Source organism: Curtobacterium guangdongense (assembly GCF_049341845.1).
In the GTDB taxonomy this organism is placed as follows: Bacteria; Actinomycetota; Actinomycetes; order Actinomycetales; family Microbacteriaceae; genus Curtobacterium; species Curtobacterium guangdongense.
Map to the genome: position 1 here is coordinate 227423 of NZ_JBMPIT010000003.1, position 57671 is coordinate 285093.

General features: G+C 70.2%; 51 protein-coding genes (2 of these 51 running past the window's edge). 24 read left to right on the forward strand and 27 right to left on the reverse strand.

From position 1 onward, the window contains the following. From ACO0E1_RS05695 to ACO0E1_RS05735, 9 genes are all read right to left on the reverse strand, one after another. Window positions 1–51 carry the 5' end (the start) of a peptidoglycan-binding protein gene (locus ACO0E1_RS05695; protein WP_422873306.1) on the reverse strand. It extends 1005 nt beyond the left edge of the window, so only the first 51 of its 1056 coding nucleotides appear in the window; its start codon is at window positions 49–51; its stop codon lies off the left edge, out of view. After that, the gene (locus ACO0E1_RS05700) at window positions 48–542 is read right to left on the reverse strand and encodes a hypothetical protein (protein WP_422873307.1); all 495 of its coding nucleotides are present in this window, start codon (window positions 540–542) and stop codon (window positions 48–50) included. Before ACO0E1_RS05700 ends, ACO0E1_RS05695 begins: the two co-directional genes overlap by 4 nt. A gap of 47 nt (window positions 543–589) precedes the next feature. After that, the gene (locus ACO0E1_RS05705) at window positions 590–1768 is read right to left on the reverse strand and encodes a sensor histidine kinase (RefSeq protein ID WP_422873308.1); all 1179 of its coding nucleotides are present in this window, start codon (window positions 1766–1768) and stop codon (window positions 590–592) included. After that, complete coding sequence (locus tag ACO0E1_RS05710) at window positions 1765–2418, reverse strand: response regulator transcription factor (protein WP_422873309.1); 654 nt, start codon at window positions 2416–2418, stop codon at window positions 1765–1767. The genes ACO0E1_RS05705 and ACO0E1_RS05710 overlap by 4 nt, the downstream gene beginning before the upstream one ends. An 86-nt stretch (window positions 2419–2504) precedes the next feature. Further along, complete coding sequence (locus ACO0E1_RS05715; protein WP_422873310.1) at window positions 2505–3059, reverse strand: DUF2231 domain-containing protein; 555 nt, start codon at window positions 3057–3059, stop codon at window positions 2505–2507. Window positions 3060–3142: 83 nt separating this feature from the next. After that, window positions 3143–5311, reverse strand: coding sequence for an ATP-dependent Clp protease ATP-binding subunit (locus tag ACO0E1_RS05720; RefSeq protein WP_422873311.1), 2169 nt, complete (start codon window positions 5309–5311; stop codon window positions 3143–3145). Window positions 5312–5364: 53 nt separating this feature from the next. Next, window positions 5365–6768 (reverse strand): MFS transporter, encoded by a 1404-nt coding sequence (locus tag ACO0E1_RS05725; RefSeq protein WP_422873312.1) that lies wholly within the window; start codon window positions 6766–6768, stop codon window positions 5365–5367. 94 nt (window positions 6769–6862) lie between these two features. After that, window positions 6863–7132, reverse strand: a complete 270-nt coding sequence (tatA, locus tag ACO0E1_RS05730; protein WP_281266794.1) for a twin-arginine translocase TatA/TatE family subunit — start codon at window positions 7130–7132, stop codon at window positions 6863–6865. Window positions 7133–7298: 166 nt separating this feature from the next. Continuing rightward, window positions 7299–9929 carry a glycoside hydrolase family 2 protein gene (locus tag ACO0E1_RS05735; protein WP_422873313.1) on the reverse strand — a complete coding sequence of 877 codons (2631 nt, stop codon included), beginning with the start codon at window positions 9927–9929 and terminating at the stop codon, window positions 7299–7301. A 229-nt stretch (window positions 9930–10158) separates the two neighbouring features. On the opposite strand from ACO0E1_RS05735, the gene ACO0E1_RS05740 reads away from it, so the two are divergent. Both ACO0E1_RS05740 and ACO0E1_RS05745 read left to right on the forward strand, forming a co-directional pair. Further along, a complete protein-coding gene (locus tag ACO0E1_RS05740; protein ID WP_422873314.1) occupies window positions 10159–10578 on the forward strand; it encodes a pilus assembly protein CpaE in 420 nt (139 codons plus the stop codon). A 55-nt stretch (window positions 10579–10633) separates the two neighbouring features. Then, a complete protein-coding gene (locus ACO0E1_RS05745) occupies window positions 10634–11464 on the forward strand; it encodes an aldo/keto reductase (protein ID WP_422873315.1) in 831 nt (276 codons plus the stop codon). Window positions 11465–11510: 46 nt separating this feature from the next. Here the strand turns inward: ACO0E1_RS05745 and ACO0E1_RS05750 are convergent, their stop codons facing one another. Next, window positions 11511–12653 carry a class I SAM-dependent methyltransferase gene (locus ACO0E1_RS05750; RefSeq protein ID WP_422873316.1) on the reverse strand — a complete coding sequence of 381 codons (1143 nt, stop codon included), beginning with the start codon at window positions 12651–12653 and terminating at the stop codon, window positions 11511–11513. 34 nt (window positions 12654–12687) lie between these two features. Then, complete coding sequence (locus tag ACO0E1_RS05755) at window positions 12688–14019, reverse strand: right-handed parallel beta-helix repeat-containing protein (protein WP_422873317.1); 1332 nt, start codon at window positions 14017–14019, stop codon at window positions 12688–12690. Window positions 14020–14190: 171 nt separating this feature from the next. On the opposite strand from ACO0E1_RS05755, the gene ACO0E1_RS05760 reads away from it, so the two are divergent. From ACO0E1_RS05760 to ACO0E1_RS05790, 7 genes are all read left to right on the forward strand, one after another. After that, window positions 14191–16107: a hypothetical protein gene (locus ACO0E1_RS05760; protein ID WP_422873318.1), complete on the forward strand. Its 1917-nt coding sequence runs from the start codon at window positions 14191–14193 to the stop codon at window positions 16105–16107. Window positions 16108–16185: 78 nt separating this feature from the next. Next, a complete protein-coding gene (locus ACO0E1_RS05765) occupies window positions 16186–17439 on the forward strand; it encodes a collagen binding domain-containing protein (protein ID WP_422873319.1) in 1254 nt (417 codons plus the stop codon). 4 nt (window positions 17440–17443) lie between these two features. Continuing rightward, the gene (locus ACO0E1_RS05770) at window positions 17444–18826 is read left to right on the forward strand and encodes a tyrosine-protein kinase domain-containing protein (protein ID WP_422873320.1); all 1383 of its coding nucleotides are present in this window, start codon (window positions 17444–17446) and stop codon (window positions 18824–18826) included. Then, window positions 18823–19419: a sugar transferase gene (locus ACO0E1_RS05775; RefSeq protein ID WP_422873321.1), complete on the forward strand. Its 597-nt coding sequence runs from the start codon at window positions 18823–18825 to the stop codon at window positions 19417–19419. The genes ACO0E1_RS05770 and ACO0E1_RS05775 overlap by 4 nt, the downstream gene beginning before the upstream one ends. Beyond that, complete coding sequence (locus ACO0E1_RS05780) at window positions 19416–20642, forward strand: glycosyltransferase family 4 protein (RefSeq protein ID WP_422873322.1); 1227 nt, start codon at window positions 19416–19418, stop codon at window positions 20640–20642. The genes ACO0E1_RS05775 and ACO0E1_RS05780 overlap by 4 nt, the downstream gene beginning before the upstream one ends. Next, a complete protein-coding gene (locus tag ACO0E1_RS05785) occupies window positions 20639–21772 on the forward strand; it encodes a glycosyltransferase (protein ID WP_422873323.1) in 1134 nt (377 codons plus the stop codon). Before ACO0E1_RS05780 ends, ACO0E1_RS05785 begins: the two co-directional genes overlap by 4 nt. Next, window positions 21769–23262 carry a hypothetical protein gene (locus ACO0E1_RS05790; RefSeq protein WP_422873324.1) on the forward strand — a complete coding sequence of 498 codons (1494 nt, stop codon included), beginning with the start codon at window positions 21769–21771 and terminating at the stop codon, window positions 23260–23262. The genes ACO0E1_RS05785 and ACO0E1_RS05790 overlap by 4 nt, the downstream gene beginning before the upstream one ends. On the opposite strand, the gene ACO0E1_RS05795 is transcribed toward ACO0E1_RS05790, so the two are convergent. Genes ACO0E1_RS05795 through ACO0E1_RS05825 form a run of 7 tightly spaced genes read right to left on the reverse strand, consistent with a single transcriptional unit; the run spans window position 23247 to window position 31149 of the window. Next, window positions 23247–24644, reverse strand: a complete 1398-nt coding sequence (locus tag ACO0E1_RS05795) for a right-handed parallel beta-helix repeat-containing protein (RefSeq protein WP_422873325.1) — start codon at window positions 24642–24644, stop codon at window positions 23247–23249. The two genes, ACO0E1_RS05790 and ACO0E1_RS05795, sit on opposite strands and share 16 nt — an antisense overlap. 9 nt (window positions 24645–24653) lie before the next feature. After that, window positions 24654–25877 carry a lipopolysaccharide biosynthesis protein gene (locus ACO0E1_RS05800; protein WP_422873326.1) on the reverse strand — a complete coding sequence of 408 codons (1224 nt, stop codon included), beginning with the start codon at window positions 25875–25877 and terminating at the stop codon, window positions 24654–24656. A 50-nt stretch (window positions 25878–25927) separates the two neighbouring features. After that, complete coding sequence (locus tag ACO0E1_RS05805) at window positions 25928–27112, reverse strand: glycosyltransferase (RefSeq protein ID WP_422873327.1); 1185 nt, start codon at window positions 27110–27112, stop codon at window positions 25928–25930. A 59-nt stretch (window positions 27113–27171) separates the two neighbouring features. After that, window positions 27172–28482 carry a nucleotide sugar dehydrogenase gene (locus ACO0E1_RS05810; protein WP_422873460.1) on the reverse strand — a complete coding sequence of 437 codons (1311 nt, stop codon included), beginning with the start codon at window positions 28480–28482 and terminating at the stop codon, window positions 27172–27174. Window positions 28483–28487: 5 nt separating this feature from the next. Continuing rightward, the gene (locus tag ACO0E1_RS05815) at window positions 28488–29501 is read right to left on the reverse strand and encodes a Gfo/Idh/MocA family protein (protein ID WP_422873328.1); all 1014 of its coding nucleotides are present in this window, start codon (window positions 29499–29501) and stop codon (window positions 28488–28490) included. Beyond that, complete coding sequence (locus ACO0E1_RS05820; RefSeq protein ID WP_422873461.1) at window positions 29498–30610, reverse strand: DegT/DnrJ/EryC1/StrS family aminotransferase; 1113 nt, start codon at window positions 30608–30610, stop codon at window positions 29498–29500. The genes ACO0E1_RS05815 and ACO0E1_RS05820 overlap by 4 nt, the downstream gene beginning before the upstream one ends. Further along, on the reverse strand, window positions 30610–31149 hold the full coding sequence (locus ACO0E1_RS05825; protein ID WP_422873329.1) for an acyltransferase: 540 nt from the start codon (window positions 31147–31149) through the stop codon (window positions 30610–30612). Before ACO0E1_RS05825 ends, ACO0E1_RS05820 begins: the two co-directional genes overlap by 1 nt. 301 nt (window positions 31150–31450) lie before the next feature. Here ACO0E1_RS05825 and ACO0E1_RS05830 point away from each other — a divergent pair, with 301 nt between their 5' ends. Genes ACO0E1_RS05830 through ACO0E1_RS05840 form a run of 3 tightly spaced genes read left to right on the forward strand, consistent with a single transcriptional unit; the run spans window position 31451 to window position 33048 of the window. Continuing rightward, window positions 31451–32197, forward strand: a complete 747-nt coding sequence (locus ACO0E1_RS05830; RefSeq protein WP_422873330.1) for a hypothetical protein — start codon at window positions 31451–31453, stop codon at window positions 32195–32197. Window positions 32198–32245: 48 nt separating this feature from the next. Further along, window positions 32246–32578, forward strand: coding sequence for an Ig-like domain-containing protein (locus tag ACO0E1_RS05835; protein ID WP_422873331.1), 333 nt, complete (start codon window positions 32246–32248; stop codon window positions 32576–32578). 53 nt (window positions 32579–32631) lie between these two features. Next, window positions 32632–33048 (forward strand): hypothetical protein, encoded by a 417-nt coding sequence (locus ACO0E1_RS05840; protein WP_422873332.1) that lies wholly within the window; start codon window positions 32632–32634, stop codon window positions 33046–33048. Between the two features lie 72 nt (window positions 33049–33120). On the opposite strand, the gene ACO0E1_RS05845 is transcribed toward ACO0E1_RS05840, so the two are convergent. The 4 genes from ACO0E1_RS05845 to dnaK form a co-directional block, all read right to left on the reverse strand. Then, window positions 33121–33531: a heat shock protein transcriptional repressor HspR gene (locus ACO0E1_RS05845; protein ID WP_422873462.1), complete on the reverse strand. Its 411-nt coding sequence runs from the start codon at window positions 33529–33531 to the stop codon at window positions 33121–33123. Between the two features lie 111 nt (window positions 33532–33642). Then, on the reverse strand, window positions 33643–34644 hold the full coding sequence (locus ACO0E1_RS05850) for a DnaJ C-terminal domain-containing protein (protein WP_422873333.1): 1002 nt from the start codon (window positions 34642–34644) through the stop codon (window positions 33643–33645). 42 nt (window positions 34645–34686) lie between these two features. Continuing rightward, window positions 34687–35328, reverse strand: coding sequence for a nucleotide exchange factor GrpE (locus ACO0E1_RS05855; protein ID WP_422873334.1), 642 nt, complete (start codon window positions 35326–35328; stop codon window positions 34687–34689). Between the two features lie 3 nt (window positions 35329–35331). Continuing rightward, on the reverse strand, window positions 35332–37197 hold the full coding sequence (gene dnaK / locus ACO0E1_RS05860; protein ID WP_422873335.1) for a molecular chaperone DnaK: 1866 nt from the start codon (window positions 37195–37197) through the stop codon (window positions 35332–35334). A gap of 294 nt (window positions 37198–37491) precedes the next feature. On the opposite strand from dnaK, the gene ACO0E1_RS05865 reads away from it, so the two are divergent. The 10 genes from ACO0E1_RS05865 to ACO0E1_RS05910 all read left to right on the forward strand — a co-directional run bounded on the left by ACO0E1_RS05865 (window position 37492) and on the right by ACO0E1_RS05910 (window position 50557). Beyond that, the gene (locus ACO0E1_RS05865; protein ID WP_422873336.1) at window positions 37492–40329 is read left to right on the forward strand and encodes a hypothetical protein; all 2838 of its coding nucleotides are present in this window, start codon (window positions 37492–37494) and stop codon (window positions 40327–40329) included. Between the two features lie 94 nt (window positions 40330–40423). Then, a complete protein-coding gene (locus ACO0E1_RS05870; protein WP_422873337.1) occupies window positions 40424–40843 on the forward strand; it encodes a DUF3060 domain-containing protein in 420 nt (139 codons plus the stop codon). 125 nt (window positions 40844–40968) lie between these two features. Continuing rightward, entirely contained in the window at window positions 40969–42378 is a 1410-nt protein-coding gene (locus ACO0E1_RS05875) for a tyrosine-protein kinase domain-containing protein (protein ID WP_422873338.1), read from the forward strand. 96 nt (window positions 42379–42474) lie between these two features. Continuing rightward, complete coding sequence (locus tag ACO0E1_RS05880) at window positions 42475–43533, forward strand: polysaccharide biosynthesis protein (protein WP_422873339.1); 1059 nt, start codon at window positions 42475–42477, stop codon at window positions 43531–43533. Further along, window positions 43530–44609 carry a polysaccharide biosynthesis C-terminal domain-containing protein gene (locus ACO0E1_RS05885; protein WP_422873340.1) on the forward strand — a complete coding sequence of 360 codons (1080 nt, stop codon included), beginning with the start codon at window positions 43530–43532 and terminating at the stop codon, window positions 44607–44609. The genes ACO0E1_RS05880 and ACO0E1_RS05885 overlap by 4 nt, the downstream gene beginning before the upstream one ends. Next, window positions 44606–45727: a non-hydrolyzing UDP-N-acetylglucosamine 2-epimerase gene (wecB, locus tag ACO0E1_RS05890; RefSeq protein ID WP_422873341.1), complete on the forward strand. Its 1122-nt coding sequence runs from the start codon at window positions 44606–44608 to the stop codon at window positions 45725–45727. The genes ACO0E1_RS05885 and wecB overlap by 4 nt, the downstream gene beginning before the upstream one ends. After that, the gene (locus ACO0E1_RS05895) at window positions 45724–47010 is read left to right on the forward strand and encodes a hypothetical protein (protein ID WP_422873342.1); all 1287 of its coding nucleotides are present in this window, start codon (window positions 45724–45726) and stop codon (window positions 47008–47010) included. Before wecB ends, ACO0E1_RS05895 begins: the two co-directional genes overlap by 4 nt. After that, the gene (locus tag ACO0E1_RS05900; RefSeq protein ID WP_422873343.1) at window positions 47007–48194 is read left to right on the forward strand and encodes an MATE family efflux transporter; all 1188 of its coding nucleotides are present in this window, start codon (window positions 47007–47009) and stop codon (window positions 48192–48194) included. Before ACO0E1_RS05895 ends, ACO0E1_RS05900 begins: the two co-directional genes overlap by 4 nt. A gap of 9 nt (window positions 48195–48203) precedes the next feature. Continuing rightward, window positions 48204–49430 carry a glycosyltransferase family 4 protein gene (locus ACO0E1_RS05905; protein ID WP_422873344.1) on the forward strand — a complete coding sequence of 409 codons (1227 nt, stop codon included), beginning with the start codon at window positions 48204–48206 and terminating at the stop codon, window positions 49428–49430. Further along, window positions 49427–50557, forward strand: coding sequence for a glycosyltransferase family 4 protein (locus ACO0E1_RS05910; protein ID WP_422873345.1), 1131 nt, complete (start codon window positions 49427–49429; stop codon window positions 50555–50557). Before ACO0E1_RS05905 ends, ACO0E1_RS05910 begins: the two co-directional genes overlap by 4 nt. Before the next feature lie 47 nt (window positions 50558–50604). Here ACO0E1_RS05910 and ACO0E1_RS05915 read toward each other — a convergent pair whose 3' ends face one another. Together ACO0E1_RS05915 and ACO0E1_RS05920 are read right to left on the reverse strand one after the other, a co-directional pair. After that, entirely contained in the window at window positions 50605–51273 is a 669-nt protein-coding gene (locus ACO0E1_RS05915) for a sugar transferase (protein WP_422873346.1), read from the reverse strand. Then, entirely contained in the window at window positions 51270–52466 is a 1197-nt protein-coding gene (locus tag ACO0E1_RS05920) for a glycosyltransferase family 4 protein (protein ID WP_422873347.1), read from the reverse strand. Before ACO0E1_RS05920 ends, ACO0E1_RS05915 begins: the two co-directional genes overlap by 4 nt. Window positions 52467–52581: 115 nt before the next feature. Here ACO0E1_RS05920 and ACO0E1_RS05925 point away from each other — a divergent pair, with 115 nt between their 5' ends. Together ACO0E1_RS05925 and ACO0E1_RS05930 are read left to right on the forward strand one after the other, a co-directional pair. Beyond that, the gene (locus tag ACO0E1_RS05925; RefSeq protein WP_422873348.1) at window positions 52582–53655 is read left to right on the forward strand and encodes an acyltransferase family protein; all 1074 of its coding nucleotides are present in this window, start codon (window positions 52582–52584) and stop codon (window positions 53653–53655) included. A 10-nt stretch (window positions 53656–53665) separates the two neighbouring features. Then, window positions 53666–54847: an ankyrin repeat domain-containing protein gene (locus ACO0E1_RS05930; protein ID WP_422873349.1), complete on the forward strand. Its 1182-nt coding sequence runs from the start codon at window positions 53666–53668 to the stop codon at window positions 54845–54847. Here the strand turns inward: ACO0E1_RS05930 and ACO0E1_RS05935 are convergent. The 3 genes in view from ACO0E1_RS05935 to ACO0E1_RS05945 are tightly spaced (at most 25 nt apart) and all read right to left on the reverse strand, a layout consistent with a single transcriptional unit that may run on beyond the window. Continuing rightward, window positions 54829–56037, reverse strand: a complete 1209-nt coding sequence (locus ACO0E1_RS05935) for a glycoside hydrolase family 1 protein (protein WP_422873463.1) — start codon at window positions 56035–56037, stop codon at window positions 54829–54831. The two genes, ACO0E1_RS05930 and ACO0E1_RS05935, sit on opposite strands and share 19 nt — an antisense overlap. Window positions 56038–56062: 25 nt before the next feature. Beyond that, window positions 56063–56932 carry an alpha/beta fold hydrolase gene (locus tag ACO0E1_RS05940; protein ID WP_422873350.1) on the reverse strand — a complete coding sequence of 290 codons (870 nt, stop codon included), beginning with the start codon at window positions 56930–56932 and terminating at the stop codon, window positions 56063–56065. After that, window positions 56929–57671: the end of an ABC transporter ATP-binding protein gene (locus ACO0E1_RS05945; RefSeq protein WP_422873351.1), read on the reverse strand. 1006 nt of this gene lie beyond the right edge of the window; 743 of the gene's 1749 nt are visible here — the last part of the coding sequence; the start codon falls outside the window, past its right edge — the gene reads right to left on this strand; its stop codon occupies window positions 56929–56931. Before ACO0E1_RS05945 ends, ACO0E1_RS05940 begins: the two co-directional genes overlap by 4 nt.

Here is a 57671-nt window from a genome sequence, read left to right on the forward strand (position 1 = left end):
GCAGACGCCCGCGATCACCATGCGCCTCCCGGTGGGAGCGGCGCTGGTCACTTCGTGACCTTATCGACCGACCCGAAGGCCTTCTCGTCGCAGGTCTTCGCCACGTCGTCGAACGTGGCTTGATCGCCGGGCGTGTAGGACATCCAGCCGTCTTCGTCGTCCGGGTAGTCGGCGAAGCCGTTCTCGCGGATGCACTTCGCGGCCTGCTGCATCTTCTTCTCCATGCCCGCCATCGGCTTGGCCGGCTGGACACCGTCACCCGCGCCAGCCCCGGCGCCCGCGCACTCGGCGAGGTCGGCGGACCACTGATCCTGGTCGACGCCCTCCGGGACCGAGATCGTCTCGGACTTCCCGGACGGGTCGGCCATGTCGTAGCCCTTGCCGCGCATGCACTCTGCGATGGTCACCCCCTTCTGGCCGGCGTTGGATGCGCTCTCGTGGACCGTCGGGGCGTTGCTCGCGCAGGCCACCAGCAGCCCGGGGAGGAGTACGAGCCCGGCGACGAGCGCGATGGTCTTGGTCTTCTTCGTGGTGTTGGTCATGAGACCAGCACACCGGAATCGGTGTTTCGGCCCCGGTACACCCGTGGTTACTCCGACGAAACGTCGACCTGCACGCGCAGCCCGCCTTCGTCACGACCCGCGACCGAGAGCCGCCAGCCGTGCGCCTGCGCGATGGACGCGACGATCGAGAGCCCGAGACCGCTGTGCCGTCGTCCGGACTCAGGCACTCCCGAGCACCGCCGAAACGGCTCGACGAGCAACGGCACCACGTCGTCCGGCACGATGGGCCCGGAGTTCTCGACGACCATCCCGTCCGGCGACGTGGTCACGCGGACGAACCCGTCCAGCACGTTGTACTCGACCGCGTTGCCGACCAGGTTGACGAGGAGCTGACGGACCAGCATCGGCTCGCCGGGCACCATCAGGCCCGGAGGCTCGGTGCGGTCCTCGTAAGTCACCAGCACGCCCGCCTCGTGGGCGGCTCCGGCAGCTCCCGAGACGACCTCGCGCACGACGGCCCTCAGGTCGACGTCCGTCGTGGTGCCCGCGAGGCCGCGGTCGGCCTCCGCGAGGACGAGCAGCGACTCGACGAGGTGCTCCGTCCGGCGGTTCTGCTCAAGCAGCTCGTCACGGGTCGTCCGGACGTCCTCGGCGTCGGCGCCGTCGTGCAGCCCGATCTGCACCGCCGCGCGTTGGACGGCGAGGGGCGTGCGGAGCTCGTGCGAGGCCTGCGCGACGAACCGCCGCTGACTCTCGAACGCCGACTGCAGTCGGTCGAGCAGGTCGTCGACCGTGCTGGACAGCCGACGGAGTTCGTCGTCGGGTCCCTCCAGTGCGATCCGCTCGTGCAGGTTCGACGCCGTGATCCGGTTCGCGGTCGCGGTGATCCGGTCGATCGGACGGAGCATGCGGCGGCTCAGCAGCCACCCGATCCCACCCGCGACGGCGCCAGCGCCCGCGATCCCGATCGCCGACCACTGCCACTGCTGCGCCGCGACGACGCGCACGATCGCCACCGACTGCAGCTTCGACGTGTCGAGGTCGCCCGGGTCGGCGGTGCCGGTCGGCATCGGCTTCGGCGCGGCGGTCGCGTCCGTCGGCCGGAAGCCGGTCGCGTCCTGCACCGTGGTCGCGTACGCCTCGCTCACGCCTGCCTGCGACATCAGGTTGGAGAACACGACGACCCCGGCGGCGAGCGCCATCGCCGCGAGCGCGAAGACCACGGCGGTGCGGGCCCGGATGCTCCACGTCCGCCTGCCCCTCACAACGCGTAGCCCTTGCCCGGGACCGTCCGGATCGGGTCCGGCTCGCCGAGCTTCTTGCGGAGCTTCGACATCGTCACGCGCACCGCAGCAGTGAACGGGTCGATGTTCATGTCCCAGACCTTCTCGAGCAGTTCTTCCGCCGAGACGATCCGCCCGTCGGCGCGGAGCAGGGTCTCGAGCACGCCGAACTCCTTCGACGTCAGGTCGAGCGGCCGTCCGTCGCGCGTCGCGATGCGGCGGTTCGTGTCGACGAGGAGCCCCGCCCGGTCGAGCACCGGCGCCACTGGTGCGACACTCCGACGGCCGAGGGCCCGGACGCGGGCGACCAGCTCCGGGTACTCGAACGGTTTCGGCAGGTAGTCGTCCGCTCCGAGCTCCAGACCGTTCACGCGGTCGGTCAGGGTCGTCGCAGCGGTGAGCATGAGGATCCGGGTGAGGCTCCCCCGGCCGGCGAGTCGACGCGCCACCTCGTCGCCGTGCAGTCCCGGGATGTCGCGGTCGAGCACGACGACGTCGTAGTCGTTCACCGCCAGGAGCTCGTCGGCGTGATCACCGCGGTAGGCGACGTCGACGGCCATGTCCTGCCGGGTCAGGCCCTTCGCAACCAGGTCGGCGAGGGCGATCTCATCGTCCACCACGAGAACTCGCATACATGTATTGCATACGACATAGCTATGAGTGGGCTGGATCGGCATGTCCTCGATTCTTCGAGGCGTCGTGTTTCGCTGGCGTTGCCTTAGGCGTCGAAGGGGACCTCTCCGTGACGACTGACGCCCGCGCGCTGCCGGTAGGCCAGGTGCCCGCCGAGGTAGCCCCCGACGCCGACGACCGCGAGCCCCGCGAACCCGAGGAGCTTCCCCACGCCGTGGTTGCCCCGCTTCCGCTGCAGCCACGAGAACCCGTAGAGCGAGATGCCGACCCAGTTCACGGCCTGGTGGACCCACCCGGTGCGCAGCTGTTCGCGGTCGAGCTCCGACCAGTCGACGTACCCGGCGACGCTGGCGCTGCCCGACGACACGAGGCCGACGCCGACGAGGGTCTTCGCGGCCTTCGCATTGCCCTTCCCGCCGATCAGGTCGAGCACCGCCGCCGAGATCCACGCCCCGAGCGGGACCTGCACCATCAGCGGGTGGATCGGGTGCCCGAACGGCACACCGTGCAGCAGCCGGCGGAGCCCCTCGGGCTTCGCGAGGACCTGGACCACCTTCCGGTCGAAGTCGACGGCCGTGTCGAGCACGCTCGCGTGCTCGATGGACTCGGTGAGGCGACGGAACGCGCGGATCTCGGGCATGGGGGTGAAGGTAGGCCGGGAGGCCCGTCACCGGTCCCAGGAACCGGTGACGGGCCTGGCGTCGGTCGCGTACCGAGCCGCAGCTACTCCTCGACGATCTCCGCCAGTTCGAACGGCTCGACGGTGAGGGCGTCGCCGCCCTCGGCGACGTCCACGCGGACGGTGTCGCCGTCGCGGACGTCACCCGCGAGGATCGCCCGCGCGAGCTGGTCGTCGATCTGCCGCTGCATGAGCCGGCGGAGCGGCCGCGCACCGTAGACCGGGTCGTACCCGCGCTCGGCGAGCCATCCGCGTGCCTGCGGCGTGACGGCGAGCTCGAGCCGGCGACCGGACAGGCGCTTCGCGAGCCGGTCGACGTAGAGCGAGACGATCTGTCCGAGGTCTTCGGCGGTGAGCGCCTGGAACACGACGATGTCGTCGAGGCGGTTGATGAACTCGGGACGGAAGGCCTGCTGCACGAGGTCGCGCACGGCTTCTTCGCGCTGGTCCTCGGTCAGGGACATGTCGGTCGTGTACTGCGAGCCGAGGTTCGACGTCAGCACCATGATCGTGTTCCGGAAGTCGACCGTTCGGCCCTGCCCGTCGGTGAGGCGCCCGTCGTCCAGCACCTGGAGCAGCACGTCGAAGACCTCGGGGTGCGCCTTCTCGACCTCGTCGAGCAGGATCACCGAGTACGGGCGTCGTCGGACCGCTTCGGTGAGCTGCCCACCGGCTTCGTACCCGACGTACCCGGGCGGGGCTCCGATGAGCCGCGCGACGGAGTGCTTCTCGCCGTACTCGCTCATGTCGATGCGGACGAGGGCCTTCTCGTCGTCGAACAGGAACTCGGCGAGGGCCTTCGCGAGCTCGGTCTTGCCGACGCCGGTCGGGCCGAGGAACAGGAACGATCCGGTCGGGCGGTCGGGGTCCGAGATGCCGGCGCGGGTGCGTCGGACGGCTTCGGACACGGCGGCCACGGCGGTGCGCTGCCCGATGATCCGGCGGCCGAGTTCGGTCTCCAGGTGCAGGAGCTTCTCGGTCTCGCCCTGCAGCAGCCGCCCGACGGGGATGCCGGTCCACTGCGCGATGACCGCGGCGATGTCCTCGTCGGTGACGCTGTCGTTCACCATGCGGTCGGCCGACTCGGCCTGTTCGGCCGCCGCGAGCTCGGCTTCGATCCGGGGCTTCTCGGCGTACTCCAGCCGCGACACCGTGGCGTAGTCCGCCTCCCGTTGTGCGCGCTGGCTGCGCATGTTGAGGTCGTCAAGCTGCTGCTTGAGCTCACCGATGCGGTTGAGGCTCGCCCGCTCCGCCTGCCAGCGCTGCTCGAGCGCTGCCAGACGTTCCTCGCGGGAGCGGAGCTCGGTGCGCAGGGTCTCGAGGCGCGCCTTCGAGGCGTCGTCCTTCTCCTGCTTGAGCGCGAACTCCTCGACGCGCAGCCGATCGACGTTCCGCTTCAGCTCGTCGATCTCGACCGGGCTGGAGTCGATCTCCATGCGGAGCCGGGACGCTGCCTCGTCGATGAGGTCGATGGCCTTGTCGGGGAGCTGGCGCCCGGAGATGTAGCGGTTCGACAGGCTCGCCGCCGCCACGAGCGCGGAGTCGTTGATGGTGACCTTGTGGTGCGCCTCGTAGCGCTCCTTGAGCCCGCGGAGGATCGCCACCGCGTCCTCGACACTGGGCTCCCCGACGTAGACCTGCTGGAAGCGCCGTTCGAGTGCGGCGTCCTTCTCGATGTACTCGCGGTACTCGTCGAGGGTCGTCGCACCGATCAGCCGGAGCTCACCGCGGGCGAGCATCGGCTTGAGCATGTTCGACGCCGCGACGGAGCCCTCGCCGCCACCGGCGCCCATGAGCGTGTGCAGCTCGTCGATGAAGGTGATGACCTGCCCGTCGGAGTCGTTGATCTCCTTGAGCACGGCCTTGAGCCGCTCCTCGAACTCGCCGCGGTACTTCGCGCCGGCGATGAGGGCGGAGATGTCGAGGGACACGAGTCGCTTGTCCTTGAGCGAGTCGGCGACGTCACCCGCGACGATGCGCTGGGCGAGTCCTTCGACGACGGCGGTCTTGCCGACGCCCGGCTCACCGATGAGCACGGGGTTGTTCTTCGTGCGGCGGGTCAGCACCTGGCTGACGCGGCGGATCTCGGCGTCTCGGCCGATCACCGGGTCGAGCTTGCCACTGCGAGCGACGGACGTCAGGTCGACGCCGTACTGCTCGAGGGCGGTCTTCTGACGCTCCTGCGAGTCAGGCGCGCCCTGGAGGTTCGCCATGGGTTCCGTCCTTTCCTTGCGTTGGTCTGATACTTGAGTCTACTCAACTCAAGTTATGTTTGTGAGTGGGTATTCCGGATGCCGACGGCGCTGACGACCGACCCCGCCAGGAGCAGCAGCGCCATCACGATCACCGCGCGGTGGAACCCACCGACGCTCATCTCCCCGCCGAGCACGACACCAGCGAGCGCCACCATCACCAGGCTCGCGATGCGCGCGATGGCGTTGTTCACCGCTGAGCCGACACCCGCCTCGGTCTGCGGCACGGAGCCGAGCACGGCACTGGTCAACGGCGTCACCATCAGGGAGATCCCGACACCGACGAGCACGAGCCCGGGGAACACCGCGTACCAGTACGCGCCGGGATCACTGCCGCCCAGGACCATGAGCAGCGACCCGATCGCCGCGACGGCGGGACCCGACGCCATGAACCACCGCGGGCCGTACCGCCCGGCGAACGACCCCACGGTCGTCGAGAGCAGCAGGAGGAGCACCGTGGGCGGCAGCGTCGCGAGGCCGGCGAGCCAGGCGGGGAGCCCCCAGATCTCCTGCAGGAAGAGCGTCACGACGAAGCCGACCATCCCGAGGGCACCGTAGATCGAGAGCGTCGCGATGTTGCCCACCGCGAAGTTCCGGGCGCGGAACAACCCCAAGGGGACGAGCGGGGCCCCGGTCGTCCGGGTGACGCGGAGCTCCCACGGCACGAACCCGACGAGCGCCAGCCCGCCGATCACGAGCGCAGCCACCACGGTCGGCGCACCCCACCCGAGCCGCCCCTGCTCGATGAGCCCGAGGACCACCCCGCCGACCCCGACCACCGCGAGCACCGCACCGACGACGTCCACGCGGGGGCGGTCCTCGGCGACGACGTCACCCGAGATCCGGCGGACGAGCGGGATCGTCACCGCGATGGGGATCGCCGTGAGCACGAAGATCCACCGCCAGCCGATGCCGTCGACGATCAGCCCGCCGATCACCGGGCCGACGATGACGGCGGCGCTCGACCACGCGGTCCACGACCCGATCGCCTTCGCCTGCGCGGCTCCCCGGTACGCCGCGATGATGAGCGCGAGCGAGCTCGGGGTGACGAGCGCACCGCCGACGCCCTGCGACGCCCGCGCCACGATGAGCACGGCACCGCTCGGGGCCACCGCGCACAGCACCGATGCGACCCCGAACACGACGAGGCCCCAAGTGATGATCCGGACCCGACCGAACAGGTCGGAGAGCGACCCGGCGACGAGGATGAGCGACCCGAGCGTGACCAGGTAGGCGTCGACGGTCCACTGCTGCACGACGAGCCCGCCACCGAGCTCCTGCCGGATGGCCGGCAACGCGACGTTCACGACGCTCGAGTCGAGCCCGACGACGAAGGACGCCAGGATCGCGACGACGAGCACCACCCGTCGATCGTCGCGGAGCGGCGCGATGTGCACCGGGGTGGCGGGATCGGTCATGGGCTCATCATGCGCCCTCGGAGCGGCCCGGGAACGACGGAGCCCCGCACCTGTGGACAGGTGCGGGGCTCGGTCGTTCCCGGGGCTGGGATGCCTAGTTGGTGCGTGAGTCCGAATTGGGCTGGACGGACGGCGCCGGGTTGACGACCGGGGCGGCCGTCGATGCCTGGTCGGCGGGGACGCTCTGCACGGTGGTGCCGTCCGTGCCCTTGGCCTTCTTGTCGTCGGTGTCCATCTCCTTCTTGAAGATGTTGATGGACTGGCCGAGGCCCTTGGCGAGCGCCGGCAGCTTCGTCGCGCCGAACAGCAGCACCACGATGCCGAGGATGATCAGCAGGTGTACACCGGTGAGGTTTCCGAGCATCATGACTCCTTGATTCTGGAAGTGGTCGCCGTCAGCGCGTCGTCTTCGACGGGCCCGGCGGAAGCCGTGGTCCGTCCATCGTAACTCGCACGGGCCGGGAAGCCCAGGTCGAGCGCCCGAACGAACACCTCCCGCACAGGATCGACAGCATCAGCACGCCAGGAGGTCAGTCCGCGAGCACCCGGTCGAGCGACCACAGCACAGCGGTCCCGGTCAGGCTCGGGATGTCCGCCTCGGTCACGCCGTGCAGCCGGTAGGCGACGCGCTCCCCCGGCAGCAGGGTCATGAACCCGCGGTCGACGGTGCCGGCCGGCTGCACCCGGTCGGGCTGCAGGAGGAGGTCACGCACGAGCGACTCGGCCTCGACGACCAGGTCGAGCCCGTCGCCGTCGGCCGCCGGGGTGAACGCCGCGCGGTAGTGCGCCGGCTCCCACCGCATGTCCTTATCCGGCTCTGGAGTCCACACTGCGCGACGCCAGTCCATGTCCGCCACGACGAGCTCGCAGGTCGGGTCGCCCACCACGCCGACCGAGTCGGGCAGCGCGACGACCGCGACACCGGCCGCGTCGAGGTGCACGGGTAGCGTCTCCTCGGCGAGGACCTGCCCGGCGAGGTCGATCCGCCGGACGCGCACCACGCTGTCGAGCCCGCCGCGGGTCGACCGCACGGCCACCTCGATCGGCGACGAGCCTGCGGGTGCGGACCCGGCCACGTCCGCGACCGGCAGCGACGCGGTCGGGTGATCCGAGCCTCCCGTCCGCTCCGGAGCGGGAGCCGTCCGGACCGACGAGACGGGCCGGATGGCCACCAGGACGTCGTCGTACAGCCGACGCAGCTCGTGCGCCAGCGGCTTCAGCCGCCCTGCCGAGTCGATCGCCGACCACGACGAGACCGGCCACAGGTCGTTCAGCTGCCAGACGATGGCCCCGGTGTTGCGGGGCCAGTGCGTCCGCCAGTGCTCGACACCGGTCGCGATCGCACGCGCCTGCTGGAGCTGCGTCAGGTAGTGCCACCGGTCGAAGTCGGACGGCACGGCACCGAACCGGGGCGCGAGCCCGTCGGCGAGCTTCTGCATGCCGGATGCGGCCTTCTGGTGGTGGACCACCCCGGGCGAGGACGGCGTCATCGGGTCGTCCGAGACCGCGTCGCGCATCGTGCGCCACGCAGGCGGTGCCTGCCAGCCGAACTCCGACACGAACCGGGGGACGGAATCGCGGTAGTGGTCGTCGGAGAGGCGGTTCCAGACGTCCCACGAGTGGTGCGTCTCGTGGTCGACGTCGTTCGCGAACAGCGACTCGGAGCCGGACCACGGCGACGCCACCGTGTAGAAGCGCGACGGGTCGACCGCGTCGACGATCGTCGGCAGCAGGTCGAGGTAGTAGTCGAGCCCCCAGCCACGCTCACCGAGTGTGGCGTCCCAGCCGTCGACGTCGTGCAGCCAGATGTTCTCGTTGTTGCCGTTCCAGAGCACGAGTGAGGGGTGCCGGGAGAGCCGCGCGACGTTGTCCCGGGCCTCGGCGATGACCTCGCTGCGGAGCGGCTCGTCCTCGGGGTAGGCGGAGCAGGCGAACGGGAAGTCCTGCCAGACGAGGAGACCGAGCTCGTCGCAGACCTCGTAGAAGTCGTGCGACTCGTACACGCCACCACCCCAGACGCGGACCATGTTCACGTTGAGGTCGGCCGCGGCACGGAGGCGCGATTCGTACCGCGGACGGTCGACGCGCGACACGATGACGTCGTCGGGGATCCAGTTCACGCCGCGGACGTCGATGCGGGTGCCGTTGACGTACACGTCGAACGGGCGACCGATCTCGTCCACCGCGGTGTCGATGCGTGTCGACCGGAACCCGGTGCGGAACCCCTGGCGGTCGAGGACCTCGCCGTCCACGGTCTGCAGCTCGACGACGACGTCGTAGAGGGGCTGCTCGCCGTAGCCGCGTGGCCACCACCGCTGCACCTCGGGGACCCGGACGGTGACGACGGTCTCGTCCTGCTTCGGCGTGACCTGCGCGCGCGAGCGCTGCCGGGTCTTCGCGCCGTCCTCGGTCTCGCCGGAGACGGTGACGACCAGCACGAGGTCATCGTCCTCGCCGTCCTGGTCGAGGTCGTTCAGTCCGGACCGCTCGAACGCGATGTGTGCGTCGAGGACGCCCTCGCCGGCCTCGATGTCGACGAGCGGCCGGACGTCGCGGAGCCTCGCGGTCGACCAGCGCTCGATCGCGATCGGACGCCACGGGCCGCTGGTCACCGCGGTGAGGCCCCAGTCCCAGCCGAAGTTCGACGCCATCTTGCGGACGTACGGGAAGGGCTCGTCGTACGGCCCGGGCATCGCCCCGGCGCGGGCGGCGACGCGGCCGGCTTCGCGGTAGGGCGACTCGAACAGGATCTCGAGGTCGCGCTCGGTCCTGGTGTTGCTGCCGTCGGTCGTGTCGCGGAGGTCGAAGCGGTAGCGCCGGTGCATGTTGCGGGTGGCACCGATCTGCACGCCGTCCAGCGTCAGCTCGGCGACGGTGTCGAGGCCGTCGCAGACCAGGTCGACGCGCTCGTGACCACGGGGGTCGACATCGAGCGTGCGCGAGTACGTCCAGTCCGCGCGACCGACCCACTTCGCGGTGTCCTCGTTGCGGTCGAGCGTCGGGTCGGCGAGCAGACCCTCGCGCTCGAGGTCCGTGTGCACCTGACCGGGAACCGTGGCGGGGATGCCGGCGATGGCACCGGCCGGGGCGGTCGCCGGCGCGGTCTCGTCGACCATGGCGACGGTCCAGGCGTCGCGGAGTTCCTCGCGTTCGAGCGTCATGCGGATCCTTCTCTGGGCGGGCCGATCCGTGGCCCACCGCGGTCGGGGCCCGGCCGGCGGACCGTCCCGTGGCCGGTTGAACCGCCTGGAGGCACGGCACCGGTCGTCCGGGCGTCGTCGCGTCGCGCGCGTGGAACAGTCGGGTGATCCACGCACGAGGGTGCTCCGCGATGCTAGTACGGGTTGCTTTCGGGAACATCCGTACGGGCTGCCGTGGCAGGTTGGGGAGGTGATCACCGTCGAACTCGCCAAGGACCTCCGCGCAGCCGGGCTCCGCTGGAACCCCGAGACCGGGGACCGGTTCGTCATCGACAAGCCCGGGGTCGACGACGACGTGTACACCGTGTCCGAGATGACCGTCGAGCGGCACGACCACCCGTCCGGCACCATCCTCGGGTTCAACGGGACGACCGAGTGGGCGCTCGACTCGGTCACGGCCGCCGAGTCGCTGTGGCTGCCACGAGAGGACCAGCTGCGCGAGCTGCTCGGGCCGTCGTTCGTCGGGCTCACCCGCGTCGCCGCCGGCGACCGCGTGGTGCACACGGTGACGGTCGTGCTCCGCGGCGAAGACCGGTCCTTCGCGGCGGCGGACCCGGCGATCGCGTACGGGCAGGCGCTCGTGGCCTACATCACGGCCGCGCTGGAGTGAGCGTGCCTGAACGAATCCGGAATGGGGTTCGGGTGTTCCCTGGTTGTCTGGGACCATGACCGTTCCGAACATCACACTCAACGACGGCAAGACCATCCCGCAGCTCGGCTTCGGTGTGTTCCAGATCGACCCCTCCTCGACGAAGGAAGCGACGCTGACGGCGCTCGAGGTCGGCTACCGCCACATCGACACCGCCGAGATGTACGGCAACGAGAAAGAGGTCGGCGAGGCGATCGCCGAGTCGGGCATCCCCCGGTCCGAGATCTTCGTGACGTCGAAGCTCAACAACGGCTTCCACGACCCCGCGCTCGCGCTGGAGAACGGCAAGAAGTCGGCCGACCTGCTCGGTGGCTACACCGACCTGTTCCTGATCCACTGGCCGCTCGCGACCGTCAGCGACTTCGTGCCGACGTGGAAGGCGTTCGAGGAGCTCTACGCCGCTGGGACCTCGCGCTCGATCGGCGTCTCGAACTTCGAGGCGCACCACCTCCGGAAGCTCGTCGCCGAGACGACGATCACCCCGGCCGTGAACCAGATCGAGGTGCACCCGTACCTGGCGCAGGAGTCGCTGCGCGCGGTCAACCGCGAACTCGGCATCGCGACGGAGGCATGGTCCCCGATCGCCCAGGGCCTGGTGCTCGACGACTCGACGATCGTCCGGATCGCGGAGTCGGTCGGCAAGAGCCCCGCGCAGGTCGTGCTCCGCTGGCACATCCAGCGCGGCGACATCGTCTTCCCGAAGTCGGTCACCCGTGCCCGCGTCGAGGAGAACTTCGCGATCTTCGACTTCGAGCTGTCCGACGAGGACATGACCGACATCACGACGCTCGACAAGGGCCACCGGACGGGTCCGGACCCGGACACGTTCGCCTACATCCCGGAGTAGTCGTTCGTCACGGCGGGCGGTCGCGCGGTGCGCGGCCGCCCGTTCGTCACGTCCGGCGCGACGCCGTGACGGTGAACTTGTCGGTCCGCGTCACCTGCCGCGTCGGCCCGACCGCCTTCTCCAGCACCGACCGGTAGCGCAGGTGCGAGTTCCAGACGCACCACAGTTCCCCGCCGGACTGGAGGATCGTGGCCGCGTTCCGGAACATCGCCTCGGCCGCGTCGGTGGTCACCGTGGTGTCCGCGTGGAACGGCGGGTTGCAGAGCACCAGCTGGGCGGATCTGGCGTCGAGTTCGTCCCCGGCGTCGCTCCGCACGGTGGCGACGCGGTCCCGCACCCCGTTCAGGTCCGCCGTGGCCCTGGTGCTCGCGATCGCGGACGACGACACGTCGGTCGCCACGACCCGCAACCCCGGCCGGCGTCGGGCGATCTCGGTCGCGATGACACCGTTGCCGCTGCCGAGGTCGACGGCCACACGAGCGTTCGGCACCGCGTCGTCCATCGCGTCGAGCAGTACCCGTGTGCCGAGGTCGAGCGTCGCCCCCGCGAACACCCCGCCGTGCGCCGCGATGGTCATCCCCAGCTCGTCGTTGTGCACGATGCGCGGCCACGGTGCGGTGATCGCGGCACGGTTCGCGGCGGCGGTTAGGGGGTCCTGCGCGACGAGCAGGCGCGACTTCCCGCGGCCGCGGGACGCCACGACCTCGCCGAACGACCGACGGAGCACGTCGTTCTGCGACAGGGCCATGAACTTCGTGCGGCCGCCGCAGAGCAGCACGACATCCGGAGAGGCGAACCGTGCGACCGCCCGGGCGATCTCGTCGAGCCGGTCGTGCGACTTGGTCAGTCGCAGCAGCACGAGCCTGGCGTCGCGGAACGCGCTCTCGTCCGTGTCCGGGTGGTGGAACCCGCGGTGCCCGAACGTCCCGGCGTTCGCCTGCAGAGCCCGCTGTCCGACGAGGGAGTCCTGGACGACGCGGACGTTCGTGGCCCCGTGCACCGCGATCACCCCGATCGTGAGCACGCCGCGCGCGTCGTCGACGATCGTCACGGCCCCCGGCTGCCGGAGGGCGTCACCGTGCACGTGGGGGGCTTCGTCGAGCAGGAAGCGGTCGGTGCCGTCGATCGCGAGCAGGTCGGGCCCGTCGTCCTCGGGCTGTCGACGGAAGAGGTCGGCGAAGTCTGGCACCGCGTCAGCGTACCGACCGCCGCGATGAGCGAGGTCAGCGCGTGATCGTCGCTCCGCCGAGCGCTTCGGGCACGGTCGCCGCCGCGAAGGCGTTCCCGCGGACGACGAACCGGTTGTCCGGGCTGCCGAGCCGCAGGCCGACGCGCACCTTCGGTGACGGTTCCACCCGGTTGTCCTGGATCACCCCGTCGTTCGCGCCGGCACGGACGTCGATCGCCACGGAGGGGCCGGAGACGCCCCGGATCCGGTTGCCGCGAACGGTGATCCCGGTGTTCGAGTGCTGCAGGCAGATCCCGTCGACCGCGCTCGAGAGCACCGTGTTGTCGGCGATCACGAACCCGCTCGTGAGCTTGACGAGGATGCCGGCCGCCGAGGTACCGCCGCCGCCCGTCACGGTGTTGCCGGTGACGGAACCCGTCGCCCGGGGAGCGTCCGAGCCCACGGTGCTGCCCGCGCCGCTCACCAGGATCCCGCTCCCGACCCCCAGGGCATCGGTTCGCGTCACCACGTTGCCCGCCACCACGAGCCCGGTCGGTGCGACGTCCGTCGTCGTCGGGTCGGCTGCTGCCTTGCTCGGGACCGCGGCGATCCCCACCCGGCAGCCGGACACCACGTTGTCGCGGATCTCGACGTCCGAGCCGGCGTGGGTGTCGATCCCCTCCCACTTCGGCACGCCGCTGACCCGGTTCCGCAGGATCCGTATCCGTGACGACCGACGCGTCGTCGCGACCGCTGTCGTGGCGTTACGGGTCACCGTGATGCCGTAGGAGTTCGGCCACCCGGCAGGCTGCCGGACGTCCGACACGACCGTGTCCTGCACGAGCGCGTCCACGACCCCGACGAGCGAAACGCCTGCGTACCCGACGGACGAGATGGTCGTGCGCTCGAGCACGAAGGCGTCGCAGTACTCGACGTGCACCCCGTCGTGCCGCAGGTCACGCAGGCGGCCGCCGCTGATCCGGACGTCGTGCAGCGGTTCGCCGGCGGTCCCCATCACCGCAATGCCGTGCCCACGACCGGTTGCCGTGGCGCCGATCCCGGAGATCACGGGGTTGACGACGTTCACGCCCGAGGCGGTCACGACGATGGCGTCGACGTCGCGGGACATGCGGATGGCGCCGGCCCCCGTGAAGGCGACGGTGACGCCGTGCCGGACCGCGAGCGACACGGAGCGGGTCCACGCACGGTCCACCATGAGCGTGCCGCCAACCGGGATCGCGTCGAGCGCAGCCTGCAACGGGTCGTCGGCCGACTCGCCATCGGCTTCGGGACATCCCGTGAACGCGATCAGAGCGACTGCGCCACAGGTCGCCACCGCACCGGTCCACAGGATCGCCGTCCGGCGCGTCGCCCCTCTGCTCGACAATGCGGTCCCTCCGTCCCGAGTGCATTCCTCAGCATAACGGGACGACCATTCGCTATATCCCGCGCATATCCGGTATGTATTGCGAAATGCACATTTTCCGGACATCTAGTAATGCTTCGAAATCTGATATGTTCGTCATTGATCGCCGTTGATGACAGAAAGGGATCTCACATGACCACCAGCCGGAAACGACGCCACGTCGCGCTGGGAGCGAGCACACTGGCGCTCGCGACCATCGCGGCCGGACTGACCGCGACATCCGCGACCGCAGCGCCCGCACCAGCCGCAGACGGCCGCCAACAGGTCGGACCGCTCGTGACCCAGACCTCCCCCTTCCAGGGAGCGGACGCGTTCAGTTCACCGACTCCGAACGGCGCGGGCGCGGAGATCCCGGCGAACCGTTCAGCGACACTGGACGGCGCCCGCACGAAGGCGGTCGACTGGATCATCCCCGCGGCGGGCTCCGTCACGACGGTGCGACCGGTCTCCCATCCGGACCTCTGCCTCACCGCAGGGTCGAAGAGCATCACGAACTCGTCCATCGTCACGCTCGAGAGCTGCCGGGTGGACGATCCCGCCCAGCGCTTCTCGATCGCGTCGAACAAGGGGTCCAACAACCCGATCGGCACCGGTATCCGTTCCGAGTACAACGAGGGCTTCCTCGGGCTCTACAACAACGACGCGGTGATGCGACTCCAGACGTGGACGGTCGCCGACCGCGTCCCGACGCTCGACGACTTCGTCGCGGCGTTCTCCGCCACCCTCGACCGTGTCGACACCGCCGCGCGCACCGCCCACCTCTCGGGGACCGGCACTCCGGGCGCCGAAGTCCGGTTCCAGGGCAAGGCAGCGCCGGTGCGGATCGACGCCGACGGCACCTGGACGGCCGCCGTCGCCGATCTCGCCATCGGTGCGAACGTCATCACGGTGACGCAGCACGAGGGGGCGCTCGAGACCGGGCGGGTGGAGGTCCCGGTGGGGATCGACGCCGCCGAGCTGACGTTCGAGACGAAGTGGGACAGCTCGCGCGACAGGCCCGTCCACGCGTTCGGCATCGCCGAGCCCGGCGCCGAGGTGCGCCTGTTCAACACTGCCGGCGAGCAGATCGGGGAAGCTGCCCGTGCGGACGCCTCGACCGGCGAGTGGTCCACGACGATCCCGGCGCCGAACGCCGGCGGCGAGTACGCCGTCACGGCTGCGCAGTTCCTCGCTGGGGTGCGCGACTCCGTGCACGACAGGTCGAAGCGTGTCGATTACGGCACCGCGGTGGCGATCACCTCGCCGACCGACGGCTCCACGCACACCGGCGGCACGCTCACCCTCGAGGGCGACGGCGAGCAGGGATCGGCGCTGACGGTGTACGAGGTGGTCGGCGGCACGGAGACGGAGATCGGATCGGGTACCGTCCGGGCTGGTGGCAAGTGGACGATCGAGACGACCACGCTCGACCGGTCGGAGCACGTCATCCGGGTCGAACAGCGCTCGAAGGGCGCGAACACGACCACCTCCTCCGTCACCGTGAACCCGGGCCAATCGCACAAGCTCGCCCCGATCACGCTCGAGTCCCCGGACGAGGTGACCCCCGGCGTGACGAACACCTTCAGCGGCACCGCTGAGCCGGACGCCGTGTACCAGGTGCTCAACCCCTACGGCACCGTGCTGATCGACGGCCTCAAGGTGGGCGCAGACGGTAGGTGGCAGTTCGAACGCGTGATCTCGTCGGGCGCGAAGGAGTTCGCCTTCAAGATCGCTCAGCGCAAGGGTGACATCGGCCCCGAGGAGTCGCAGATCTTCCGACTGCAAGCCAACAACGGGTTCGACCCGGTGACGATCACGACGCCCACGCTGCGGCCCGGCGAGGTCAACACCATCGAGGGCACCGGTCCGGCCAACGCCACGTTCATGGTCCTGAACGCGTCCGGCAAGGAGCTCGAAGGCCCGGTCCAGATCGGCGCCGATGGCAGGTGGAGCTTCGACCGACAGATGTCGACCGGCATCGACAAGTTCCAGTTCAAGGCGAAGGTCACCGTCGACGGCGTGCCGCCGTACACGACCAGCCTCTTCACGATCTGGGCGAACACGCGCTGATCGCCTGACACACCACCTCTGAGCGGGGCCGCGGCCGACCGGTCGCGGCCCCGCTCTCACCGTCGAAGAAGGAAGACCATGTTCAACCGCACCAGGCGATCCCTCTCCATCGCCGCCGGAACCGCGCTCCTCGCCGCCTGCGCAGTCCTCACCGGCACGGCCCCCACGATCGCAGCGCCGGCCGGCACCGAGGCCGGGGTCCAGGACGGGACCGGGACGGCCGCCGCGCCGCAGCCGCGCGGGTCGTTCGGCGCTCCCGTCAACGTCCACGTGTCGACGAACGAGTTCGGGATGTACGTGTACGCGACGCCGATCTGCAGTGGCTGGAAGTCGTGCCGCTCGTGGTTCACGATCCCGGGCTTCGTCGACAAGAAGGACGTCGCGACGACGAACGGCTACTTCGTCGCGTGGCCGGCCGGCTGGCAGGAAGGGCAGTCCGTCAGCTCCGGGTACGTCCGCTCCTACGGACGCGACATCTTCGGGAACGGCTGGTACGGCACCGCGACGGCCTCGATGGGCACGATCACCCGACCGTTCGCGCCACGAACGCTCACCGCCTGGCTGACCGGGCAGAACGACCAGTCACGCACCGCCTCGGTCAGCGGGACGGCCACCCCCGGCGCGGAGATCAAGCGGAACGGGGTCCTCGTCGCCCGGGCCGACCAGAGGGGTTCGTGGAACGCGACCGTCGGTGGCCTGACGATCGGGACGACGACACTCTCGTTCGACCAGTACGTCGACCAGGGCTTCCACGACCGGGCTTCGGTCACCGTCACGATCGCGGGCGAGATCGTGTCAGCCACCGTCACGGGGCCGGCCTCGGTGAACCCCGGTACGGTCAACACCGTCACCGGCACCGCCACCCCTGGCGCCACATACGAGGTGGTCGATGCCTCGGGCACCGTGATCGTCCCCGGCGGACCGTTCACCGTGGACGGAGCAGGCAAGTGGTCCTTCCCGCACCTCGTGCCCGCGGGCTCCACCGAGTTCCGTTTCGCGATCCGGCAGACGGCATGGGGCAAGACCGTGACCTCCGAGCTGTTCACCCTGCCCGCGGACACCATGCGCGACGTGACGGTCGCGACCGAACACGTGCGCGACGGCGTGTCCAACAGGTTCTCCGGGAAGGGCACCCCTGGTGCGACCTACCGGGTGCTCAACGTCTCGGACAACGAGATCGTCACGGGCGGGCCGTTCTCGATCGACCGCGAGGGCCGCTGGGAGTTCGATCGCGTCGTGTCCCGAGGCGTCAAGGAGTTCCGGTTCAAGCTCGAGCAGCGCAAGGACGGCCAGACCGTCCGGTCGCAGCTGTTCACGATCCCGGCGGAGTAGCCCCGTGCCCGCGCTCGCCGTTGCCCGCGTCCTGCTGACAGGCTGGTGGATCGTGCTCGGCACCGGTGCGCTCGGTGCAGGGGCGGCCCTCCTCGTCACGAACGCCACCCCGCCGACGTACGAGTCCTCGACGTCCTACTACGTGTCCGTCGCCGGAGCCGGCGCGTCGTCCGCGGGAGAGATCGCGCAGGGGTCGACGGCAGCGCAGCAGAAGATCGCGTCCTACACCGAGCTCGCGTCGTCGCCGCGGGTGCTCCGGAGCGTCATCGCGGACCTCGGGATGCGGACGACCACCGCCGCGCTCGCCCACCGCGTGACCGCGTCGGTGCGATCGGGCACCGTGATCATCAGCGTCGCGGTCAGGGGAGCGGACCCGGTGGAGACCCGCGACGTCGCGCGCGCGGTGGGGGCGTCGTTGGCCCGCGTCGTCTCGGAGATCGAACCGGCAGCGGGCGACGGTACCCCGTCCGTGCGGCTCGAGCCGGTCACGCCGGCGAGCGTGCCGATCACGCCGGTGGCCCCGCGTCGGACGGCCGACGTCGCGGCTGGTGCCCTCGCCGGTCTCGTGGCAGGTGCCGTGCTCGCGTTGCTCCGCGCCGTCGTCGACACCCGGATCCGATCGTCAGCGGACATCGAGGACGACGTCCCGGTCGTCGGCGACATCGCGCACGACCCCGAAGCGGCGCGACGACCGCTCATCGTGCGGGAGGACACCTCCAGCACCAGGTCGGAGGCGTTCCGCAGTCTCCGGACGAACATCCAGTTCCTCCGGACGAGTGGCGCGCCGACCATCGCCGTCACGAGCAGCAGACCGGCCGAGGGCAAGACGACCACGGCCGCGAACCTCGCGATCGTGCTCAGCACCGGCGGGCTCCGGACGGTCGTCGTCGACGCGGACCTCCGGCGGCCTAGCGTCGCCGACACGATGGAGATCGAGGGCGCGGTCGGCCTCACCGACGTCCTCGTAGCCCGAGCCGAACTCGACGACGTCCTGCAGCCGTGGGGTCACGACGGCCTGGTCGTCCTGCCTGCCGGTACGGTCCCGCCGAACCCGAGCGAGCTCATCGGATCTGAAGCCATGGGGTGCGTGCTGACCGAACTCGCGAGCCGTTTCGACGTCGTGCTCGTCGACACACCCCCGGTCCTGGCCGTCACCGACGCCGCGATCGTCAGCACCCTGGTCTCGACGACCCTGCTCGTGACGGCAGCGAACCAGACCCGTCGATCCGACGTCCGCCTGGCCGTCGAGGCGCTCGCCCGTGTCGGTGAACGCCCGGACGGCATCGTCCTCACGAAGACCAAGCAGCGTGCGACCTCGCGGTACGGGTACGGCATCACGACGGTCGCCGCTCCGAAACGGACCCGAGCACGCTGGGGACGAGCATGAAGCGGCTGCTCGACGTGGTCGGCGCGGCCGTCGTGCTCGTCGTCCTCGCGCCGCTGCTCGGCGCGGTGGCGGTCCTCGTGGCGTGCCACCTCGGCCGTCCCGTGCTGTACCGGCAGCCCCGGCCGGGTCTGCACGGCAGGACCTTCACGATCGTGAAGTTCCGTTCGATGCTCCACGTCGACCCGGCCTCCGGAGTCGTCGACGATGCGGACCGCCTGACCCCGTTCGGCGCGTGGCTCCGGTCAACGAGCCTCGACGAACTCCCGAGCCTCTGGAACGTCCTGCGCGGTGAGATGAGCTTCGTCGGGCCCCGTCCGAGCCTGTGCCGCTACCTCGAGCTCTACGACGCCGAGCAGGCACGTCGGCACGACGTCCGTCCTGGACTCACCGGGCTCGCGCAGGTGCGCGGCCGGAACGCGCTGCCCTGGCCGGAGCGCCTGCGCTCCGACGTCGAGTACGTCGACACGCAGACACTCGGTCTCGACGCGAGGATCCTCGCCCGCACGGTCGGCGTCGTGCTGCGGAGAGAGGGCATCACGACCCCGGGCCACGCCACCTCGGACACCTTCACCGGGAGCCGGAGGCCTGCATGAAGACGGTCTGGATCGTGAACCACTACGCGCACCACCACGAGCGCGACGGCCGCTCCACCCGGCACGAGCACTTCGCCGCCGGACTCGCACCCGACTGGCACACCGTCGTCATCGCGGCCGGCACCGACCACCCGACGGGCCGTTCGCACCTGCACGGCGTGACGCTGCGACGCCGGTGGTTCGGCGACGGCTACCAGTTCTGCTGGCTCCGCGGCGTCGACCACCGGGGATCGGGCCGCCGTCGCGCCGTTCGGCGAGTCGCGGACATCCTGCTGTTCTCGATGCTGCTGCTGCTGCCCGGCGTGCTGCGCGGGCTCCCCCGTCCGGACGTCATCGTCGGCAGCTCGTTCCACCCGCTCGCCGCGATCGCCGCCTCGGCCCTCGCCCGTCGCCGAGGCGTGCCGTTCGTCTTCGAACCACGCGACCTCTGGCCGGAGTCGGCGATCGGACTCGCCGGGATGCACGAGCACCACCCGGCGATCCGGCTCCTCCGACGCATCGAGCGCGTCACCGTCCGACGAGCCGTCCACCTGATCTCACCGCTCGAGGGTGTCGGACGCTACTACGAGGACCGCGTGCCCTTCACCTGGGTCCCGAACGGCGTCGCGCCGGACACCGAGCCGCTTCCGCCACGGCATCCCGACGCCGACTTCTCCGTCACCTACATCGGGTCGATGGGACCGGCGAACGCGCTCGAGACGGTGCTCGACGGCTTCGACCTCGCCCACCGCCGCGCCGCGGCAGCAGGCGGACCGCGACTCGCACTCGTGCTGGTCGGGGACGGAGCGGACGCGAGCCGGCTCCGGGAACGCGCGTCGGGCCTCCAGTCCGCTCGTTCCATCATCTGGACCGGACGCGTTCCGCAGGCCGAGGCCCGCCGGATCGGCCGACAGGCCGGCTGCTTGGTCGTCACCATGCACGCGCTCCCCATTTACCAGCACGGTGTTTCGATGAACAAGCAGTACGAGTACATGCTCCTCGGTCGTCCGCTGCTCGTCGGGGCCCCTGTACCGATCGCACCGGTGAACGAGTCCCGGTGTGGCGTCCAGGTCGCGGCTGACTCGCCCGCGGCGCTGGCGACCGGGATGCTCGCCATGGCGACGAGCGACCCCGCGGTGCTCGACGCGATGGGGGCCCGCGGCCGGGAACACGTGCTCCGCGAGTACGACTACCGCCTGCTCGCCGAACGCTACGGCCGCGCGCTCAGCGAGGCGCTCCGATGACCCCGGACATCGTCCACGTGTCGAGTGCGCATCCGTGGGTCGACAACCGAGTGCACCTGCGCGAGGCGGCGTCGGCTGCCCGAGCCGGCTTCCGAGTCCGGTTGATCGCAGTGGAGTCTGCGCTCGACGCGCCACCGACACCGGTCGAAGTCGTCCGCCTCCCCCGCCGTCCCCGCGTCCGACGCATGGCGCTCTCCACGACTCAGGCGCTCGTCCTCGCGCTGCGGTCCCGCGCCGGTGTCGTGCACCTGCACGATCCGGAGCTCATCTGGACGATCCCCCTGCTGCGGCTGGCCGGCCGGCGGGTCGTCTACGACGCGCACGAGGACCTCCCCGACCAGGTCTGGGGCAAGGACTACCTGTCGTTCCGGCAGCGCGCGGTGTTCGCGTCGCTCTCACACGTGATGCTGCGGGTGGCGGCAACGGCGGACCGGGTCGTGACGGCGACCCGGTGGACCGGCCGCCGATTCCCGGCATCGCGCACGATCGCGGTCCACAACTTCCCCCTGGCGCGACCGGCGGACGACGGACAGGTCGGCCTGGAGGCTCGCCCCACCACGGTCGCGCACGTGGGCGTCCTGAGTCGAGCCCGTGGGATCGACGTGGTCGCCGAGGCCGTCGCGGATGCGTCGTTCCCATCAGGCTGGCGGGTGGAAGCGGTCGGCTCGATCGACGCGGCGACGGACACCGCCGCGCTGCGCGCCGCGGCGGCGTCCGGGCGGCTCCAGCACGACGGTGTCGTCGGACCAGCTGCGGCGCGCGACCTCCTGCTGCGCGCCCGGATCGGACTCGTGCCGTTCCGACGGACGCCGGTGACCGACCAGATCTTCCCGACGAAGCTCTTCGAGTACCTGACGGCGGGGCTGGCCGTCGTGGCGACGGACATCCCGCTGTTGCGGCACTTGCTCGACGGGTTCGACTGTGCCACCTTCGTGCCGGCGGACGACCCCGGTGCCGTCGCACGGGCGGTCCGCGCCTACGCCGAGGACCCGGCGCTGCTGGCCCGGCGCGGTGCCGAGGCCCGCCGAGCAGCGCAGCACTTCACCTGGGGGCCAGAGGCTGCACGGCTCGTGGCGATGTACGACGAGCTCCTCCCCGGAGTGCGGGCCGGACGGACGACCCCGTCGTGACGACGCACGACCGGCTCGCGCTCGTCAAGGCGCTCCGACGGCTCCTCGTGACCACGGTGACCGTCGGCGTGCTCGGCGCGACCGCCGACTGGATCGCCGCGCACCTCGTCGCGCCGCTCTTCGCGTACTCGGGGTTCACCCACGTGGTGGCACCGTGGCCGGCACGCGCTGCGGTGGTCGCCATGACGGTCCTCGTGGCGCTCGCGCTCCCCTGGGTGCTCGCTCGGGCTTCGCACGTGGTGCTGTGGACGATCTTCGCGGTGTGCGTGGCGCCGACGATGCTGATGAGCCCGTCGACCGGGTACCTGCCGACCGGGACGGCATTGGCGCTGAGCGCTGCTGTCGGGGCGTCGTACGGGGCGGTGGCACTGTGCACACCGCGCGGCACCGTTCCGGCTGGCCCCGCCGTTCCGGCGGGTGCTCCGGACAGCGTGCGGCTCGGGTGGCATCGGGTGGACCGCGGTGTGCTGACCTGGACCGTGTGCGGCGCGTACTCGCTGCTGACCTACGCGGTGATGGCGGCCACCGTCGGCGTGCACCTGCGGTTCATCGCGCTGGATGACATCTACGAGGTTCGTGCCGAGTACACCGAGGACGTCGGATCCGGTGGTGCCCTCGGGTACCTGCTGACCGGGCAGGCGTACGTGGTGAACCCACTCGTCCTGGCCCGGGGCCTGGTCCGGCGGCGGCCGTCCCTTGTCGTGCTCGCGCTCGCCGGGCAGTTCCTGCTCTACTCGAGCACGGGGTTCAAGGCCGTGCTGTTCTCGTTCGTGGCCGTGCTCGGCATGGCACTCCTGTTCCGCGGTGGACGACAGCGGACCGCCACGTGGTTCCTCACCGCACCGATCGGGATCATGATCGCGTCCGCGTTGGCCGATGAGCTGCAGGGCGGGATCACGTGGACGTCCGTGTTCACCCGACGGTTCATGCTCACTCCGGGGCTGCTCACCTCGGTGTACGTCGAGTTCTTCTCCGCGAACCCCGTCGCCGGGTACGGGTACTCGTTCCTGCGCGCCTGGGCGCCGTACCCATACGACCTCCCGCCGCCGAAGCGGATCGCGGACCACCTCGTGCCGGGCTCGCACGGGTACGCGAACGCGAACCTCTTCGCGGACGGGTTCGCCAACCTCGGATGGATCGGGATCCCGGTGTCCGCGGCCGCGCTGTTCGCATGGCTCTGGTTCCTCGACCGGGCGAGTCGAGGGCTGCCGATGCGGGTCGCGGCGATGGCGGTCGTGATGCCGAGCATCATGCTGAGCAACACGTCGATCTTCACGGCGATGCTGTCGCACGGGTTGCTCGTCGGGACGCTCGTGCTGGCGATCGCGCCGCGGAGCGGGTGGGCCGTGCCGCCTGCCGCTCGGGTGCGCGCTCCTGATCGAGCTCGCGCCCCGGGGACGATGACGGCCCGCTCGGAGCCCCGTCGTGGACGACGGTCGGCCGAGCGGGCCGTGCTGGAGGGCGATGTGGCGCGTCAGGTCTCGCGGTAGCGGACGACCGTCCCGGTGCTCGCCACCACCGCGGTCGTCGTCGCCCGCCAGTCGTTCGAGACCAGGACGAGGTCGTTGTCCGCTTGCCGGCACATCACGCCGTAGACGCTGTCGACTCCTCCGGCGGCGCGGTACTCGTTGCCGAGCAACACCGCCGAGTTCGCCGTCGCCCGGACGTCCACCGCCACCGAGGTCGCCGTCCCCTGTCGCCGCAACCCGGTCACCAGGTTCCCGACGAGGGTCACCCGGTCGTTGGAGTGGTAGAGCGAGACCCCCCGCCGCACCCCGGCGTCGCACCGGTTGTGCCCGATCACCAGGTGCCGGGTGAGGTACACGAGGATCGCGGCGTCACGGTCGCCGTCACCGTACCCGGTGACGGTGTTGCGCAGCACCGCCCCGGTGGCCCGTTCTGCATCCGATCCGACGGTCTCTCCCGCGCCCCGGACGACGATCCCGGAACCCGGGCCCGTCACCGTGCGTGTGACGACGTTGTCGACGACGGCGAAGTCCAGCGGGGCGTACTTGGTCGCCTTGTCGTCGTGTTCGTCCTTCGACGGGACGACGGCGATGCCCACCCGGCACCCGTCCACCCGGTTCCGCAGGATCGAGATCGACTCGCCGCCATGCGTGTCGATGCCCTCCCAGTTCGGGACGTCGGAGACGTGGTTGTCGGCGATCAGGACGCGGGCACTCCGCGGGGCTCCGTCCAGCCCGGTCGACGTGGCCCGGACGGCTTCGATGCCGTACGAGTTGACGTACGGCGCGGGCTGGACCACCCGGGCGATGCGGTTGTTCGTCACACTGCCGCCGACGCACGAGAAGAGGAGTACCCCGGCGTAGCCGACGTCCTCGATCGTGCTCCCGGTCACGACGAACTCGGTGCAGTGCTCGTACAGGACGCCGTCGTGCGAGAACTGGCGGATCGTGGCGCGCACGACCTGCACGTTGCGCAGCGGTGCGGCGACGGTGCCGAGCGCACGGATGCCCCGGCCGAGCCCGGAGTGGTCGGCTCCCCCGCCGGTGAGCACGGCGTCGACCATCCGGACGTCGGAGGAGGTCACGAGCACGAGGTCGATGTCGCACGCCGTCGACAGCGAGCCACCCACGAACCGGATGGTCATCGGACGTTCGACGCGGAGGGACTCGTCGAGTGTCCAGTGCCGGGTGACGTGCACCACCGCCCCGGCTTCCAACCGGTCGAGCAGGTCTTGCAGGCGGACCGCGCCGACGTCGGTGTGCTCGTCACCCGTCGTGGTCGTTTCGGCCACGGTGGTCGGGGTCCCGGCGCGGAACACTGCGACCCCGCCCGGGACCGCGCCGACCATGCCGAGCAGCGCAGCGCGTCGCGAGACGTGACGGGCCTCACCGCCCAACACGGGCACCCCCGAGAGTCAGTGCGCCGCCCGCACCACCAGACAGAGCACGACGAGGTAGCTGCCGATCATCGCAGCCGAGAGTGCTGCCAGGACCACCGGCATCGGTGCCCCCATGACGGACGGTACGAGCACCGCCGCAGTGGTGGCGATCAGCCGTGACGCGTCCCAGACGAGCTGGGTCGGCTGCCGTCCCAGCATGCCGAGGAGCTGCGTCAGCGGGGACACCGCGAGCTGGACTGCGACCGCCGGCACGAGGATCTGCGCGTACCGGCCGGATTCCCGCCACCCGGGACCGAAGACGAACGCGAAGAGTTCCGGACCCGCCAGGACCACCAGTGCCACCGCGGGGACGCCGAGCAGCGCCAGCCGGACGCAGAGTCGGACGAGGAGGTCGCGGACCGGTGCGCCCGACCGCACCCGCTGCCCGAACGCACCCGCCGCCCACTGCGCGACCGCATCGGCCACCATGCCGACCGGTGACCCGAGCACGCGCGTCGTGAGCGCGACGAACCCGGCCGTGACGCTGCCGTGCACCGCCGCGATCACCAGCCACGGCGCTTGCTGCCCCACGACGTTGAGCATCGCCGACCACGGCGTGAGGAGCAGGAACCGACGATGCGAGACGATCGCGTGCCGGACAGCCCGGCCGGACGGCGGACGCGTCGACCCCGGCCGAGCCGTGCCGATCAGCCCGACGAGCCGACCGACTGCCAGGCCGCCGATCAACCCGATCGGCCCGAGCGGAGCGAGCAGCAGGTTGCAGGCGGTCTGCCCGATCCCCTGCCCGGCGTTCCGGACGGCGAGCGCCTCGTACCGTCGTGCACGCGCGAGCCGAGCCGACACGATCCGTTGCAGCGCCACGACGGCCGTGGTGACCGGTACCACCCACCAGAGCTCCACCAACGCCGGTGCTGAGAACCAGCAGGCCAGCGCCTGCCGCTCCGCACCGAGCACCGCCGTCACAGCAGCCCCCGTCGAGAGTGCCCCCACGAACCCGAGCAGTGTCAGCGCTCGAACCGTATGTTCGTCGCGCGCCACCGCGAGCGCCCGGTCGGTGCCGAACGTCGCCCCCGCGCCGAGGACCGACGCCGTGGCCGTGACGACCGAGAGTGCTCCGAAGTCGGCCGCCGAGTAGGACCGGGTCAGCAACGGCGACACCGCGACGACCATCCCCTGCCCCACCAACGTGCCGGTCAGGATCGTGAGGACGGCCGGCAGGGTGCGTCGTCGAGAGCGCACGGGGTCCGCCGATCGTGGTGTCTGGTGTGAATGAGCTCTTCATTGGTATATCAGATTCCCTCGTGTCGGTGGAACGGCGTGGCCCCGTGGAGCTCGCGGTAGAGGTCGAGCAGGGCGCGCTCTTCGTCGTCCCAGCGGTACGCGCGCCCGACGAGCGCACGGCCGGACGCGGAGTGCGCTTCGAGCAGGTCGGGATCGGCGTCGTAGCGGTGGATCGCGCGCAGGACGGCGTCGACGTCGCCCGGCGGCACCCACGTCGCGCAGTCGGCTCCCGCCAACAGGTCGCGCCAGAGCGGGACGTCGGTGGCGATCACCGGGAGTCCGGCGGCGAGGTACTCGAAGAGCTTGGTCGGTAGCGATGCCGCATAGGCCGGGGTGGGCAGCAACGGCAGCAGGCCGACGCGGGCCTCGTGCAGCAGGTCTCGGGCTGCAACCGGTGGGAGGACACCCCGGTGGTCGATGGTGCCGGCCGCGACGAGTCGGTCGAACTCCCTGCGGTCGACCGCTCCGTCCACCGGGCCCGCGGTCACGACACCCCACCCGAACGGCAGCCCCGTGCCCACGGCCCGCGCTGCGAGACCGGTGACGACGTGGAGGCCGCGATCCCGGCTCAACGCACCGAGGTAGACGACGTTGGCCGGACGGTGCGAGACCGGGACGGCGGCCGCGTCGGCGATCCGGAGCCGCGGGACGTTCCGCACGATCCGCGTGTGTTCCGGTGGGAACCGTTCGGCGATGGCCGGCGTCGCCGCGACGACCGCGGAGGCGCCTCGGGCCGTGATGAGCACACCGTGCGCCGCCGCCGCACCGACTGTGCGCCCGAGCCGACCCAGGTACTCCTTGCCGGCGACTTGCTGCGGCAGGTCCTCATGCGCGTCGTAGACCACCTTGCGCCCGAGCATCCGCAGGAGCGGCACCGCCCATACCAGCTCGGGGTCGTGCAAGTGGACGACCCCGGCCCGGGACGACAGCGCACCGAGGACGACCTGCATGCTGGAGCAGACCATCCGCTGCACGCGTGGTCGGCGCGGGACACGCCGCACGTAGACGCCGGTGACCTCGTCCGGTCGGCTCCAGTCCGGGTCAGTCCGTCCATCGTCCGTGACCGCCAGGAGCGCCGTCCGGTAGCCCGCCGCGGCCGCACTGGCGGCTTCGCGCAAGTGCACCCGGTTGTCGGTCCACGGGTGCGCGCTCGACACGTGCACGATGTCGAACGGGCGGGGTCCGGGGGCCATGCTCAGACGCTAGGGTCAGGACGGCCTCGGACGCGAGTTGTTCACATGTTGTATTTCGATTACTCCGTCGACGCGGGGCGCACTGGCGCTCCGATCACCGCCACCGTGACGGTCGACCACCGTTCGGCGTCGAGGATCCGCCGCCCGTCCACGACCGATCGGACACCTGGCAGCCGGTCCGGGCCCCAGTTCGCGTACTCGCGGTGATCGGCCTGCACGATCGCGGCGTCGACCGACGCACCGGCCGGATGCGGCTCCAGGCCCAGTCCAGCCAGCTCGGCGGCCGAGTAGAGCGGATCCGACACCGTCACCACCGCACCGCGCTCGGCCAGCGCGGCAACCGTCCCGAAGACCCCGGAGAACGCCGTCTCCTTCACCCCACCGCGGTACGCAGCTCCGAGCACCAGCACGCGGGCTCCGGCGAGCGACCCGTGGATCCGTTCGAGCAGGTCGACGGCGTGCTCTGGCATCGATGCGTTCCGCTCGCGAGCCGCTCGCACGACCGATGCCCTGTCGTCGTTCCACAGGTAGAGCCGCGGGTAGACGGGGATGCAGTGGCCACCCACGGCGATCCCCGGCCGGTGCAGATGACTGTACGGCTGCGAGTTGCACGCCGCGATCACCCGCTCGACGTCGATGCCGGCACGCTCGGCGAACACCGCGAACTCGTTCGCCAACGCGATGTTGACGTCGCGGTAGGTCGTCTCGGCGAGCTTCGCGAGCTCGGCTGCCTCAGCCGAACCGAGATCCCAGACACCGTTCGGGTGCGCCAACTCCGGGCGGTCGTCGAACTGCAGCACGGACTCGTAGAACGCGCGGGCCCGTCCGGCTCCGCGCGGGGTCAGCGCCCCGATCAGCTTCGGGTACCGCCGGAGGTCCGCGAACACGCGCCCGGTGAGCACCCGCTCGGGCGAGAAGACGACCTCGAAGTCGTGCCCGGCACGGAGCCCGGAGCACGTTTCGAGCATCGGCGCCCATCGATCGCGCGTGGTCCCGACGGGCAGCGTCGTCTCGTAGGCGACGAGCGTGTCGGGGGTCAGATGCCGGCCGATCGCCTGCGTCGCAGCATCCATCCAGCCGAAGTCCGGCGCACCGTCGACGCCGACGAAGAGCGGCACCACGACCACGACCACGTCCGCCCCGGGGACCGCGACGGACGGGTCGGTCGTCGCGCGCAACCGGCCCGCTTCGACCACGTCGCGCAGTCGGTCGTCCAGATCGTGTTCGCCGGGGAAGGGCGGGACGCCCGACGAGACGGCGTCGACGACGGAAGCCGAGACGTCGAGACCCGTGACCTCGGCACCTGACCCGGCGAACTGCACCGCGAGCGGCAGCCCGATCTTGCCCAGTCCGACCACCACCACCCGCATCGCGCTCACGACCGGACCTCGACCATCTGTCGACTCCCCGCCGAGGCGAGCACGGCCTCAGCCACCGCCAGGGTCCGCATCCCGTCGCGCATCGTGACCACCTCCGACGGCAGCTCGAGGACGGCGTCACGGAAGGCCTCGAGCTCGACGACCAACGGCTCCCGCTTCGGGATCGCGAACCGTGTGCTCGCCCCCTCGGCCACCCCGCGGAACGCTGCGACGCGCTCCCAGTCCGTCGCCACCGTCCCGTTCTCGTGGAACGTCAGGTCCGCGCTCAGCGTGTCCGCGACGAACGCGCCGCGCTCCCCCGTCGCCACGAGCAACCGCTCCTTGAACGGACTGAGCCAGTTCACCAGGTGCGACGTCAGCGTGCCGTCGAGGAGCTCCCCCGTGACGGTCACCAGGTCCTCGTGCGGACGCCCGCTCTTCGTGCATGCGAGCGCACCGACGCGCGCGAACGGGGACCGGGCGATCCACGCGGTCGCGTCGATGTCGTGCGTCGCGAGGTCCTTCACGACCCCGACGTCAGCGATGCGCGCCGGGAACGGCCCCTGCCGCCTGGTCGCGATCTGGTACACATCGCCGAGGGCCCCGGCGTCGAGCCGGACCCGCAGAGCCCTGAGCGCCGGGTTGTAGCGCTCGACGTGCCCGACCAGCCCGAGCAGCCCTGCAGCTTCGAACGCACCGACCATGCGGGCCGCGGCGTCGACGGTCGCAGCGACGGGCTTCTCCACGAGTACGTGCACGCCCGCCGCCGCGAGTTCGAGCGCGACGTCCTCGTGCAACGCGGTCGGGACGGCGGCCACGGCGAGGTCGATCCCGAGCGCGATCAGCTCGGCGACCGAGGCGACCACGGGGACGTCACCGGCGACGCGGTGCACGTCGCCGACTCGGTCTGCGGCACCCACCAGGTCGATGCCGTCGAGGTCGCGGAGCACCCGGACGTGGTGCCGCCCCATCGCACCGAGTCCGACCACCCCGGCCCGGAGCGTTCGCCCGCCAAGACGAGCCGACGTCATGCGCCGGCCCCTGCCAGCGTGTTCACCGCGGTCACGATGCGGTCGAGTTCTCGGAGGGTCAGCGTCGGGTACACCGGCAGCGCGAGCACCTGCCCAGCGGCCCGGTCGGTCTCGGCGAGGCACGTCCGTTGCGCTGCGTCGGCGAACGGCGCGAGCCTGTGGACCGGCGTCGGGTAGTAGACCCCCGTCTCGATCCCGAACTCGGCGCGCATCGCCGCCGCGAAGCCGTCGCGGTCGGAGGGCACCCGGATCACGTACTGGTGGAACACATGCTCCGCCTGGTCGTGGACGGTCGGCAGCACGACCCCGCGCAGCTCTCCGCTGAGGTACGCCGCGTTCGCCTGCCGTTGCGCCGTCCAGCTCGTCACCTTGCGCAGCTGCGCACGTCCGATCGCTGCGTGGACGTCGGACATCCGAGCGTTGAACCCGACGACCTCGTTCGCGTACCGCTCGGCCATGCCCTGGTTCCGCAGCAGACGCACGGTACGGTCCACCGCGCCTGACGACGTCGCGATCATCCCGCCCTCGGCAGCGGTCATGTTCTTCGTCGGGTAGAGACTGAAGACCCCGGCCGCGCCGAACGTCCCGACGCGCGATCCCGACCACCGTGCACCGTGCGCCTGCGCTGCGTCCTCCACGACCACTGCGGAACACGTCTCCGCGAGCGACACCAGCGCCGTCATGTCGGCCGGGTGCCCGTACAGGTGCACCGGGATGATCGCGCGCGTGCGAAGGGTGACGGCCTGGCTGAGCGACGAAGCCGCCATGCAGTACGTGTCGGGGTCGATGTCGACGAAGACGGGTACGGCACCGACCAGGCGGACCGCGTTCGCCGTCGCCGCGAACGTGAACGACGGCACGACGACCTCGTCACCGGTGCCGATCCCGAGAGCGTGCAGCGCCAGGTGGAGCGCGGCAGTCCCGCTGTTCACCGCCGTGACGGATCGCCCGTCGAGCAGCGTCGCAGAGAACTCCCGCTCGAACGCTGCGACCTCGGGCCCTTGAGCCAGCCGCCCGCTCGCGAGCACCGCGTCGACGGCACGACGTTCCTCCGCGCCGATCAGCGGCCTCGCCGCCGCGATCGTCTCGACGTCCGGCCCGGTCACCATCACGATGCGACCTCGAGCCCCGTGCCGTCGCGGCGCTCGCGGTAGGCCTCGCCCGTATAGGGGCAGACCCACCGACCGTCCTCGACGTCAGCGAGCCGGTGCCCGGTCCGGCCGACCCAGCCGACACGCCGAGCGGGGACGCCCGCGACGAGGGCGTGATCCGGGACGTCGTGCGTGACGACCGCTCCGGCAGCGACCGCCGCCCACCGCCCGATGTGCACGGGCGCGACGCACACCGCACCGGCTCCGATCGACGCACCGTGCTCGACGACGACGCCGGTCGGCACCCAGTCGTCCGGCCCCTTGACCGCCCCGTCCGGAGTGATCGACCGAGGCGCGTGGTCGTTGGTCAGCACCGCGCCCGGCCCGACGAACACCCCGTCGCCGAGGAGCGTCGGCCCGTACACGAGCGCGGCGTTCTGCACCTTGCACCGAGCGCCCACCCGGACGCCCCTGCCGATCGTGACCCCACGGCCGATGACCGTGTCAGGGCCGACAGCAGCACCCGCTTCGACGTGACTGAGGTCCCAGATGCGCACGCCGGACCCGAGCGAAGCCGAGCTGGCAACGACGGATGTCGGTGACACGAACGATTCCGACGATGTGGACGTGTGCATGGATGCTCCCGAAGTTGATGACCGATCTCGCGCCAGTGGACGTGGAACATTACCGGACAAATACACATTCGACGTCATTCTTCGAGTTTCGCGCATATCCGCCCTTGCGATATTCAAAAATGCACATCACCCGATTGCGCCACCGGCATATGCCGAACCGCGATATCACCCCTGGCGTCGAATCAGTGTTGTGTTCATCGCATTGATATGCAACATTTACGGCATGACACGCAAACGCCACCTGCTCGCGGTGACCGGACTCCTCACACTCCTGACCACCGGCGGGTTTGCCGTCGATGCCCCCGCCGCTCTTGCAGCGCCCGGAACCGACGTGAGGACGGATGCGGCACCGGCGGAACGTGCTGCCCGCGCCCCTGCGACCAGCCTCGGGACGATGAAACTCGCGCTGTCCGGCTCAGCTGGGTACACCTACGTCCTGCCCACCGGGAACGGGACGACGTACTACGCCAGCGCAAGCAGCGCCGCTGCAGCGATCGCGGCGGCACCCCAGCTCGAGGTGCTGCGCCAGACGGACGGGACGTTCTCGTTCGTCAGCGGGAAGGCGTGCTTCGGCAACGCGATGGTGGCATCGACACCGATCTTCGGCGCGATCTGGCACGGCAACGCGGCTGCCTGCCGGGCCGGAACCGCATCGAACGCCTTCCGCTGGACCGTGGACGCCGGCGGCCATCTGCGCAACGGGCAGGCCGGCGACCTCTCCGGCGTCGCGACGTGGCAGACGTCGTGGAACGGCGGCACGCTGACCGTGCGCGCGCACTCCTTCGGCGCCGGTGGGCGGACCGCGCTCATCGGCGGCTACTCGAAGCTCCTCCCGGCGGAGAAGCTGACCGCCACGGTGACGTCAGTCGACCACACGGCGCGGACCGCCGTCGTCTCGGGGACCGCGACCGCGGGCGCCACCGTCACGGCGAACGGCCGCTCGACGACCGTCGGGTCGGAAGGCAAGTGAACCCTGACCGTCACCGGGCTCGACGGCGGGAACAACGACATCACAGTCGTGCAGCAACACCACGGCGCCGAGGTGGACCGCACGCGGGTGACGGCGAGCGTTCACCTCACGTCCGTCGCCGTCACGACCCAGAGCGTCGCCCCCGGCGCGCTCAGCACCGTCACCGGTACCGGCGAACGCGGCGCGACGTTCCGTGTCCTCGACCCTGCCGGCGGTGAGCTGGTCCCCGGCACCCGCACGGTCGGGCCCGACGGCGTCTGGACGTTCGACCTCTCGGTCCCCGAGGGCAGCTTCGGTGTCCGCTTCGCCCTCGAGCAGACCAAGAACGGCGTCACCGAGACCAGCAACGTGTTCGCGATCCCTGCAGACACCCACAACTGACCCGACACAGCTCCGGTGCACCCCGCATCGGTCCCACGAAAGGAACGTCCTCGATGAACACCAAGCACACCATCGGCCTCGTGACGGTCGCCTCGGCCGCGCTCGCCGCTGCACTGCTCGCCTCGCCCGCCTCAGCCGCACCGCTCAGCGCCGACGTGGTCTCACCCTCCATCAGCCACGCCGTCGACGACGCCACGAACGCGTTGTCGGTCACGCTGCTGCTGAACGACGATCGCACCGGTTTCGAGCTCACCGGCACGGGGACGGACGGCGCGACGATCCAGCTCCTGGACAGCGCGGGCGCCGTCGTCCAGTCCACTGTGGCCATCGACGGCTGGTGGGGTCTCCCCGGAGGTCGCCTCGACGGGTTCGGTGGGAGCATCACGATCCAGCAGCTCGTGGACGGCGTCGTGACCGACTCCAAGACGATCGACCTGCCCACGATCCCGCTGGAGCCCGTCCTCCCCTGACGGATCGCGACCGACGACGATGGCGGGCGCCTGCACGGCCCGCCATCGTCTCGTCGACATCTTCCGATCGGATCAGTGCGGCGGCCGCCACAACACGATCTGCGTGTTCCGCTGCGGCCGCGCCCCGGCCCGCAACGGCACCGCGCCACCGGTGGTGGTCGCCGCGAACACACGGGCACCCGGCCGGTTGATGAGCTGATCGGCCAACGCCGTCTCGAGTTCCCGCACCCGGTCACGCAACGCGCGGTTCTCGTTCTCGAGGTCGAGCACCCGCCGGATCCCCTCCAGCGACACCCCCTCGGAACCGAGGCGCGCGATCTCGCGCAACTGCGCGATGTCCCGCATCGAGTACCGACGCGATCCACCCCGGGTCCGCCCCGGCACGACCAGGCCGAGCCGGTCGTACTGCCGCAGCGTCTGCGGGTGCATCTCCGCCAGTTCCGCCGCGACCGCGATCGCGAAGACGGGCGAGTTCTCGTCCATGTCGGTCATCGAGTGCTCCTTCCGTCGTTCGCGTGGTCTGAAAACCAGACTGGAGGCTCGGGTCGGCTCCGTGACGGAGCCGCGCCGAGCCTCCAGGCTGGGTTGGGCACGCTAGCTGCGCGCCTTGGCGAGGAGGTCCTCGCGGGGATCTTCGTCCGGAAGCGCCGCGGCGAGTGCCTCGACCGCTTCCTTCGCCTTGTCCGACAGGTGCGACGGCACCGCGACCTGGACGGTGGCGAGCAGGTCGCCCGTCCCGTTCTTCGTCGCGACACCGCGTCCCTTGACGCGCAGGACGCGACCGGACGGCGTACCGGGCGCGACCCGGAGCTTCACCGGATCGCCACCGAGGGTGGGGACCTGGATCGTCGCCCCGAGCGCAGCCTCCACGAACGTCACGGGGACGTCCAGGCGGAGGTTCTGCCCGTCGCGCTCGAACACCGGGTGCTTGCGGACGTGCACGGTCACCACGAGGTCACCGGACTCGCCGCCGTCGGGCGACTGCTCGCCACGACCGCGGAGCCGGATCTTCTGGCCGTCCGCGACCCCCGCGGGGATGCGGACGTTGACCGGCCGACCGTTGCCCTGCGACAGCTTGACCGTGTCGCCGGTGATGGCCGTCGTGAAGTCGAGCGTCGTCGTCGCCGTGACGTCGCGCCCCTTCGTCGGACCACCGAAGCCGCGGTACCCGCCGGAGGGCTGGCCGAAGCCGCCTCCGGCGCCGCCGCCGAACATGCCGCCGAGGATGTCCTCGAAGCCACCGCCGCCACCCTGGCCGAAGCGGACGCGCTGTCCGCCACCGCCCTGCTGGCCGAACATCCCGCCGAAGACGTCCTCGAAGCCGCCCTGGCCCCCGCCGCCCGCCGTGAAGCGAGCGCCGGAGCCCATGGCGCGGACCTGGTCGTACTCGGCCCGCTGCTCCTTGTCGGAGAGCACCGAGTAGGCCTCGCTGATCTCCTTGAAGCGGTTCTCGGCGGCGGTGTCACCCGGGTTGGAGTCCGGGTGGAACTGCCGCGCGAGCTTCCGGTAGGTCTTCTTGAGCTCGGCTTCCGACGCGTCCTTCGACACACCGAGGACCTTGTAGAAGTCCTTGTCGAACCAGTCCTGACTGGCCACTGCTCACCTACCTTCTTCTGTCGTCGCCACGGAGTGCCCGGCTCAGGCCGGGACCGCCACCGCGACCTTGGCCGCACGGAGGACACGCTCCCCGAGCTTGTAGCCCGGTTCGACGACGTCCGCCACGGTCTGGCCGGTGGCACCGGGAGTCGGCAGCTGCACGATCGCCTCGTGGATGTTCGGGTCGAAGGACTCGCCCTTCTCGCCGATCTGCACGAGCTTGAACTTCTCGAAGCCACCCCGGATCTTCTGGCCGATGACCTGCATGGGGCCCTCGGCGAGGTCGCCGTGTGCCTCTGCGCGGGTCAGGTCGTCGAGCGCCGGCAGGAGTGCCCGGACGACCTCGGCGATCGCGACCTCGCGGTTGGCCTCGCGGTCACGCTCGACGCGCTTCCGGAAGTTCACCAGCTCGGCCTGCGCACGGAGCATGTCCGCACGCATCTCGGCGACCAGGTCCCGGTCCTCCGCGCTCAGCTTGTCCTCGGCGATGCCACGTGCGGCGTCGGCGAGGAGTGCTTCGTCCTCGGGGCTGAGGTCCTGCTCACCGCCGGCGGGTGCGTCCGTCGGAACCTCGACGTCGGGGCCCTCGGCCTCGATCAGGTCCTCGGGCTCGGCCGCGTTCGTGGCGTCGCCCTCGACCTGGGGCTCGTCCTTGTCGTTGACGTTGTCGTTGGCGTCCGTCATCGACTACTTCTTGTCGTTCTCGTCGTCGTCCACGACCTCGGCGTCGACGATGTCCTCGTCGTCCGCCGCCTGCTCGGCGTTCGGCTGCTCGCCACCAGCAGCACCGGCAGCACCGGCGTCCTGCTGGGAGTAGATCGCCTGACCGAGCTTGCCCTGCGACTCGTTGAGCTTGTCGAAGGCGGTCTTGACGGCGTCCTCGTCCTCACCCGCGAGGGCGGACTTCAGCGCGTCGACGTCGGCCTGCACCTCGGACTTGACGTCAGCGGGGAGCTTCTCGTCGTTCTCCTTGATGAGCTTCTCGATCGAGTAGACGAGCTGCTCGGCCTGGTTGCGACGCTCGTTCGCCTCACGACGGGCCTTGTCCTCTGCCGCGTGCTCCTCGGCTTCGCGGACCATGCGCTCGATGTCCTCCTTCGGCAGCGAGGAGCCGCCGGAGATGACCATCGACTGCTCCTTGCCGGTGCCCTTGTCCTTCGCGGACACGTGCACGATGCCGTTGGCGTCGATGTCGAACGTGACCTCGACCTGGGGGACGCCACGAGGAGCCGGCGCGATGCCGGTGAGCTCGAACGTGCCGAGCGCCTTGTTGTCGCGGGTGAACTCGCGCTCGCCCTGGAAGACCTGGATCGCGACCGACGGCTGGTTGTCGTCAGCGGTCGTGAACGTCTCGCTCCGCTTGGTCGGGATCGCGGTGTTGCGGTCGATGAGCTTCGTCATCAGGCCGCCCTTGGTCTCGATGCCGAGCGACAGCGGCGTGACGTCGATGAGCAGGACGTCCTTGCGCTCGCCCTTCAGGACACCGGCCTGCAGCGCGGCGCCGACGGCCACGACCTCGTCAGGGTTGACGCCCTGGTTCGGCTGCTTGCCGCCTGTGAGCTGCTTGACGACCTCGGCCACGGCGGGCATACGGGTCGAGCCACCGACGAGCACCACGTGCGCGATGTCGTTGACCGACACGCCCGCTTCCTTGATGACGTCGTTGAACGGCTTCTTCGTGCGGTCGAGCAGGTCGGAGGTCATCTGCTCGAACTGTGCGCGCGAGATGGTCTCGTCGAGGTTCAGCGGGCCCTCGGCCGTCAGCGTGAGGTACGGCAGCTGGATGCTGGCGCTCAGCTGGCTCGAGAGCTCCTTCTTCGCCTGCTCGGCGGCTTCCTTGAGGCGCTGCTTGGCGATCTTGTCCGTGGACAGGTCGACGCCGTGCTCGTCCTTGAACTTCTTGATCAGGTAGTCGACGATGCGCTGGTCCCAGTCGTCACCACCGAGACGGTTGTCACCGGAGGTCGCGCGGACCTGGATCGTGGAGAAGTCGTCGTCCTTGCCCACCTCGAGCAGGGAGACGTCGAACGTGCCGCCACCGAGGTCGAAGACCAGGATGAGCTCGTCTTCCTTACCCTTGTCGAGGCCGTACGCCAGCGCGGCAGCGGTCGGCTCGTTGATGATGCGGAGGACGTTGAGCCCGGCGATCTCACCGGCGTCCTTGGTGGCCTGACGCTCAGCGTCGTTGAAGTACGCCGGCACGGTGATGACCGCGTCGGTGACGTCTTCGCCCAGGTACTGCTCGGCGTCGCGCTTGAGCTTGCCGAGGATACGAGCCGAGATCTCCTGCGGCGTGTACTTCTTGCCGTCGATGTCGACCGTCCAGTCCGTGCCGATGTGGCGCTTGACGGACGCGATCGTGCGGTCGACGTTCGTGACGGCCTGGCGCTTGGCGGTCTCGCCGACCAGGACCTCGCCGTCCTTCGTGAACGCGACGATCGACGGGGTGGTGCGAAGCCCTTCGGCGTTCGCGATGACGGTGGGCTCGCCACCTTCGAGTACGGAGACGACGGAGTTGGTGGTTCCGAGGTCGATGCCTACTGCACGTCCCATGTGTTGGGTGCTCCTTCTGTCGTTGCTGTGGTGCTGAAGTCGTCCGGACTTGCGTCCGATGGACTCAACTCTACTCCGGACTGGAGGCTCGTCAACTCTGGGAGCCGAAAGTTGCGTCCGAGTGACGCAGCTTCCAGGCGTTGGGTCCAGAAGTCTGCATGCACAAATGTTGATATTGAACTTGAACATGTGATATTTTGAAACTACGGCTGTTCTGCCGCAGTTCGATCCGATCCCGCTCGACACAGCAGTGCGAGGGCTGGGACGTCCCCTCCGAAAGAGAGTCACATCTCCATGTCCAAGAAGAAGTGCACGTTCACCCGTCTGGGTGCATCGACGCTCGCTGCCGCGGTCGTCGTTGCCGGCCTCGGCTTCGGTCCGGCCGCGATCGCCACCCCGGCTGCCGACAACTCGTTCCCCCAGACGATGGCGATCCCGTCGGCTGATCAGACGACCAACGTCGCAGCCCCGACGGTCAACAGCGCCTACAAGTACACCGACGCGTCCGGAGCCACGAAGCTTTCCTACACGATCACCGGCGTCGCCGGCGCGACGATGCAGTTCAGGTTTACCACCGGCGACGAGCGGCTGTGGTACTCCCGAGGCACGATCGGCGCCGCCGGAACCGGACAGAGCAATAACGAGTTTGACCCAACCCGCAAGGGCGTCGAGGTTCGGCTCGTCCTGAACGGACAGAACTCCGACAACGTCGTTGTCAACGCCGCCGACGTCAAGGACCAGCTCCCCGCCCCGACGGTCAACAGCGCCTACAAGTACACCGACGCGAACGGCGACACAAAGTACGCCTACACCGTCACCGGCATCCCCGGCATGAAGGTCGAGCACGGCGCTGCAAACGCTGCCTGGCAGCCGCTCGGCACCCTCGACAACACCGGAACCACCACCTTCTCCGGCAAGAGCGGCTCCGACACCAAGAACTGGGACTTCCGCGTCACCAACGCCGATGGCACCATCCGCTCCCCGAAAACCACCATCACCCCCGCCGAGGTCAAGAACCAGCTCCCCGCCCCCACGGTCACCGGCGCCTACAAGTACACCGACGCCGACGGCAAGACGATGTACTCCTACACCGTCACCGGCGCACCTGGCGCGAGCGCGCAGCTCAGCTGGGACGGCGCCGGCTGGGGCTCGAGCACCATCGGACTCATCGGGGAATCCGGGACGTCCACTTTCTTCACCGATCGCGGAGCCGCCACTGGGACCATCTGGGCCCGCCAGGGCATCGGCAGCCAGTTCTCTCCGTCGTACAAGTTCGACGCCGCGGTCATCGAACAGAGCAAGATCGATGCCGGGGCTGGGACTGCAGCGTCGGTGAAGGTCGGGAAGTCGGCTTCGGTCGAGGCGATGTTCAAGGCGTCGGGCCAGATCAACGGCGCGACGGGCACGGTCGAGTTCACCGCGCCGGCAGGCACGACGTTCGCCGACGCGCAGGACACGATCCGGGGTGCGTACCAGAAGCCCGGCGAGGACTGGACGTCTGCATCGATGACGCTCACGGACGGGCAGCGTTCCGCGGACGGCACGAAGTACACCTACAAGTTCGCGAACGCGAACACCTGGGTGCTGCCGGCGAACTCGCTGATGCGGTGGAACATCACTGTCGCAGCGGCTTCGGACGCGGCTCCGGGCGCGCAGACGATGTCGACCACGTTCTCCGGCGCCGTCACGCAGGGTGGTTTCGCCGCGTCCAGCAGCACGCCGGTGACGATCGAGGGCTCCTCGATCGTGGACCCGACGGGTTCCGTGTCGTTCGACGCGGACGTGACCAAGCGCGCGACGGTCTCCGGTACCGGCGCGGCGGGCGCGACGATCACCCTCTACAAGGGTCAGACGGTGGTCGGGACCGCTCCGGTGGGCACGAACGGGCAGTGGTCGACCCAGATCGCACCGCTCGGTGCGGGTTCGCACACGATCCGGATCGCGCAGACCGGGATCGAGGGCACGCAGGAAGCGACCACGACCGCGGACTACGGTTCCGCGGTCACCCTGACCGCTCCGGCAACGTTCACCGAGGGCGCGATGACCGTCACCGGTCAGTCCTCGCAGGGCGCGAAGGTGGAGATCGTCACCGGCGGCAAGACCGTGGACGAGTTCACCGTCACGAACGCTGACGGGTCGTTCTCGCGTGACCTCACCGACGTGGGGTCGGGCAAGATCGCGCTCACGGCGACCGCGGACTCGAAGGGCGCCGTGACCACCACGGCATCCGCCGAGTCGACGGCCCCGATCACGGCGGAGTCGGTCGCGATGGCCTCGCACGTCAAGGACGGCACGTTCGAGCCGGGTCTTGTCACCTTCGCAGGCCGCAGCACCGTCGGCACGACGGTCACGCTCAACCCGTTCGGGTTCGACGACAAGTACGCCGCCTACAACCTCACCACCACCACGGATCAGTGGGGCGAGTGGACCATCCAGCGGAACCTCTCCAACACGCCGTACCTCCTGCTCTCCTTCAAGCAGACCGCTCAGGCGGGCGTGACGAACCAGGTCACCAACTACGGCCTGAAGCCCTTCCAGGAGATCGGTGCGCCCGGCGACCTGCAGCTGACCAACTTCAAGGCCGGTGACTTCTTCAACCCCGGCGACCAGGTCTTCTCCGGCAAGGCCACCCCGGGCGCGACGGTCACGCTGAACCCCTTCGGCTTCGACCCGAAGTACACCCAGTACGACATCACCACCATCGCGGACGCGAAGACCGGCAACTGGGAGATCCGCCGGGGTCTGGCCGCGAACACCCTCTACCGCGAACTCGCGGTCAAGCAGGACCCTGAGGAGCCCGGCAAGGTCAACAAGATCGAACACATCACCGTCGCCGCCTACGGCTGGGTCGGGTCCGCAGCTGACCTCACGGTCACCAGCCACGCGGACAAGACCTTCACCCCCGGCACGGAACAGACCTTCACCGGCACCGCCACGGCCGGCACCACGGTCACGCTCTACCCGTTCGGCACTGACTACGAGTCCCACAAGATGACGACCCTCGTCGACGCCACCGGCAAGTGGACCATCAAGCGAACCCTCGGCAACCAGGTGTTCCCCATGGTCTTCACCCAGACGGAGCAGGACGGCAAGGTCAACACCGTCGACGTCCGCATGACCCCCACCAAGTAATCCCAACAAGGAACAGCACCACCGGTGGGGTTCACGACAGCCGTCGTGGACCCCACCGCCCCCTCGCTCTCCCCATCTGCCGGAAGGACATCTCGTGCACACCCGAAGCATCACCGCCGCCCTCCTCGCCATCGGGGCGACCGCCCTCCTGCTCACCGGCTGCGCGCAGCAGCCCACCGACGAGACCACGAAGAAGCCCGCCAGCTCAGCGACCGCTCCCGACGGATACGAAAAGCCCGCGTACGAGAACGCCTGCGACGGCAAGCAGGCCGTCATCAGCGGCGACGGCGAGACCCACAAGCTCGCGAAGGGCTGCGATGCCGTCTCGATCACCAGCAGCGGCAGCAAGGTCACGACGGGCGCGACCAAGTCCGTCATGGTCGAAGGCAGCAACAACGACATCACCCTCGACTCCGCCGACACCATCACGCTCCTCGGCACCAACAACACGGTGCACGTCAAGAACGGCTCCCCCGAGGTCGACGACCAGGGAACAGGCAACACGGTCAACTGACCACACCTCAGAACGAACGCCACAGGGCCGGCCGATTCATCGGTCGGCCCTGTGCGGTCCCGGTTTGGTATTTCAATTTCGACATATCACGTGTTAGTATTGAACTACCCGATCGAAGGAACGACATGGACCTCCCCGACATCCTCAGCGCGCTCCGTCGGCGGTGGCCGCTCGCCGCCGCAGCACTTGTCGTCGGCACGGGAGCAGCCTGCACGCAGCTCGCGCTCGCCGTCCCGACGTACGACGCGACCGCTCGTCTCTACGTCACCGTGGCCGCTGCCGACTCCGGGAGCACCACCGACCTCGTGCAGGGTGGGAACGCCGCGCAGCAGCGTGTGCAGTCCTACGTCGACATCATCACGACACCGCGGGTGCTCCAGCCGGCGATCGACGAGCTCGGCCTCGACACCACGGCGCAGGAGCTTTCGGAGCACGTCCGGGCCTCGTCGCCGAACGAGACGGTGCTGCTCAACCTCACCGTCAACGACCCGTCGCCGAAGCGTGCCGCGGCGATCGCGAACGCCGTGAGCGACAGTTTCACGCGGCTCGTCGCGGACGACCTCGAACAGAGCAGCACCCCCGACGCACCGAGCCCCGTCTCCGTGCGGACTGTGCAGCCCGCACTCCCCCCGGTGAACCCGGCGACGCCGCAGCCGATGAAGAGCCTGTTGCTCGGGATCGGTGGTGGACTCGTCGCCGGCATCGTCGCAGCGCTGCTCCGCGACCTCCTCGACACCCGGATCCGTGGGCGCGGGGAAGTCGAGTCCGCGACGGACCGCCCGATCCTCGGTACGGTCCCGAAGAACAAGCACCTGCAGAACGCGCCCGTGTACATCCAGGGCGATCGACGCGGCCCGTTCGCGGAAGCCTTCCGCGCACTCCGGACGAATCTCCGCTTCGTCGACCAGGGCGGCACGAGTCGGGTCGTGGTCGTGACGTCGGCGAACCCGAGCGAGGGCAAGACGACGACCTCGCTCAACCTCGCCGCGGCGCTCATGGAAGGCGGCTCCCGGGTCGCGGTCGTCGACTGCGACCTCCGCCGCCCCGCCGTCGCCGACCGGCTCGGCATCCCGAACGAAGCGGGACTCACCGACGTGCTCATAGGGCGCGCCGAGATCGACGACGTCCTGCACCGGTGGGGAACCACGGGGAGTGTGCTGCCCACGGGCGCCATCCCCCCGAACCCTGCCGATCTCCTCGCGTCACCAGGGATGCAGGCCATCCTCACGGCACTCGCCGCGGAGAACGACTACGTCATCGTCGACACGCCACCGCTACTCCCTGTCACGGACGCGGCCATCCTCGCCGCGTCGACCGCCGGCGCGATCGTGGTCGCCGCGGCCGGACGATCGCACACGAACGAACTCCGCGATGCGGTCGCTGTCCTCGATCAGGCCGACGCCCGGACACTCGGGATCGTCGTCGGCATGGTCAAGACGCCGCGCTCGCGCTACGGCTACGGCTACCGCGGCGACGCACCGGAACTCAGCGACGACGACCTCAAGCCCGTCCGCGGCGTCCGCGTCGCGGACTGAACCCGCAATCACCAACCCGGTCGCGATCGCGACCGCACCACCTTCTCTCCTCAACCCGCACGCGCGAACTGCGCCGCGCCTCCAGACAGGATCATCATGACCAGCACCGACTCCCTCATCGGCACCCGCGTCCTCGTGACGGGCGGTACCGGCTCGTTCGGCAAGACCGTCACCAAGCGTCTCCTCGCCCGCGGCGTGGGCGAGGTCCGCATCCTCAGCCGCGACGAGGCCAAGCAGGACCAGCTCCGCCACGAGCTGAACGACTCCCGCGCACGCTTCTACCTCGGCGACGTCCGTGAGCCGGAGAGCGTCGGGCGCGCCATGCGCGGTGTCGACCACGTCTTCCACGCAGCGGCGCTCAAGCAGGTGCCGTCGTGCGAGTTCTTCCCGCTCGAGGCGGTGCGCACCAACGTCCTGGGGAGCCAGAACGTGGTGGCAGCTGCGGTCGCCGCCGACGTCCGGTCGGTCGTGTGCCTGAGCACCGACAAGGCCGTGTACCCGGTGAACGCCATGGGGATCAGCAAGGCCCTCATGGAGAAGGTGGCGCTGTCGTACGGGCTGAACAACCAGGACGCCACGACGACCGTGTCCTGCGTCCGGTACGGCAACGTCATGTACTCCCGCGGGTCCGTCATCCCGCTCTTCGTCGACCAGATCCGGCGCGGCCAGCAGCTCACCATCACGAACCCGGAGATGACCCGCTTCATGATGTCCCTCGACGACAGCGTCGACCTCGTCGAGCACGCCTTCGTGCACGCGAACCAGGGCGACCTGTTCGTGAAGAAGGCGGCATCATGCACCATCGGCGATCTCGCCCGCGCACTCGGCAACCTCTTCGGGCTGGACGGCGAGCCGTTCCGCGTGATCGGCACCCGGCACGCGGAGAAGCTCTCGGAGGCGCTGGCCAGCCGTGAGGAACTCGCACGGGCCGAGGACATGGGCGACTACTACCGCATCCCCGCCGACGTCCGTGACCTCAACTACGCGGCGTACTTCGAGGACGGCGACCCCGCGCAGAACGAGCGCATCGCGTACGACTCGCACACGGTCGACCGGCTCGACGTCCCCGGCGTCGAAGACCTCCTGCTGAGCTTGCCGGAGATCCGCGCCGAGCTCGCCCGGGCCGGCCGGCACCTCGCCGGGGTCGCCGCGTGATCGCCGTCAGCGGGCGCGGCGGTCTCGTCGGCTGGCACCTGCGCACGTTCCTGCACGCACACGGCGAACGGTGGCAGGACGTCGACCTGCGGAAGCGGGCCGTCGCCACCGACGGACTCACCACGACGGACACGGCGATCCACGTCGCGGGCATCGCACGCGGCACCGACGTCGAGCTGCACGAAGGCAACGTCGACCTGGCACGGCGCTTCGTCGCGGCGATCGACGACGCCGGAGCCCGTCCACGCCGGGTGGTCCACGCGAACTCCGTCGCCGCTGGCACCGCGACGCCGTACGGGCAGGGGAAGGCCGGCGCGAACGAGGTCCTCGCCGCAGCAGCACAGCGGTGGGACGCCGAGTACGTCGACGTCCGCATCGAGAACGTGTTCGGCGAACACGGCGTCCCCGACCACAACACCGTCACCTCGACCTTCTGCGACCGGATCGCCAAGAACCTGCCGTTGCCCGTGGACTCCGACCAGGAGCGCACCTTCGTGCACGCGCAGGACGTCGCGGAGGCCCTCGCCGGGCAGATCGACCCGCGCGAGCTCGCGCGACGTGGGACCACGGTGACGATCCCGGAACTCGCCGAGCGCCTCCAGGCCCTCGCAGCGGTGTACGACCGCGGCGAGATCCCGGCGCTCCCCGACGGCTTCGACCGTGACCTGCTCAACACCTACCGCTCCTACGCCTTCGGCATCGCGCCCGTCCACCGACTCGCCTCGGCCAAGGACCAGCGCGGTGCGTTCACCGAGCTGGTCCGCGCGCACGGCAGCACCGGTCAGACCGGCGTCTCGACGACCAAGCCGGGCGTGACGCGCGGCGACCACTTCCACCGGCGCAAACTCGAACGGTTCGTCGTGGTGCAGGGCAGCGCCCGGATCGTGCTCCGTCGCGTCCTCACCGGCGAGCGCCGTGTGATCGACGTCACCGGCGACGACCCGGTCGCCGTCGACATGCCCACGCTCTGGGCCCACTCGATCACGAACACCGGCGACGGTCCCCTCGTGACCGCCTTCTGGACCAACGACCTCTTCGACCCCGACCGACCCGACACCCACCAGGACGCAGCATGAAGGTACTCACCATCGTCGGCACCCGCCCCGAGATCATCCGGCTCTCCGCCGTCATCGGCCTGCTCGAGTCGACCTGCGACCACGTCCTCGTGCACACCGGTCAGAACTGGGACCACCAGCTGAGCGGAGTGTTCTTCGAGGACCTCGGGCTCCGTGCGCCCGATCACCTGCTCTCCATCGACACGTCGTCGCTCGGCGCCGTCCTCGGCGACATCCTGCGCGAGACCGAGCGTGTCCTCCTCGAGGAGCGCCCGGACGCCGTCCTCGTCCTCGGCGACACCAACAGTGCCGTCTCCGCACTCGTCGCGAAGCGGATGCGCATCCCCGTGTTCCACATGGAGGCGGGCAACCGGTCGTTCGACGAGAACGTGCCGGAGGAGACCAACCGACGGATGGTCGACCACGTCGCGGACTACAACCTCGTGTACACCGAGCATGCGCGCCGGAACCTGCTCGCGGAGGGCATCCACCCGTCCCGCATCGTGTTCACCGGGTCGCCGCTGTACGAGGTGCTCGCCGCACACCGCGCGCGCATCGTCGCGAGCGACGTGCTGGCACGCATGGGGCTGTCCGCCGACGGGTACGTGTTGGTGAGCGCCCACCGTGAAGAGAACGTGGACGATCCCGCACGCTTGGATTCGCTGCTCGCGGCGGCGCAGGCCGTCGGCGACGTCCACGACCTCCCGGTGCTCGTGTCGACCCATCCCCGCACACGCCGATCGCTCGACGCGATCGACGCCGACCGCTTCCCGCGGCTCGTCTTCCACGCCCCGTTCGGCTTCCACGACTACAACGCGCTGCAGCGTTCGGCGTTCGTCGTGCTGTCCGACTCCGGCACCATCAGCGAGGAGTCCGTCATGCTCGGCTTCCCCGCCGTCACGCTCCGCGACCGGATCGAGCGCCCCGAGGCGATCGACGCCGGGTCCATCGTGACCGCCGGCGTGACCGCCGGCCCGGTCGTCGACGCCATCCGGTTCGCGCGCGCGGCCCACGCGGTGGGACCGACGGGAGGCCCGGTCGAGTACGCAGTACCGGACACGGCCCGGCGGGTGGTCGCCTTCATCCTCGGCACGGCACACGCGCACCACGCCAACGCCGGGATCCGGCGACGGCCGTGAACGCGTCGCGGCCGTCCGGCGTCCGGCTCGCGCTCCGGTTCCCGACGACGATCGTCGTCGGACTGCCGTACCTCGTGCTCTTCCTGCCGATGGCGATCTGGGACGACAACCCCGGCACCGACTTCATCATCCGGACTGCTGGGGTCGCCCTCGCCGGCACGTTCGCGGTCGAGGCGACGGTGGCTGCGATCGCGATGGCCGAACGGCGGTCAGGGCGCGCCCGCCGCGCCGACGCCGGTCGCGGGCGCGGGCGCGAGGCCGGGCGCGGTCTTGGTCTCGGCGGTCCGTCGTGGCACGCCGACCGGGTGGCGGTCCTCGCCCGCGCGGTCACGGTCCTCTCCGTCGTCGCGAACCTCGCCTTGGCGCTCCTCGGCGGGGCGACGCTCCGGTCGCAGGTCGACGGGGTGCTGCCGTCCGGCGTCCTCACCGTGCTCACCCCGTTCGTGTCGTGGTCGTTCGTGGCCCTGGCCATGATCATCGCCGCGCGGTTCCTCGGCGGGTTCACCACCGTGGCAGCCCTGCGGTGGATCCTGGTCCTCGTCGCCACCCAGGCGGTGCTCGCGTACATCTCGAACCTCACCGCACGGGCGACGACGTTCCTCGTCCTCGCACTCACCCTCATGCTCCTGACCCGCATGGTGGCCACGCGGTGGATCGTCATCACCGCAGCGCTCGGAGCCGTCGTCTGGCCGACCGTCTACGCCATCCGGAACGTCCAGCGCGAGGCGAACGGCATCGTGGTGAGCGACGACGTCTCCGCCACCGATCGTCTCCGCTTCGACGAACAGATCGCGCGGGCCGAGCAGTTCGGTGCCGGGCACGACCTCGGGCAGCCGGACCTCTGGACGTCGGTCCGGTACGGCCTCGTCCCGCGGGCGCTCGACCCCGGTCGACCGGCGATCTCATCGGGGAACCTCATCAACGAGTTCCTCGGCGGTGTGCCGTTCTCGTCGTACACGTTCCTCCCGGTCGCGACCACCTGGTTCTTCTGGGGTTCGCTCGTGCTGTTCCTGGTCTACGCCGGGTACGCGGTCATCATGATGACGCTCCGCCCGTGGCAGTCCATCGAACAGCGACCCAACGCGCTGATCGTCCTCGCCCTGATGATCGGTGGGCCGCTCTCCTGGTTCGCGACGCCGCCGGACGTCGCCGTGGTCATGCTGCAGACGCTCGTGTCGACGTCGCCGGTGTTCGTCCTGCTGCTCGTCTGGGCGAAGCGCAGTCCGCGATCGCCGAGCCTGACCGATGTCACTCCCGCCGTGCGCGAGTTGGTGCGCCGATGACCGCGATCGTGACACGGATGCGCGGTCGGGCTGTTCCGGCGCTCGCCACGAGTGCCTGCACGAGCGCCGCCGGGCTCCTCGTCGCGGTCGCGGTCGCGCGGTCGTCCACCGTCGAGGAGACCGGTCGCTTCGGTGTCGCCGCAGCGGCCACATTGCTCGTGGCAGCACTCGCCCGGTCGGCCGTGACCGATCCGCTCGTCGTCGACGGTCAGCGCCCCGATCGGCTGCGGCGGCTCGGTCGTGCATCCCTGATCGGCCTGATCGGCGCGCTCGTGATCGCCGTCGCCGCCGTCGCCCTCCGATCGGAGTTCCTCGCCGTCGGCGCGCTCGCGGTCCACGGCCTGACGCTCCGCGAGTGCGTCCGCGCCGTGCACACTGCTCGCGGTCGTGCGCGTTCCGCGGTGCTGATCGAAGCAATGCTCGTCGGCGCCGGCGGCATCGCGCTGACCGGCACGCTGCTGGGGTTGTGGGGCGGGGTCGTGGCGTTCGGCATCTGGGCACTGGCCGGTGCGACCCTGGGGTACGTCGCGGTCGTCCGTGGTGGCTTCGCGATGTCCCCGAAGTGGTCGAGCACACCCGTACCGACCGAGCTGTCGCTGTCCTATGCCGGTGACACGCTCGTCGGGAGCGGTGTCGTGCAGCTCGTCACCTGGGTGGCGACCGCCATCGGCGGGCTCTCCATCGCAGCTGCACTCCGCGGTGCCGGAACCCTTGCCGGACCTGTGACCGTCACGCTCACGGCGGCGCGCTCCGTCCTGATCCCCCGAGCCGTCGCACACCTGCAGACCGGGGCCGGCGTCCCCCGACTCGCGCTCGACACGGTGTTCCTCTGCGCCGCGTCGCTGCCGCTCCTCGCGGCGCTCGCCGTCGTGCCGGAGCCGATCGGATCCGCACTGCTCGGTGCGACGTGGCCGTTCGTCGCGCCCGTACTCGCACTCACGGCCGCCGAGCTGCTGTTCCAGCTCGTCGCCGCGGTGCCGGAGGCCGCGCACCGCGCGCTCGGTCGTGGACGGCGCGTGCTCGCCCTCCGGATCGGCGGCGCCGTGGTCCGGGTGCCCGTCGTCGTGCTCGCCGCACCCCACGGCATCGTCGCCGTCGTGCTGTCGGCCGCTGTCATCACCCTCTGCAACGCCATCGCGTGGTGGGCGAGTCTCGCCCTGCTCGAACGACGCCAGACCCGATAGGAGAACCCCATGCCCACGCTCGCGATCGTGGTCCCCGAGTACCGCACGGCAGTCGCCCGTGGTGGTGGCCTCGCCGCCGTCGCCGACTTCGTCGCGACGACGTTCAGCGGCGCGCACGTCCCGCACGAGGACCGATGGGACATCCGGATCGTCTCGCCACGGATGCACCACCGTGCGCCCGAGCACGCATCCGTGCTCCGACCAGCGACGATGCGACGAGGCCCGGTGGCTCGACGCCGTCAGGGCACGACGCTGGAGATCTGGGACGTCGGGACGACGATGCCGGAGATCGAGGCGAACCGCTACCGACCGCGGCGTGCGCTCACCGACCTGGTGAACGAGTGCGACGCCGCCATCGTCATCGCCGGGACCCCTGCGATCGGGAACGTCATGCGCGACGTCCGCGTGCCGTGGATCCTCAAGGTCGCGACGGTGGTCGAGGAGGAGCGGGCCGCCCGACTCGCAACCACATGGGGCGCACGTGGTGCCCTCCTCCGCCTCGCCACCCGGTCGACGCGTCGACTCGACCATCGTGCGCTGACGTTGCCGGAGGCGATCGTCACGATGAACGACTCGATGTCAGCGCTCATCCGCGATCGGACGGATCGCCCGGTCCACCTGTTGGCGACGGGGGTCGACGTCGACGCCTTCCAGCCGGCGCAGCGACGCGACGCAGGCGGGCCGATTCTCATGGTCAGTCGGTTGAACGACCCGCGCAAGGACGTCGCGACGCTCGTGCGCGCGTACGAGATCGCCCGCCGGGTTCACGGTGTCCGGAACGAGCTCGTGCTCGCCGGCCGCCATGCGCTCCCGACCGAGGACCACGACCTGATCGGCGAACTCGGACTCGCGGAACACGTCCGCGTGGTCGAGTCCCCATCGGACACCCGGCTCGCCGAACTGCTGCGCAGCGCCTCGGTGTTCGCCCTCGCGTCGCGCGAAGAGGGACTCGGTGTGGTCTTCTTGGAGGCGATGGCCTCTGGACTCCCGATCGTGACGACCGCCACGCGCGGTGCCCGCTACGCCGTGCCCGCGAACGTCGGGCGACTGGTCCCGCTCGACACGGACACCGTCCCGGAGTTCGCGGCTGCGCTCGAGGACGTCGTCCAGGACCGCTCGGGCTCGGATCGACGGGGCGAAGTCGCACGTGCCCACGTCGTCGCTGAGTTCGCCACGGAGGTGGTCGAACGCCGGTGGCGCTCGCTGCTCGACGACGTGGTGGGAGCGGCACGATGACGACCGTGCGGGTCCTCGCCCCCTACTTCACACCGGCCGTGGACGGTGGCGGTCCGATCCGGACGCTCGACGCTCTGACGAGGACGGCGCCGGATCGCTTCGTGGTCGAGGTCGTCACACGGGACCGCGACCTCGGGGCCACGAATCGCCTCGACGTGCCGACCGTGCCGTTCGACGACGCAGGGAGGACGATCCGGTTCCTCGACACCAGGGGCGTCCCCGGGCTGATCCGCCTCGCGCGCGCGATGTGCGCTCGCCCGGTACCGACGCTGACGTACGTGAACAGCGTGTTCGACGCACGGTTCGCGATCCTGCCGATGGCCCTCCACCGCCTCGGGCTGACATCGCGGACCCGGTTCCTCGTCGCACCGCGCGGCGAGTTCGACCCCGGCGCCCTGGCGCTGAAGTCGACGAAGAAGCGGGCGTACCTCGCCGCCGGACGGCGCACCGGGCTCTTCCGTGGCATCGTCTGGCACGCGTCCACGGACACGGAGGCCGCGCACATCCGAGCTGCTGTCGGCGCCGACGCGGAGGTGGTGGTCCGCGAGAACGAGACCTCGCTTCCCGAGTCCGCGACGCGGCGGCCTGCCATCGCCTCCGATCGTCTCGAGCTCGTCTGCGTCGGTCGGATCAGTCCGAAGAAGCGCACGCACCTGGCCATCGAGGCCCTCGCCACCGTCGAACGGCCCGTGCGCCTGACGGTGATCGGCCCGGTGGACGACGAGGCCTACGGCCGTCGATGCCGCAAGGCGGCCGACGCGCTGCCGGCACACGTCGTGGTCGAGTTCGTGGGGAGCCGGGAACACGGCGACGTCTTGGCCGCGCTGCGGAGTGCACACGCGATGGTGGCGCCGACGGCCGGCGAGAACTTCGGGCACACCATCGCCGAGGCGCTCGCCTCAGCGTGCCCCGTCCTGCTGTCCGACACGACCCCGTGGACGGATCGGATCCGTGCAGGCGGCGGCGAGGTCGTCGGCGACGACGGCTGGTCGGCCGCGATCGAGCGATGGGCCGCCGCGGGTCCGGATCACCTCGACCGTCGATCAGCGGCGGCAGCGGACGCGTACGACGACTGGCGGCGGCGCGCCCAGGCCCCGCACGTATTCGACATGCTCATGCAGCGCTGACGCCGGGCCACGATCATCCAGAGGCCCGGCGTCAGCGCTGCGGTGTGTCAGGACGTCGTCGCCGCGAGCACCTTCGACGTGTCCAGCTGCTCGTTCCCCTCGAACAACGCCATCGTCACGTGCCCTGGCTGCGCGACCCCGTGCCCCGTGGCCACGGTCCGGACGGTCGCGAACAGGATGCGGATGTCGAGCCCGAACGAGCGTCGGTCGACGTACTCGACGTCGAGGTCGAGCCGCGTGGCCCAGTCGAGCGCGTTCCGCCCGCGGACCTGCGCGAGCCCGGTGATGCCCGGTCGGACCTCGTGCCGCCTCCCCTGGTGCGGCGAGTAGAGGTCGAGGTACGACATCAGGTGCGGCCGCGGTCCGACGATGCTCATCTCGCCACAGACGACGTTGACGAGATTGGGGAGCTCGTCGATGCTCGTGGCACGCAGGACCCTGCCGATCGGCGTGATCCGCATGTGGTCGGCGTCGGCGCCTGCACGCTCGAGGACGGGGTCGGATCGCATCGACCGGAACTTCACGATCTCGAACGGCTCGCCGTGCAGGCCGGGTCGGGTCTGCCGGTAGAGCGCCGGACCGCCACCACCGCAGCGCACCAACACGGAGACCACCAGCAGGAGCGGGGCGAGGACCACGAGGGCGGTCACGGCCACGACGACGTCGAAGGCACGCTTCCAAGCGTCCCAGGTGCGGATGTCGGACGGGTTGCTCACGATGCTGCCTTTCGGAGGAGGTGGTCGAGGTGGTCGAGCGCGCGACCGGCGTGCATGTGCCGGTCGGCGACGGTGAGCGCGGCGTCGGAGAGCCGACGCCGCTCGGCGGGGCTCGTCGCGTGCGCTGAGCGGATGGCCGTCTCCAGCGCATCGACGTCACCGGGAGCGACCACGAACCCGGCCTCCCCGTCGCGGACAACGTCGGCCGCGTCGCCTGGGACGGCCGCGATCACGGGGACGCCGTGGACGAGCGCGTCCTGGAGCTTCGACGGGATGGTGACGTCCGACATGGCAACGTCACGCAGGGCCACGACCGCGAAGTCGGTGGTCGCGTGCACGGTTGACATGCGGTCGCGCGGGACCGCTGGACTGAACCTGACCGAGTCCACGCCGAGCGCGGTCGCCGACGATCGGAGCGCATCGGCGGCGAGGCCGTCCCCGATGAACTCCATCTCGAGTCCCGGCAGGTCCCGGCACCGTGCCATCGCCTGGACGAACGTGTCGAGCCCCTGGTTCGGCCCGAGGTTCCCGGCGTAGACGACTCGGGTCCGCTGATCGCCCGACGGTCGCTCGATCCGATCCGGAGCGGTCGTCGCCCAGTTCAGGATGACCGAGGTGCGCCGACAGTCCGCGCCACGCTCCTGCAGGAGGCGCGCCGCACCGGGAGCGATCGCGACGACGTGCGCCGCGCTGCGGTGGAGCCCGCGCAACCACCGGAGGATCCACGCATCCGCCCACCGCACGGCTCGGCCGCTCGGGAGCATGCCGGAGCCGGTGACGGACTCGGGCCAGATGTCCTGGACGTGCAGGACGACGGGCACACCGAACGCGCGACGCCACAGCATCGGCACGATCGCAGCGGTCGGCTGTGCGCCGTAGACGTAGACGACGTCGGCCCGTCGCGCGAACCACGACGCCGTGACCGACGACGCGGCGAAGCTCAGGTAGGCGAGGACCCGCCGCGCGGCGCTGCCGGAGTGGTCGGGGAGCATCGGAACACGACGGACCGTGACGGGCCCGTCCGCCTCGACGTGCCGGAACCGCTGACGCCAGCCGTCGAAGAGGCGGCCGTACGGGTGGTTGGGGAACGTCGTGACGACGCGGACATCGTGCCCGCGTTCGGCGAGCCCGTGGGCGACCGATCGCGGGATCGAGCCGTGCGTCTCCGGCGGGTAGTACTGGGAGACCACCACGACCCGAAGCGGAGAGGCAGGCATACGCATAGTGACATATTAGCATGTGTTATTTGTATATGCAGGGGATCAGTGGTTCGATTCGTGAGTGCGAACATCGGGGAGTTCACGTCGCGTGGTCGAGCTCGACGGGCTGAGGACAGTGCTCGCGGTGGCGATCGTGGCGTACCACGTCGGCGTCCCGGGATTGCACGCTGGTGTCCTCGCGTTGCCGGCGTTCTTCGCGATGTCCGGATTCCTCATCACGAACGGCCTGCTCGCAGAACACCGACGCGAAGGTCGGATAGCGCTGGCGCGGTTCGCGCGATCCCGGCTCCTGCGGATCGGCCCGCCGCTCGCGGTCCTCGTCGGAGGCGTTGCGCTCCTGTGGCCACTCGTCGGCGGGTACTCCGACTCGAACCCCAACCTCGCTGCAGCGGCGGCGATCGCCCTGACGTCGACGACGAACCTCGCACGGCTCGCGGGGTTGCGCCAGGGCGTCCTAGACCCCATATGGAGCCTGGCGGCGGAGGAGCAGTTCTACCTGCTGTGGCCGCTGGCGTTCATCGCCCTCTTTCGGCTCGCTCGCGGGCCCCGGATCCTCGCCGTCGTCCTCGCCGCTGCGGTCGTACTCGGCCCGATCGTCTCCGTGCCGCTCTTCGCGCCGAGCGCGGACGACGGGCCGCCAACCGTCTACTACGCCCCCTCGCTCAGCATGTCCGCGCTGTGCGCCGGCTGCCTGGGTGCGCTCGTGATCAACAGTGCACGACGCCGCGGCCAGTGGAACCCGGCGGCGCAGCGCTGCACGATGTGGGCCGGTGCCGCGTCGCTCGGCGTCATCGTGGCGCTGTTCCCAGCGGGTTGGAAGAGCGACCCGGCCAGCATCCTGGTGCTGATGCCGACGGCGGCGATCGCCAGCACAGCGCTCATCGCCGGCCTCGAGCACCCGGGGACGGCACTCGCCCCAGCGCTCCGCTGGCGGCCCCTCGTCTGGTACGGCGCGAACGCGACCTACTCCCTCTACCTCTGGCACGTCGTGGTCTTGGCGACGATGTTGCACCTCGGCAGCGGCGCGGCCATCCGCGGCGCTGCCCTCGTGATCTCCATCGGTGTCGGCGCACTGCTCGGGGTGGTCGTCGAACAGCCGATGGCTCGCCTCCGCCGACGGCTCGATTCACGCCCGACGATCCGGAGAGGACACGCCCGCTAGTCTCGACCCCGTGCGATGGAGTCGAGTGAACTGGCCTTCGGTGGGCTACGTGTCCCTCGAGGACTTCGAGGGCAAGACCGACCACCTCGCGCGCCTCGTGCAGGACGCGCCCCCGCCGGTCGCCGCGCTCGCCACGGTCCGCTGGTCGGACTCCCGCATCGCGAAGTGGACCGTCGAGGCCAGCCGCCGACACCAAGCGGCAGCAGAGGACGACACCGCAGCACTCCCCGACCACGGCGAGCCGGACCCGGTGGTCCTGCACGCGCAGGTGATGGTCCGCAACGACGAGGTGCTCGACACCCCGGAGGGCCTCTGGCGTCGCTGGAACCACGCTCGCGTGACGATGCGCTTCGACGACGCCGTGATCGAGCCACCGCGCCTCGATCCGGACACGCTCCTCGCCGGTGACGCCCACATCGTGCGCGGCGAGATCGAGCATGCCGGTCGCGACGAGTGGGAGCTCCGCCTGCTGGTCTCCCCCATCGGCGAGGTCGCGATCCGCTTCACGGACGTCACGATCGAGGTCCGCAGCGTCAACGAGTCCGACTTCACCGACCTCGACGCCCGCCCGACGCGCGGCTGGCACGGCCCGGTCCCTGATGGCTGGATCGAGCTCGCGACCGAGGTGGTCCGCGCCGCCGCCTACAACGACCTGGGAGGCCTGCACCTCGCCGACGACGCGAGCGACATCGACGACCTCGACCCACGCTGGGGATTCGCCCCGCTGCACGCCGCTGCATGGTTCGACCACGCCGCGATGGTCGACACCCTGGTCGGGCTCGGCGCGACGGTCGACCTGCACGACGTCGAGGGACGCACGCCCCTCACCCTGGCCGTCGATCGCGATGCCCGCGCCGCGCTCGGCTCGCTGATCGCAGCGGGCGCTGACCTGGAGGCACGGGACACCGACGGCAACACCCCGATCGTCCGGGCCGCTTGGGGTGGTCACGCCGCCATCGTGCGCGCCCTCGCCGAGGCGGGCGCCGACACCAGGGCGATCGGCTCGCGCGGCGCGACGCTGCTGATCGCCGCGGTCGACTCCGGCGACCCGGACACGGTCCAGGCCGTGCTCGGCATGGACGTCGACGTGCGCGCGGAGGACGCCGAAGGGTCCACGGCGTCGGACCGCGCCGAGCTGCTCCGCGACCCGGCGGTCGCGGAACAGCTGGCGAACTACGACGCGGCCGGCTGATCAGCCGTCTCGAGCGCGTTCGCCTTCGCGACCCCGCCGTACCAGTGCGCGGACGGCTTCACGGTGCGCTCGAACGTCACCGGGTCCCACGACACGAGCCCGAAGGTCGGCCGGAACCCCGACGCCCACTCGTAGTTGTCCAGGAGCGACCAGTGCTGGTAGCCGAGGACCTCGATGCCGTCCTCGATGCAGCGGTGGATCCCCTCGAGGGCGCCCTGCGTGTAGGCACGCCGACGGGTGTCGTCCGCGGTGGCGATGCCGTTCTCGGTGATCATCAGCGGCACGTGGCCGGAGAGTTCCCACGCGCTGCGGAGTCCGTCGGCCGAGGCCTCCGGGTAGAACTCCCACCCGGTCAGCGTCGTCTCTTTCGTCTCGGCGACGGGCAGCGGCCCGTTCGGCCCGATGAACGTCCTGGTGTACGCCTGCACGCCGAGGAAGTCGTCGCCCGCGGCGTTCTCCAGATACCAGTCGTCGCGCGGGTACCCGTACTCGCGGAGCATCTCGTCGGCACCGGGTTCACCGTTGGACTTGAACGCCTGGGTCGCGATGGTCCACCCGGACTGGAGGCCCGACACCTGTCCCAGCACCTCTCGCGACCGCTTGTGGCTGGCCAGCAACGCGTCGGCGACTCCCAGGTCCGGGTTCGGCAGCCCATAGGCCACCAGGTTCGCGGCGTCCTCGCCTCCGGCGAGCATCGCCGCGATGTTCGGCTCGTTGATCGTGCAGACGTAGCGGACGCCGTCCGAGACGACGGGGAGCGCCGCCTCGGTGTAGCGCGCGAACAGGTCGGCGGCGTCGGGGGCACGCCAGAAGCCATCGCGCTCGAACCAGCGCGGCACGGTGAAGTGCATGAGGGTGACGATCGGCTCGATGCCGAACTCGTGGCAAGCCTCGACCATGCGGCGGTAGTGGTCGATCTCGGCGCGGCTGACGAACCCGCGCTCCGGCTCGATGCGGGCCCACTCGATGCTGAACCGGTAGGAGGTCAGCCCGAGGTCGGCCGCGATGCGGATGTCCTCGCGGTACCGGTGGTAGCTGTCCGCGGCGTCCCCGGAGGGCTCGACGATCGTGGTGTCCGGCTCGTGCTCGTGCACCCACCAGTTGCTGTTGACGTTGTTGCCCTCGATCTGGTGTGCAGCGGTGGCCGCGCCCCAGAGGAAGCCGTCCGGGAAGGTCAGCGTGGTGATGATGGGGTCCTTTCAGTGCTTGCTCGAGTCAGTGCTTCGCCAAGAACGCATCGAAGACGGCGACCGTCCCGAGCGGGTTCTCGACCTGGGGGCCGTGGTAGCTCTCCGGGATGACCGCGTAGTCGGCACCGAGCCGCTCGGCCATGTCGTGCTGCCACGGGATGGGCCAGGCTGCGTCCCAGATCCCGTGCGCGACGAGGGTCGGGAGACCGGTCTCGCGGAGCGCCTCGGTGGTGTCGGAGGGGTCCTCGAGGATGCCGGCGCCGGCGAGCACACTGAGCACGCTCGTGTGGTCGAAGCGCTCGCGGACCATCCGGACGTCGTCGGGGAGTTCCTCGTCGGGACGGCCGGCCCAGAGCGGGTTCGTCGCGTCGAAGAGCGCGCGGTTGCTGCACGACTCCGAGACGATCGCGCGTTCGGCGGCCTTGCGGTTCGCCCAGCCGTGCGGGCCGGAGCAGAACATCGTGACGTCGCGGAAGGCGCTCGGGTCCTGGATCGCGGCGGCGCGGACGATGACCCCACCGAGCGAGTGCCCGATGAGGTGCACGGGCGCGCCGTCGTCGAGGAGCCTCGCGACCCGGACGACGTCGGCGGCTTCCTGCTCGAGCGTGTACTCGCTCCGGTCCGTCGGCGCGACCGAATCGGCCTGGCCGCGACGGCTGATCGCCACGGCGGACCAGCCGGCGTCGCGGAGGATCGGCAGGAAGGTCCGCCAGTCCTCCTTCGAGCCGGTGTACCCGGGGACGATCAGGACGGTGCCCTTGGACTCGCCCTCCGGCACGATCCGGTACGCCGTCAGTCGGCCGACGGGCAGGTCGACGCCGACGACGTCGACACCGTCCGGGGTGGGCAGGTGTCCGAAGGCGGGGACGGCCTCGAAGTCGTGCAGGGTGCTCACAGTGCTCCTTCCGCCAGACGTCGGCGCGGGTTCGGCACCGCGTCGAGCAGGTCGATCGTGTAACTGTCCTGCGGGTTCTGCAGCACGTCGGCCGTCCGCCCGCGCTCGACGACGGCGCCGTCGTGCAGCACCATGATGTCGTCGGTGATGAGCCGGGCGCTCAGCAGGTCGTGCGTGATGTAGAGGAGCGAGACGCCCCACTGCTCGCGCAGGTCCTCGAGCAGCGCGAGCACGCCGGCACGGAGCGTGACGTCGAGCATCGAGACCGGCTCGTCGGCGATGATCACCTGCGGGTCGCTCGCGAGCGCCCGGGCGATGACCACGCGTTGCCGCTGCCCGCCGGAGAGCTGGTGCGGGAGCTTCTGCGCGAACTGCTCCACGGGCGTGAGCCCCACGGTCTCGAGGAGTTCGAGCACGCGGTGCCGCGCTTCCTTGCCGCGGAGGCCCGTGTAGTTCACGACGGGCCGCGTCAGCGTGTACTCGACCGTGTGCAGCGGGTTGAGCGCTGCGTACGGGTCCTGGAACACCATCTGCACCTCGGAGCGCAGGTCCCGCAGGCCCCGGCGTCCGAGCTTCGCGACGTCGAGGTCACCGAACCGGACCGTGCCGCTCGTCGGCTTCTCGACGCCCGTGAGCATCTTCGCGATGGTCGACTTGCCGGAGCCCGACTGGCCGACGAGCGCGAGCGACTGCCCCGGCTCGAGGGTGAACGACACGTCGCGGACGGCCCGCACGGGCT

Coding starts and splice junctions, on each gene's coding strand:
- ACO0E1_RS05700 (WP_422873307.1), bottom strand. CDS start 542: ATGACCAACACCACGAAGAAGACCAAGACCATCGCGCTCGTCGCCGGG.
- ACO0E1_RS05710 (WP_422873309.1), bottom strand. CDS start 2,418: ATGCGAGTTCTCGTGGTGGACGATGAGATCGCCCTCGCCGACCTGGTT.
- ACO0E1_RS05715 (WP_422873310.1), bottom strand. CDS start 3,059: ATGCCCGAGATCCGCGCGTTCCGTCGCCTCACCGAGTCCATCGAGCAC.
- ACO0E1_RS05720 (WP_422873311.1), bottom strand. CDS start 5,311: ATGGCGAACCTCCAGGGCGCGCCTGACTCGCAGGAGCGTCAGAAGACC.
- ACO0E1_RS05725 (WP_422873312.1), bottom strand. CDS start 6,768: ATGACCGATCCCGCCACCCCGGTGCACATCGCGCCGCTCCGCGACGAT.
- tatA (WP_281266794.1), bottom strand. CDS start 7,132: ATGCTCGGAAACCTCACCGGTGTACACCTGCTGATCATCCTCGGCATC.
- ACO0E1_RS05735 (WP_422873313.1), bottom strand. CDS start 9,929: ATGACGCTCGAACGCGAGGAACTCCGCGACGCCTGGACCGTCGCCATG.
- ACO0E1_RS05745 (WP_422873315.1), top strand. CDS start 10,634: ATGACCGTTCCGAACATCACACTCAACGACGGCAAGACCATCCCGCAG.
- ACO0E1_RS05760 (WP_422873318.1), top strand. CDS start 14,191: ATGACCACCAGCCGGAAACGACGCCACGTCGCGCTGGGAGCGAGCACA.
- ACO0E1_RS05765 (WP_422873319.1), top strand. CDS start 16,186: ATGTTCAACCGCACCAGGCGATCCCTCTCCATCGCCGCCGGAACCGCG.
- ACO0E1_RS05775 (WP_422873321.1), top strand. CDS start 18,823: ATGAAGCGGCTGCTCGACGTGGTCGGCGCGGCCGTCGTGCTCGTCGTC.
- ACO0E1_RS05780 (WP_422873322.1), top strand. CDS start 19,416: ATGAAGACGGTCTGGATCGTGAACCACTACGCGCACCACCACGAGCGC.
- ACO0E1_RS05785 (WP_422873323.1), top strand. CDS start 20,639: ATGACCCCGGACATCGTCCACGTGTCGAGTGCGCATCCGTGGGTCGAC.
- ACO0E1_RS05805 (WP_422873327.1), bottom strand. CDS start 27,112: ATGGCCCCCGGACCCCGCCCGTTCGACATCGTGCACGTGTCGAGCGCG.
- ACO0E1_RS05810 (WP_422873460.1), bottom strand. CDS start 28,482: ATGCGGGTGGTGGTGGTCGGACTGGGCAAGATCGGGCTGCCGCTCGCG.
- ACO0E1_RS05815 (WP_422873328.1), bottom strand. CDS start 29,501: ATGACGTCGGCTCGTCTTGGCGGGCGAACGCTCCGGGCCGGGGTGGTC.
- ACO0E1_RS05820 (WP_422873461.1), bottom strand. CDS start 30,610: ATGGTGACCGGGCCGGACGTCGAGACGATCGCGGCGGCGAGGCCGCTG.
- ACO0E1_RS05830 (WP_422873330.1), top strand. CDS start 31,451: ATGACACGCAAACGCCACCTGCTCGCGGTGACCGGACTCCTCACACTC.
- ACO0E1_RS05840 (WP_422873332.1), top strand. CDS start 32,632: ATGAACACCAAGCACACCATCGGCCTCGTGACGGTCGCCTCGGCCGCG.
- ACO0E1_RS05845 (WP_422873462.1), bottom strand. CDS start 33,531: ATGGACGAGAACTCGCCCGTCTTCGCGATCGCGGTCGCGGCGGAACTG.
- ACO0E1_RS05855 (WP_422873334.1), bottom strand. CDS start 35,328: ATGACGGACGCCAACGACAACGTCAACGACAAGGACGAGCCCCAGGTC.
- dnaK (WP_422873335.1), bottom strand. CDS start 37,197: ATGGGACGTGCAGTAGGCATCGACCTCGGAACCACCAACTCCGTCGTC.
- ACO0E1_RS05865 (WP_422873336.1), top strand. CDS start 37,492: ATGTCCAAGAAGAAGTGCACGTTCACCCGTCTGGGTGCATCGACGCTC.
- ACO0E1_RS05875 (WP_422873338.1), top strand. CDS start 40,969: ATGGACCTCCCCGACATCCTCAGCGCGCTCCGTCGGCGGTGGCCGCTC.
- ACO0E1_RS05880 (WP_422873339.1), top strand. CDS start 42,475: ATGACCAGCACCGACTCCCTCATCGGCACCCGCGTCCTCGTGACGGGC.
- wecB (WP_422873341.1), top strand. CDS start 44,606: ATGAAGGTACTCACCATCGTCGGCACCCGCCCCGAGATCATCCGGCTC.
- ACO0E1_RS05900 (WP_422873343.1), top strand. CDS start 47,007: ATGACCGCGATCGTGACACGGATGCGCGGTCGGGCTGTTCCGGCGCTC.
- ACO0E1_RS05905 (WP_422873344.1), top strand. CDS start 48,204: ATGCCCACGCTCGCGATCGTGGTCCCCGAGTACCGCACGGCAGTCGCC.
- ACO0E1_RS05910 (WP_422873345.1), top strand. CDS start 49,427: ATGACGACCGTGCGGGTCCTCGCCCCCTACTTCACACCGGCCGTGGAC.